The sequence below is a fragment of the Sorangium sp. KYC3313 genome (genome assembly GCF_052075895.1).
GTDB classification, from domain to species: Bacteria; Myxococcota_A; Polyangia; order Polyangiales; family Polyangiaceae; genus Sorangium; species Sorangium cellulosum_B.
Map to the genome: position 1 here is coordinate 7,184,901 of NZ_CP197255.1, position 57,671 is coordinate 7,242,571.

The 57,671-nt window shown below is 70.8% G+C and carries 35 protein-coding genes and 1 pseudogene (2 of these 36 cut by a window edge); 18 read left to right on the forward strand and 18 right to left on the reverse strand.

The window, feature by feature from the left end:
• From ACSRUE_RS27770 to ACSRUE_RS27780, 3 genes are all read left to right on the forward strand, one after another.
• A protein-coding gene (locus ACSRUE_RS27770; RefSeq protein ID WP_441286233.1) for a sugar ABC transporter ATP-binding protein crosses the window boundary here: on the forward strand, window positions 1-1,439 show its 3' portion. Its footprint begins 88 nt before the window's first position; only the last 1,439 of its 1,527 coding nucleotides appear in the window; its start codon lies off the left edge, out of view; its stop codon occupies window positions 1,437-1,439.
• A gap of 54 nt (window positions 1,440-1,493) precedes the next feature.
• The gene (locus tag ACSRUE_RS27775; RefSeq protein WP_437767269.1) at window positions 1,494-2,630 is read left to right on the forward strand and encodes an ABC transporter permease; all 1,137 of its coding nucleotides are present in this window, start codon (window positions 1,494-1,496) and stop codon (window positions 2,628-2,630) included.
• Between the two features lie 469 nt (window positions 2,631-3,099).
• Window positions 3,100-5,727: a glycoside hydrolase family 15 protein gene (locus tag ACSRUE_RS27780; RefSeq protein WP_441286234.1), complete on the forward strand. Its 2,628-nt coding sequence runs from the start codon at window positions 3,100-3,102 to the stop codon at window positions 5,725-5,727.
• Window positions 5,728-5,761: 34 nt separating this feature from the next.
• Here ACSRUE_RS27780 and ACSRUE_RS27785 read toward each other — a convergent pair whose 3' ends face one another.
• The 3 genes from ACSRUE_RS27785 to ACSRUE_RS27795 all read right to left on the reverse strand — a co-directional run bounded on the left by ACSRUE_RS27785 (window position 5,762) and on the right by ACSRUE_RS27795 (window position 9,922).
• Window positions 5,762-6,952: an ATP-binding protein gene (locus ACSRUE_RS27785; protein ID WP_441286235.1), complete on the reverse strand. Its 1,191-nt coding sequence runs from the start codon at window positions 6,950-6,952 to the stop codon at window positions 5,762-5,764.
• On the reverse strand, window positions 6,949-8,295 hold the full coding sequence (locus ACSRUE_RS27790) for a sensor histidine kinase (protein WP_441286236.1): 1,347 nt from the start codon (window positions 8,293-8,295) through the stop codon (window positions 6,949-6,951). Before ACSRUE_RS27790 ends, ACSRUE_RS27785 begins: the two co-directional genes overlap by 4 nt.
• A 118-nt stretch (window positions 8,296-8,413) precedes the next feature.
• Window positions 8,414-9,922 carry a cobalamin-dependent protein gene (locus ACSRUE_RS27795; protein ID WP_441286237.1) on the reverse strand — a complete coding sequence of 503 codons (1,509 nt, stop codon included), beginning with the start codon at window positions 9,920-9,922 and terminating at the stop codon, window positions 8,414-8,416.
• A 218-nt stretch (window positions 9,923-10,140) separates the two neighbouring features.
• On the opposite strand from ACSRUE_RS27795, the gene pucL reads away from it, so the two are divergent.
• Window positions 10,141-10,986 carry a factor-independent urate hydroxylase gene (gene pucL, locus ACSRUE_RS27800; protein WP_441286238.1) on the forward strand — a complete coding sequence of 282 codons (846 nt, stop codon included), beginning with the start codon at window positions 10,141-10,143 and terminating at the stop codon, window positions 10,984-10,986.
• 59 nt (window positions 10,987-11,045) lie between these two features.
• Complete coding sequence (locus ACSRUE_RS27805) at window positions 11,046-12,257, forward strand: PAS domain S-box protein (protein WP_441286239.1); 1,212 nt, start codon at window positions 11,046-11,048, stop codon at window positions 12,255-12,257.
• A gap of 41 nt (window positions 12,258-12,298) precedes the next feature.
• Here the strand turns inward: ACSRUE_RS27805 and ACSRUE_RS27810 are convergent, their stop codons facing one another.
• The gene (locus ACSRUE_RS27810; RefSeq protein WP_441286240.1) at window positions 12,299-13,423 is read right to left on the reverse strand and encodes a hypothetical protein; all 1,125 of its coding nucleotides are present in this window, start codon (window positions 13,421-13,423) and stop codon (window positions 12,299-12,301) included.
• Window positions 13,424-14,343: 920 nt separating this feature from the next.
• Here ACSRUE_RS27810 and ACSRUE_RS27815 point away from each other — a divergent pair.
• The 3 genes from ACSRUE_RS27815 to ACSRUE_RS27825 all read left to right on the forward strand — a co-directional run bounded on the left by ACSRUE_RS27815 (window position 14,344) and on the right by ACSRUE_RS27825 (window position 19,541).
• Window positions 14,344-16,065, forward strand: coding sequence for a DUF1592 domain-containing protein (locus ACSRUE_RS27815; RefSeq protein WP_441286241.1), 1,722 nt, complete (start codon window positions 14,344-14,346; stop codon window positions 16,063-16,065).
• Window position 16,066: 1 nt separating this feature from the next.
• On the forward strand, window positions 16,067-17,449 hold the full coding sequence (locus tag ACSRUE_RS27820) for a DUF1552 domain-containing protein (RefSeq protein WP_441286242.1): 1,383 nt from the start codon (window positions 16,067-16,069) through the stop codon (window positions 17,447-17,449).
• A 391-nt stretch (window positions 17,450-17,840) separates the two neighbouring features.
• On the forward strand, window positions 17,841-19,541 hold the full coding sequence (locus tag ACSRUE_RS27825) for an RICIN domain-containing protein (RefSeq protein WP_441286243.1): 1,701 nt from the start codon (window positions 17,841-17,843) through the stop codon (window positions 19,539-19,541).
• Window positions 19,542-19,659: 118 nt separating this feature from the next.
• Here ACSRUE_RS27825 and ACSRUE_RS27830 read toward each other — a convergent pair whose 3' ends face one another.
• Window positions 19,660-21,612: an MYXO-CTERM sorting domain-containing protein gene (locus ACSRUE_RS27830; RefSeq protein ID WP_441286244.1), complete on the reverse strand. Its 1,953-nt coding sequence runs from the start codon at window positions 21,610-21,612 to the stop codon at window positions 19,660-19,662.
• 266 nt (window positions 21,613-21,878) lie between these two features.
• Complete coding sequence (locus ACSRUE_RS27835) at window positions 21,879-24,341, reverse strand: heavy metal translocating P-type ATPase (protein WP_441286245.1); 2,463 nt, start codon at window positions 24,339-24,341, stop codon at window positions 21,879-21,881.
• 201 nt (window positions 24,342-24,542) lie between these two features.
• On the opposite strand from ACSRUE_RS27835, the gene ACSRUE_RS27840 reads away from it, so the two are divergent.
• Window positions 24,543-25,190 carry a cadmium resistance transporter gene (locus ACSRUE_RS27840; RefSeq protein WP_441286246.1) on the forward strand — a complete coding sequence of 216 codons (648 nt, stop codon included), beginning with the start codon at window positions 24,543-24,545 and terminating at the stop codon, window positions 25,188-25,190.
• A 331-nt stretch (window positions 25,191-25,521) separates the two neighbouring features.
• On the opposite strand, the gene ACSRUE_RS27845 is transcribed toward ACSRUE_RS27840, so the two are convergent.
• Window positions 25,522-26,514, reverse strand: a complete 993-nt coding sequence (locus ACSRUE_RS27845) for a hypothetical protein (RefSeq protein ID WP_441286247.1) — start codon at window positions 26,512-26,514, stop codon at window positions 25,522-25,524.
• Between the two features lie 68 nt (window positions 26,515-26,582).
• On the reverse strand, window positions 26,583-27,998 hold the full coding sequence (locus ACSRUE_RS27850) for a protein kinase domain-containing protein (RefSeq protein WP_441286248.1): 1,416 nt from the start codon (window positions 27,996-27,998) through the stop codon (window positions 26,583-26,585).
• Window positions 27,999-28,233: 235 nt separating this feature from the next.
• Here ACSRUE_RS27850 and ACSRUE_RS27855 point away from each other — a divergent pair, with 235 nt between their 5' ends.
• Window positions 28,234-29,034, forward strand: coding sequence for a hypothetical protein (locus ACSRUE_RS27855; protein ID WP_441286249.1), 801 nt, complete (start codon window positions 28,234-28,236; stop codon window positions 29,032-29,034).
• A gap of 83 nt (window positions 29,035-29,117) precedes the next feature.
• Here the strand turns inward: ACSRUE_RS27855 and ACSRUE_RS27860 are convergent, their stop codons facing one another.
• Both ACSRUE_RS27860 and ACSRUE_RS27865 read right to left on the reverse strand, forming a co-directional pair.
• Window positions 29,118-30,503: a glycosyl hydrolase family 18 protein gene (locus ACSRUE_RS27860; protein WP_441286250.1), complete on the reverse strand. Its 1,386-nt coding sequence runs from the start codon at window positions 30,501-30,503 to the stop codon at window positions 29,118-29,120.
• A gap of 497 nt (window positions 30,504-31,000) precedes the next feature.
• A complete protein-coding gene (locus ACSRUE_RS27865) occupies window positions 31,001-32,410 on the reverse strand; it encodes a sigma 54-interacting transcriptional regulator (protein WP_441286251.1) in 1,410 nt (469 codons plus the stop codon).
• 323 nt (window positions 32,411-32,733) lie between these two features.
• Between ACSRUE_RS27865 and ACSRUE_RS27870 the strand changes: the two genes are divergently transcribed.
• Window positions 32,734-34,410, forward strand: a complete 1,677-nt coding sequence (locus ACSRUE_RS27870) for a cellulose binding domain-containing protein (protein ID WP_441286252.1) — start codon at window positions 32,734-32,736, stop codon at window positions 34,408-34,410.
• Window positions 34,411-34,598: 188 nt separating this feature from the next.
• Window positions 34,599-35,615 carry a glycoside hydrolase family 11 protein gene (locus ACSRUE_RS27875; RefSeq protein ID WP_441286253.1) on the forward strand — a complete coding sequence of 339 codons (1,017 nt, stop codon included), beginning with the start codon at window positions 34,599-34,601 and terminating at the stop codon, window positions 35,613-35,615.
• A gap of 87 nt (window positions 35,616-35,702) precedes the next feature.
• Here ACSRUE_RS27875 and ACSRUE_RS27880 read toward each other — a convergent pair whose 3' ends face one another.
• Window positions 35,703-36,503: a DeoR/GlpR family DNA-binding transcription regulator gene (locus ACSRUE_RS27880; RefSeq protein ID WP_437944393.1), complete on the reverse strand. Its 801-nt coding sequence runs from the start codon at window positions 36,501-36,503 to the stop codon at window positions 35,703-35,705.
• A gap of 190 nt (window positions 36,504-36,693) precedes the next feature.
• On the opposite strand from ACSRUE_RS27880, the gene ACSRUE_RS27885 reads away from it, so the two are divergent.
• Window positions 36,694-37,911, forward strand: coding sequence for an MFS transporter (locus ACSRUE_RS27885; RefSeq protein ID WP_441286254.1), 1,218 nt, complete (start codon window positions 36,694-36,696; stop codon window positions 37,909-37,911).
• A 74-nt stretch (window positions 37,912-37,985) separates the two neighbouring features.
• Here ACSRUE_RS27885 and ACSRUE_RS27890 read toward each other — a convergent pair whose 3' ends face one another.
• Window positions 37,986-38,615: a class I SAM-dependent DNA methyltransferase gene (locus tag ACSRUE_RS27890; RefSeq protein ID WP_441286255.1), complete on the reverse strand. Its 630-nt coding sequence runs from the start codon at window positions 38,613-38,615 to the stop codon at window positions 37,986-37,988.
• A 133-nt stretch (window positions 38,616-38,748) separates the two neighbouring features.
• Here ACSRUE_RS27890 and ACSRUE_RS27895 point away from each other — a divergent pair, with 133 nt between their 5' ends.
• Window positions 38,749-40,014 (forward strand): sulfotransferase family protein, encoded by a 1,266-nt coding sequence (locus tag ACSRUE_RS27895; RefSeq protein ID WP_441286256.1) that lies wholly within the window; start codon window positions 38,749-38,751, stop codon window positions 40,012-40,014.
• A gap of 30 nt (window positions 40,015-40,044) precedes the next feature.
• On the opposite strand, the gene ACSRUE_RS27900 is transcribed toward ACSRUE_RS27895, so the two are convergent.
• Both ACSRUE_RS27900 and ACSRUE_RS27905 read right to left on the reverse strand, forming a co-directional pair.
• Window positions 40,045-40,878, reverse strand: coding sequence for an alpha/beta fold hydrolase (locus ACSRUE_RS27900; protein WP_441286257.1), 834 nt, complete (start codon window positions 40,876-40,878; stop codon window positions 40,045-40,047).
• 414 nt (window positions 40,879-41,292) lie between these two features.
• Window positions 41,293-43,614 (reverse strand): response regulator, encoded by a 2,322-nt coding sequence (locus ACSRUE_RS27905; RefSeq protein WP_441286258.1) that lies wholly within the window; start codon window positions 43,612-43,614, stop codon window positions 41,293-41,295.
• A 1,003-nt stretch (window positions 43,615-44,617) separates the two neighbouring features.
• Between ACSRUE_RS27905 and ACSRUE_RS27910 the strand changes: the two genes are divergently transcribed.
• Complete coding sequence (locus ACSRUE_RS27910; protein WP_441286259.1) at window positions 44,618-46,075, forward strand: protein kinase domain-containing protein; 1,458 nt, start codon at window positions 44,618-44,620, stop codon at window positions 46,073-46,075.
• 56 nt (window positions 46,076-46,131) lie between these two features.
• Here ACSRUE_RS27910 and ACSRUE_RS27915 read toward each other — a convergent pair whose 3' ends face one another.
• The 3 genes and pseudogenes from ACSRUE_RS27915 to ACSRUE_RS27925 all read right to left on the reverse strand — a co-directional run.
• Entirely contained in the window at window positions 46,132-46,839 is a 708-nt protein-coding gene (locus tag ACSRUE_RS27915) for a DUF4336 domain-containing protein (protein WP_441286260.1), read from the reverse strand.
• A 65-nt stretch (window positions 46,840-46,904) separates the two neighbouring features.
• Window positions 46,905-47,510 (reverse strand): glutathione transferase GstA, encoded by a 606-nt coding sequence (gstA, locus tag ACSRUE_RS27920; protein WP_441293138.1) that lies wholly within the window; start codon window positions 47,508-47,510, stop codon window positions 46,905-46,907.
• Window positions 47,511-47,577: 67 nt separating this feature from the next.
• Window positions 47,578-47,757, reverse strand: a pseudogene (locus ACSRUE_RS27925) (Uma2 family endonuclease); the annotation flags it as partial.
• A 623-nt stretch (window positions 47,758-48,380) separates the two neighbouring features.
• Here ACSRUE_RS27925 and ACSRUE_RS27930 point away from each other — a divergent pair.
• The 3 genes from ACSRUE_RS27930 (at window position 48,381) to ACSRUE_RS27940 (ending at window position 51,644) form a co-directional block, all read left to right on the forward strand.
• Window positions 48,381-49,829, forward strand: coding sequence for a radical SAM protein (locus ACSRUE_RS27930; protein ID WP_441286261.1), 1,449 nt, complete (start codon window positions 48,381-48,383; stop codon window positions 49,827-49,829).
• Window positions 49,819-50,418 carry a LysE family translocator gene (locus tag ACSRUE_RS27935; RefSeq protein WP_441286262.1) on the forward strand — a complete coding sequence of 200 codons (600 nt, stop codon included), beginning with the start codon at window positions 49,819-49,821 and terminating at the stop codon, window positions 50,416-50,418. The genes ACSRUE_RS27930 and ACSRUE_RS27935 overlap by 11 nt, the downstream gene beginning before the upstream one ends.
• A 101-nt stretch (window positions 50,419-50,519) precedes the next feature.
• Window positions 50,520-51,644: an acyl-CoA dehydrogenase family protein gene (locus ACSRUE_RS27940; protein ID WP_441286263.1), complete on the forward strand. Its 1,125-nt coding sequence runs from the start codon at window positions 50,520-50,522 to the stop codon at window positions 51,642-51,644.
• Window positions 51,645-51,704: 60 nt separating this feature from the next.
• On the opposite strand, the gene ACSRUE_RS27945 is transcribed toward ACSRUE_RS27940, so the two are convergent.
• A protein-coding gene (locus tag ACSRUE_RS27945) for an AAA family ATPase (RefSeq protein ID WP_441286264.1) crosses the window boundary here: on the reverse strand, window positions 51,705-57,671 show its 3' portion. 57 nt of this gene lie beyond the right edge of the window; 5,967 of the gene's 6,024 nt are visible here — the last part of the coding sequence; its start codon lies beyond the right edge, outside the window; the stop codon is at window positions 51,705-51,707.

Sequence of the window (57,671 nt, forward strand, 5' to 3'; positions counted from 1 at the left end):
GCGGCGTGAACCTCGCGCTCGGCCGAGGCGAGGTGCTCGGCATCGTCGGCGAGAACGGCGCTGGCAAGAGCACCCTCATGAAGATCCTCGCCGGCGTCGAGGCGCCCGACGCCGGCGAGATGCTCTTCGACGGGCGCCCTGTCGCGCTCGGCTCCGTCAGGGAGGCGCTCTCCCGCGGGATCGCGCTCATCCACCAGGAGCTCAACCTGGCGGACAACCTCGATGTCGCGGCCAACATCTATCTCGGCCGGGAGCCGCGGCGGGGCGGCTTCATCGACGAGGGCAGGATGGAGCGGGAGGCGCGGGCGATCATGGCGCGGGTCGGCCTCGCGTGCTCGCCGCGCGCGCTCGTCGGCGGCCTCTCGCTCGGGCAGCGGCACCTGGTCGAGATCGCGAAGGCGCTCTCGGCCAACGCGCGGGTGCTCATCATGGATGAGCCCACGTCGTGCCTGTGCCCGCACGAGGCGGAGGCGCTCTTCCAGGTGGTGAGGGAGCTCCGCGCGGGCGGGATCAGCGTCGTGTACATCTCTCACCGCCTCGGCGAGGTGAGGGCGCTCTGCGATCGCGTGCTCGTGCTGCGCGACGGCGAGAACGCGGGCGAGCTCTCGCGCGGCGAGGAAATGAGCCACGAGCGCATCGTGAGGCTGATGGTGGGCCGCGATGTATCGCAGTTCTATCCGCACGTCCCGAACCCGCCCGGCGAGCCGGTGCTCGAGGTCTCCGGCCTCCGGACGCCGAGGCATCCCGAGCGAGCGCTCTCCTTCACGGTGCGCGCCGGGGAGATCGTCGGGGTGGCCGGGCTCCTCGGCGCGGGGCGCACGTCGCTGCTCCGGACGCTGTTCGGCGTCACGCCGGCGGCCGGAGGCGCCGTCCGCGTGGCCGGGCGGGCGATCTCGCCGCGCGCCCCGCGAGACGCCATCGCCGCCGGGATAGGCCTGGTCCCGGAGGACCGCCAGCAACAGGGCATCATCCTGGAGATGGCGATCCGGGCGAACGTGAGCCTCCCGAGCCTCGGCACGGCGCAGCGCTACGGCGTCCTCGACCGCGCGGGCGAGCGCCGGATGTCGGCGCAGATGATCCGGGAGCTCGGCGTGCGGACGCCGAGCGACGTGCAGCCGGCGCAGCACCTGTCCGGCGGCAACCAGCAGAAGGTCGTCATCGCAAAGTGGCTCTCGATGTCGCCGCGCGTGCTGCTCCTGGACGAGCCGACCCGCGGCATTGACGTCGGCGCAAAGCACGAGATATACCAGCTGATGGAGCGACTGGCAGCGAGCGGCATGGCCACCCTCTTCGTCTCCAGCGACATGGAAGAGGTGATAGGCATGTCCGACCGTGCGCTGGTGATGCACGAGGGGCGCATCGCCGGCGAGCTCGGCCGCGCCGAGCTGCGCGAGGAGGCGATCATGCAGCTCGCGACCGGCAGCGACGCCGCGGCGTGACGCGGCGTGACGCGGCGTGACGCGGCGTGACTACTAACATCGAGGCCAGAGAGCATGTCTGTGACGACGACACATGACCTCGGGGCGCGCGGCGCCGCGCCGGCTGCGCTGCTCGTGCCCACCACGCGGCGGAAGGTGCTCGGCGTCTTCTGGCTCCTCCTCGCGGTGTCGCTCGGCACCGCGCTCATGAACGGGAGGTTCCTCCTCGCGGAGAACCTCGAGAACCTGATCCGGAGGACGGCGCTGTTCGGCATCCTCAGCATCGGGGCGGGCTTCGTGATCATCACGGGCGGCATCGATCTGTCGATCGGCTCGGTCGTGGCGCTCGCCGGCTGCATGCTGCCGTGGCTCCTCTCGGTGCAGCACTGGCCGGCCTCGCTGGCGGTGCCCGTGCTGCTCGGCATCTCCCTCTGCATCGGGCTCGCGCACGGGCTGCTCATCACGAAGCTCCGGCTCCAGCCGTTCGTGGTCACGCTCTGCGGGCTCCTGCTCTACCGGGGCACCGCGCGCGGGATCTCCGGCGATCAGACGCAGGGGTTCGGCGTCGGGTTCGAGTCGCTGCGCTACCTGTCGGTCGGCAGCCCGCTCTCGGTCCCCGTGCCGTTCCTCTCGTGGATCTCCGAGGGGCGCTTCAGCCCCTACGCGGTGCACCCGTTCACCGGCGTGAAGACGCGGCTCGCGCCGATCACGTGGATCGACATTCCGATGCCGTTCCTCTTGTTCCTCGCGATCGCGGTGGCGGCGTCGATCTTCCTGAACCGCACCGTCTACGGCCGCTATCTGATGGCGCTGGGCCGCAACGAGCAGGCGGCCCGCTACAGCGGGGTCGACACCGACAGGATGACGATCCTCGCGTATGTCCTCTGCTCGGTGCTCGCCTGCTTCGGGGGCATGCTGTTCGCGCTGGAGGTCAACTCGGCCCAGCCGGTCGATTTCGGCAATTTCTACGAGCTGTACGCGATCGCCGCGGCCGTGCTGGGCGGCTTCAGCCTGCGCGGCGGCGAGGGCGCGGTGCTGGGCGTCATCCTGGGCACCGCCCTCATGCAGGTGCTGCGCAACGCCATCAACATGCTGGGCGTCCCGACCCAGATCGAGTTCGCGGTCATCGGCGCCGTCATCCTGATCGGCGTCATCGCGGACGAGGTGGTCAGGCGCTACGCGGCGGCGAGGCGCAAGGTGGTTGGCGCGTGAGCTGATGAGCTCGCAACGGCGAGGCCGACGCCGCGCTCCGTCGAGCCCGCGACGGGAGCTGCGCTGTTCGCGTCGATCGCCCCACCGCGTGATGGTTTCGGTGCTCGTGGATCCGCGTCGACACGGCGCATAGAGCGCAGCGTCGCTGTCCTTGCCAGGAGCTCGGCATGGCGGCGCGCAGGTGCGCGCAAGCGCGCGAAGATCGCGTGCTACGCTACACCATTGCTGGCGTCCCACGCGGAGCCGGAGCGACGTGAGCGCAGGGGGCCCGGGCCGCGATCCGCACGCACCACGTAAAAACATCAACTAAGTCGCTAGCTTACGGTAGCCGTGGAGCGGTCTTCACGCGACGGCCACCCGATGGAAGGGGAATGGCGTGATGCTGAAGCACATTTCTTGTGACACTGCAATCGTTTGCCTGACACTCGGGCTCGCGGGCTGCGCGCTCGACACGGATGCAGAGGAGCCGATGGCCGGGGAGTCCGCGGTCCCGTTCCCGTTCGGCGCCGCCGACAGGGCACCGTCGAAGGCAGAGGCCCTGAAGGCGCTCGGCGCCGGCATTGCCGCCAAGGGGGTCGGGGTACCCTCTGTGTGGGGACCTGCGGAGAAGTCCTTCCTCGGCACCTCGACGACCGCGGCGTCGCGGGTCTACTTCACCGGTCATCGCGGCATCGTGTCCGAGGTGTTCTATCCGGTGCTCGACACAGCGAACACCGTCGATCTGCAGTTCCTGGTGGGGGACACGGCGAAGACCTTCGTCGACGAGGAGAAGCAGCAGAGCTTCACCGTGACCCAGCCGGACAAGCGGTCCATGCGCTGGCAGGCGACGACGACGAACAGCGCCCACAACTGGCGGATCACCAAGACCGTCTTCACCGATCCGGGGCGCCACGCGTTGATCCAGCGCGTCCGGTTCGACGCCCTGGGCGGCAGGAACGTCACCCAGTTCAACCTCTACCTGCTCCACAACCCGGCGATGGACAACTCCGGGGCCGGCGACACGTCGAGGACCGTGGAGGCAGGGGGGCGCACGCTGCTCGTCGCCTCGGAGAACAGCCGCGCCTCGGCGCTCGCGGCGTCGCGCCCATGGAAGGTGGTGAGCGGCGCGCCGATGGTGTCGAGCGGCTTCGTCGGCGAGTCGGACGGCTGGACCGACCTCCTCGGCGGGAACGTCGACAGGACCATGACCTGGCGAAACGACCTGGCGAGCGGCGGCAATGTGGCGCAGATGGGCTGGATCGACCTCGGCGCGAGCGCCGTCACCAGCATCTCGTTCGACGTCGTGCTCGGCTTCGGCGCGACCGAGGCCGAGGCGGCCTCCACCGCGAACGCGACGCTCGGCGGCAACCCGAGCACGCTGCAAACCACCTACGACAACGGGTGGAAGACCTACGCGGCCGGGCTCAGCAGCCAGAGCGCCACCGCCGACGACCAGTATTACCTCGCAGCGATGTCGCTCAAGGCGATCCAGGACAAGTCGAACGGCGCCATGATCGCGGGGATGGGCACGCCCTGGGGCGAGACCAACGGCGACGGCAATAGCGGCGGCTACCACCTGGTCTGGCCGCGCGATCTGTTCAAGTTCGCCAGCGCGCTGGTGACGGCCGGCGACACCGCGAGCGGGACCGCGGTGGTCAACTACCTGTTCAACACCCTGCAGCAGTCGAGCGACTGCGGCGCCGCCGAGTACGACGCGCCGGGCTGCCCGCAGGGCTACAGCCGCGTCGGCCGCTTCCCGCAGAACGCCTGGGTCAGCGGCTGGCAGTACTGGCAAGGCACGCAGATGGATGAGCAGGCGATGCCGATCCTCCTCGCGTGGCGGCTCGGACCTTCCGTCTACAACCCGCTGTGGAAGAAGGTCAAGAGGACCGCCGACTACATCGTCAACACCGGCCCATGGACCCAGCAGGAGCGCTGGGAGGAGAACGCCGGGTACTCGCCGTCGACCATCGCGGCGGAGATCGCGGGCCTCGTCTGCGCCGCGACGATCGCCCGCGCGAACGGCGACACCACCAGCGCGGCGCGCTACATGGCCGCCGCCGACTATTGGCAGCAGAGCGTCGACCGCTGGACGTTCACGACCACAGGGTACCACGGCGACGGCCGGTATTACATCCGCATCAACCCCTCTGCGCGGGGCAACACGGGCAGCGGGCCGCAGGTGTACAACCCGGTGTCCGGGCCGGACGCGGCGGTCACCTTCACGATCGGCAACGGCGGCGGCACGCACGACCAGCGGTACATCGTCGACGGCGGGTTCCTCGAGCTCGTGCGGATGGGGGTGAAGCGGGCCGACGATCCCTCGATCGTCGCGACGCTGCCCGAGTACGACGCCATCCTGAAGCGGACCATCGCCGGCAAGGGCGACGCGTGGTTCCGCTACAACTACGATGGATACGGCGAGAAGAACGACGGCGGCAACTTCGACGGAAACGGCGGCCGGGGCCGGCTGTGGCCCATCTTCACGGCCGAGCGCGGCATGTTCAAGATCGCCAGCACGGGTGTCGGCGCCGACGGCAACCCCTACCTGACCGCGGTGAAGGCGTTCTCGACGCCGCAGGGCTTCATCCCGGAGCAGGTGTGGAGCGAGACGACGGACGTCACCGGCTGGTCCGTCCAGAAGCCGGCGAACGTCGCGGCGGGCACCCCGACGCGGTCGATGAGCCCCCTGAACTGGGCGATGGGAGAGCACATCAGCCTGGTGGCGTCGATCCGGGCGGGCAGGGTCGTCGATATCCCCTCGGTGGTCTGCGGCCGCTACAACGCGTGTGTGGTGCCGCCCGCGTCCGGCGAGGTCGGCGTCGCTGTCAACGTCACCGCGACCACCGTTGTCGGCCAGCACATGTACGTCACTGGCAACACCGCGGCGCTCGGCAGCTGGAACACCGATCTCGGCGTCCCGGTCGATCCGCGCGGTTACCCCGTGTGGACGAACCGCGTCAACCTGCCGGCCAGCAGCGCGCTCCAGTACAAGTACTATCGCAAGAACGCCGACGGCACCGTGACCTGGGAGACCCTCCCGGGCGGCGGCAACCGCACGATGAGCACGCCCGCGTCCGGCGGGGCGCTCACGCTCAACGACACCGTGAGCTGGTAAGTGGTCATCATCGAAGCGCGGCGCGCGAGCGAGCCTACGCTGTGGGGCGCTCGGGCGCGCAGGCGCGCCCAGCCTTCATCGGGAGCGTGAAGAACACCCGCGTTCCCCGGCCGAGCTCGCTCTCCACGCGGATTGTGCCGCCGTGGCGCTCGACGAGGTTCTTGCAGATCGACAGGCCGAGCCCCGTGCTCTTCTCGCCGCCGGTCGACCGGGTGCTCGTCCTCCGGAACTTGCGGAACAGGCCGCTGATCTCGTCCGGGCGAATGCCCAGGCCCTGATCCTCGATCATCACCTCGACCGCCTGACCGAGCCTCCGCGCGCGCACCGTCACCGTCGTGCCCGGATGAGAGAACTTGAACGCGTTGCTGAGCAGGTTGCTCAGGACCTGCTCGATCCGCGCGGCGTCGCAGCAGACGAGCGGGAGATCCGCGGGCACGTCGACGTGCACCGCGATCCCCTTCCGGCCGGCGCCGTGCTCGTTCAGGGAGACCGCCGCCATGAGGATGCCTCGCAGGTCGGCCTCCTGCAGGCGAAGCCCGCCGTTTTCGTGCTCCAGCGTCGTGATGTCGAGCAGGTCCTCGAGCAGCTGCAGCGCGAACTCGGCGTTGTCCTGGATCTTCACGGCGTAGCGCCGCGTGTCCTCGGGCCCCACGCCGGCGCCGGCCAGCTGCATCTTCGAGAACCACTGGATCGCCGCGATCGGATTGCGCAGATCGTGCGCGGCGACGCCCATGAGCTCATGGGTCCTCTGGGTCACCTCGGCGAGGTGCTGGTTCTCGAGGTGGAGCGCGTCGGCGCTCGCCTTGAGGCTCGAGAGGAGCCGCTGGCAGCGGCTGATGCGCTCGTGCTGCGCGAACGCGTCGCTCACGACGCCGGCGAGCTCCGGCGGATCCCATGGCTTGGAGATGAACCGGTACACGCCGCCCTCGTTGATGGCCTGGATGGCGGCGCTCGTGTCCGCGTAGGCGGTCATGAGGAGGCGGACGGTCTCCGGGAATTCGGCCCTGAGCCTCGCGTAGAACTCCGTGCCCGTCGTGCCAGGCATCCGCTGGTCGCTGAGGACGACAGAAATGGGCCGCTCGCGCAAGATCGCGTGGCCCTGCTCGGCGCTCTCCGCGATGAGGACATCGTAGTCGCGCCGGAGCTCGCGGCGGAGCGCCTTCAAGGTCTCGGGCTCGTCGTCGACGATGAGCAGCGCGCGCCGCTCGCCGGAGGCGCGCGTCATCGGCCGGGCTCCTTCGGCAGCGTGATCGTGAAGGTGCTGCCCTCCCCGGGGGTCGATCGGACGGTGAGCGTGCCGCCGTGCCGATCGACGACGATCTTGTGCGAGATGGTCAGGCCGAGCCCCGTGCCCTGCCCGACAGGCTTGGTCGTGAAGAACGGATCGAAGATCCGGCCGAGGACGTCAGGGGTTATACCGGCGCCGTTGTCCTCGAACTCCAGGACGACCCGGCGCGCTTCGTCGCGCTCGCGGATCACGATGCGACCGTTCCCCCGGCCCCGGCACTCGACCGCCTGGGCCGCGTTGATGAGCAGGTTCAGGAACACCTGGCTGAGCTCCGCCGGCTTGCAGCGCAGCTTCGGCAGCTCGGCCCACTCGACCGTCACCTGGACGCCGCCGTCCTTCAGCGCCGGGCCCGCGATCGCGAGGGTGCTCTCCAGGCACTCCTTCAGGTCACAGCGCTCCTCCTCCGCCCGGTCGATCCGCGTGAAGGTCCTGAGGTCCTCGACGATCTTCTGCACGCGCGCGAGGCCGCCCAGCGTGCCTTTCACGAGATCCCCCGTATCCTCGCGCAGAAAGTCGGGCTCGACCTCGGCGCGGAGCGCCTCGGCGAGGCCCTTCACGTCGTCCGAGCCTGCGCTGACGGCGGCCCGCTCGAGCGCCTCGTAAGCGGCGAACAGCCGATCGAGCGACTCTGCCAGGGTGTGCACGTTGCTGCGGACGAAGGCGAGCGGGTTGTTGATCTCGTGGGCCACGCCGGCGGCGAGCTTGCCGAGCGCGTTCATCTTCTCGGAGTGGACGAGCATCGATTGCGTGGCGCGCAGCTGCTCGAGCGACCGCTCGAGCTCCTTCTGCTCGGACACGAGCCGCCGCTGGAGGCTCGTGATCCGCGAGTTGAGCGCGGACACCTCGGCGACGACGCGCTCGAGCTCGATGACGTCGAACTCGGCGAGGAGCAGCAGGTCGTGGCCGAGCCGCCAGACCTCTCCCCGGAGGCTGTGCGCGACGGACCGGAGATCCCCGAAGTGCAGCAGGCCGCGGTAGATCGGCTCCTCGGCGCCGCGCCCGGCCGCGGCGAGCTGCGCGAAGCTCGGGCTGACGAGGCGAGCCTCGGCGCGACCCGGCCCGCCCGCGTCCCCGATCAGCCGGCGCATGCCGTGGTTGGTGAGCCTCGGCGCGCCGTCCGGCGCGAACACGCCGATCGCGAGCGCGGTCGAGGCCATGAGGAAAGCGGCGGCGAGCTCTGCGACCGGATCGCGGAGCTCGTGTCCAGGCGGGGGGGCCACGAGCGGCGCGCCCTCGTTTTCTCCTGCGCTTTGCGTGCTGCGCGGTTCCATCGGCGTCATCGGAATCCGAGCCTCTCCCTCGCTCGCGGCGGAGGCGGTCTGTCTTTGGCGGGCCGGCGCGGAGCTCGCTGTGCGAAACGCACCCCGCGGGGCCGGCGGTCGAAGGCGCGGAGCGGCGTCATGCGCGCCGCGCCGCGAGGAGCTGCTCCGCCGTGCGGACGGCCCGCTCTGCGCTCGGCGCCGAGCCGTCGGCCCCGAGCTGCCTCCAGAGGTCCTCGACGACGCGGAACGGCTGGCCGCCGACCAGGACGACGACGCCCCTGCACCGATCGTCGCCGCGTGCCGCGGTGATCACCTGGCGGACGCTCGACAGCTGATCGCTGAGCGCGGCCGAGACCGCGAGGACGTCGGCCTTCCGCTGGACGACCTCCTGGATCACGTGCTCGGCGGGCGTGCTGGCCCCGAGATAGAAGGTGTCCCACCCCGCCATTTCGAAGAAATCGGCGACGAAGCGCGCGCCGATCTCGTGGAGGTTCCCGTCCACGGCGGTGGCCACGAGGCGACGGCCGGCGCGATCGGCGCTGACGACGAGCGGATAGAGCTGGCCGAGGATCATCTGCGTGACCGCCGTGCAGTAGTGCTCGCCGGCGATGCTGAGCTGACGGAGCTGCCAGCGCCGGCCCACCTCGTACTGGCACGGCTCCAGCACGTGAGCATAGATGTCCCTGACCGGCGCGCCAGCGTCGAGCGCCTCCCGGATGACCCGCACCGCTCGCCTCCGGTCCCGCTCGAGCAGCGCGTCGAGGTAGCTGCACGCGACGGCGCCGAGCGGCGCCTCCGGGCGGACGAAGCTGGGATTTTCGGCGCGCATCGAGGTGAGCCGCTCGAGCGCCGCCGCCAGGTACCGCCGCGGCGCCTCGGCGAGGCGCTCCGGCAGCGTGAGCTCGAGGACGTCGCCGAGCGCGCGGAGGTAGCCCACGAGCTCGGCGGGGTCGAGGCCGTGCTGCACCAGCCGCGTCTGTGCCCACTCTGCATAGGCGCTGAAGAGCTCCGGCGACCCGTGGTCGAGCGCCGCGGCGAGCTGCGCGACGTGGCGCCTGGCGTCGTCGAGGCAGAGGGCGCGCTTCGCGCCGGCGGCGAGCGCGTCCGCCGGGCGCCGCATGAAGCTGAGCGCGACGCTCATCGGCGCGACGCGCGCCGCCGAGCGCTCGATGGCCTCCGCCGCCGAGCCGGCTTCGCCGGCGGCGCACGGGGGCTCGGGGATGGCCGCCAGCGCGGCCGGCGTCACGAGGGGCGAGGCCCAGAGGCGCTCCCGGCCCGCGGCCAGCGCGTCCTGCGCCAGCGAGGAGAGCGCCGGATCGAGCTGCTCGCCGATGCTCTCGCTCAGCGCGTCGAGCGCGGCGCCGAGCGCGCGCCGGGGCACCCCGAGCGCCTCGAGGAACACCGCCGTGAACGCGCAGTACTCGCAGAGCTGCCGGGCGCCCTCCGCGCGGAGCGCCGCCGCGAGGGCGTCGATGTGCGCCGCGAGGTCCACGTGGCAGCGCGAGAGCGCCTCGCGCTCGCCGCGCGCTCCGAAGGCGCGCGGCGCGACGGACGCGGCCTCGAGGCGGGCGAGCGCGGCGTCCCTCAACGATTCACGGCGAGCGACGAGCTCATCGGCCGCCCTGTCACGCTCTGTGGTCACCATGCCCGCAGTTGTGGTGACGCGCCATCGTCGCCGCACGCGCGATATCGCACGGGCCCGCCCGACGCCCCTCCGGCGGGCGGACGCCGCCGGAGGGGCGTCGGGCGCCGCGGGTCGAGGGCGAGCGGACCCGTCAGGCTTGAGCCGGCGCCGTGCTTCAAGCTACCGTCTCTCCCGCGTCTCAAGAGAGCGTCGTCGCCCGGCGCGGGAGCTGAAGAACGATGTCAATCTCGTTGGTGCGGAACGCCTACGGCAAATCGAGGGTGCGGCTCGTGAAGGTCCGCCGCGCGGGCGCGCGGCACGAGCTCACCGACGTCCAGGTCGATGTCCAGCTGGAGGGCGAGTTCGACGACGCTTACATGACGGGTGACAACAGCAAGGTGCTGCCCACGGACACGATGAAGAACACCGTGTACGCGCTCGCCAAGGGCCACCCGGTCGAGCCGATCGAGGACTTCGGCGTCCTGCTCGCCGAACACTTCCTCGGCAAGCCGCACGCCCGGCGGGCGAGGGTCGCTATCGCGGAGAACGTCTGGTCTCGCGTCGACGCGGGCGGCTCGCCGCACCCTCACGCCTTCCTCCGCGCGGCAGGGGAGCGGCGGACCGCGGAGATCTCCGCGGCTCCCGGCGCGGTCGAGATCACGTCCGGCATCGCGGATCTCCTCGTCCTCAAGACCGCCGGCTCGGCGTTCTCGGGCTTCCCGCGCGACGAGTACACGACGCTCAAGGAGACCGGGGACCGCATCCTCTCGACGCTCATGGTGGCTCGCTGGCGCGCGGCCGGTCGCGACCCGGCGCCGACGGCGACGTGGGAGCGCGCCCGCCGCGCCCTGATCGAGACGTTCGCAGAGCGACACAGCCTCTCGGTGCAGCACACCATTCATGACCTGGGGGAGGCGGTGCTCGCCGCCTGTCCTGCCATCGACGAGGTGAGCCTCTCGCTCCCCAACAAGCACTGCCTGCTCGTCGATCTCGCACCCTTCGGGCTCACCAACGACAACGAGATCTTCGTCCCGGTCGACGAGCCGCACGGGCTCATCGAGGCCACGATGAAACGAGGGAGCTGATCGCCGGGCGTGGCCGTTTTTCTCGACATTCCGACGAGGTGCCCGGTACAGTGCGGCGCATGGACCAGGTGGCCGGCCCGGACGAGCTCGAGACCGCGACGAGCTACATGAACGCGGTCCTCAACGGACCGTTCATCGCCGTGGAGTGCACGGGCGACGTCGGGGCTCTCGAGATCGCCGCGTGGAGCGCCGGGGCGGAGCGGCTGCTGGGTTATACCGGGGAAGAGGTGATTGGCCGCCGCCTCGCGGACACGGCGCTGGGCAGCGCCGACGCCGACCTCTGGCGACGCCTCTGCGACGGGCAGGGCGGCGCGCCGCTCTCCGCCGAGCACCGGCGGAAGGACGGGCGGGTCGTCGCGTGTGCGTGGGTGCACGAGCCGATGCGCGGCGCCGACGGCCAGGTGGTGCGCAGGCTCTTCATCGGGCAGGACGTGACCGACCGCGGCCGCCTGGCGGACGCGTCGCGGGACGACTCGATCATCCTGCGCGCCATCCTCGATCACGTCCCGATAGCCGCGTGCAAGTACGATCGCGATGGGGTGTTCACCCATCATGACGGCAAGGGGCTCGAGAACTCGGGCGTGGAGCCCGGGGCGCTCATCGGCAAGAACGTCTTCGACCTCTACGAGTCCAACCCGGAGGCCGTGGACGGGATGCGGCGCGTGTTTGCGGGAGAGGTCGTGGACAACCAGGTCGAGGCCCACGGCATCACCTGGCGGTCCTGGCTGCTCCCCATCTTCGACGAGCGCGGCGCGCAGAACGGCGCGGTGTCCGTGACGTTCGACATCACGGACGTGAAGCGCAAGGAGGTCGAGCTCCAGGCGAGGCTCGACATGATCCAGGCCCAGCAGCAGGTGATTCGCGCGCTGTCGACGCCCATCATCGAGGTCTGGGATCGCGTGCTGACGCTCCCGATGGTCGGCGTCGTCGACAGCGTGAGGACCTCCGAGGTGATGGACAGCCTCCTCGACGCGATCTCGACCAAGGGGGCGCGTTTCGCGATCCTCGATCTGACCGGGGTCGACGCCGTCGACACGAAGACGGCGAGCTACCTCATCGAGATGGTCCGCGCGATACGGCTCCTCGGCGCGGAGGGCGTGATCACGGGTATCCGCTCGAACGTGGCGCAGACGATGATCGCGCTCGGGGTCGATCTCTCGGGGATCATCACGATGGGCAACCTCCGCGCCGGCCTCAAGCTCTGCATCCAGCGGATGAACCGCGCCGACGCCGCCGCGGCCGACGGCGCGCGGCGGGCCGAGCCACGTTGATCGGAGCGTCGAGGGCTTGATCGAGCTCGGCGCCGGACCGATCAATTGACAGGAGGCGGCGCGCCGCCTGATCGAGCTCCGAGCACCTCGACCGCGCCCTCCGACGACAGCAAGATCTGCGGGTTGGCCTGCGCCGGCGAGATCACGTTGAGCACGCCCCTCGCGCGCACGCGCAGGCCTGGTTTGATGAGCTTGTTGCGCGCGTCCACCGGGGTGCCGGGGTGCGCCGCCCAGCCCCGCGCGAGTTTGTCGCGGATCGCCTTGAAGAGCTCCGGATCGGTGAAATTGACGAGCGTATACTCGCGCTCCACGCGATCCCTGTCGACGACGCGCAGCGCCCAGATGTCGAATTTGATTTGCGGGCTCTTCGGGAAGAGCACGAGATCGCCCTCCAGCTCGATCGGATGGCCATGACCGGCCTGCACGCGCTCCAGCACCTCGATCGGCGTCGAGACGGCCGGATCGAGCCGCAGGTGGATCGGGCGATCGGGGTGCTCGGCGATCACGTAATGCAACCGGATCTTGTCATTGCGCCACAGGTCTCGGACGTGCTCCGGGCGGGTGACGAAGACCGGCACCACCTTGTCTGCGAGCTCGACCACGAGGACCTTGCCGTCGGCGTCGACGCCGTGCACACGACCCACGAGCTCGCGCCCCCCGAGGAGCGCCGCGTGCGTGGTCGTGTCGTGCGCATACGATGGCGCGTCCACGCCGGAGGAAAACCGCGTGATCACCTCGATGCGGCGCACGCGGACATGGCGCTGGGGGCCCTTCTTCTCGAGGCTGCCGAACACGCGCAGCCGGTCATGCCGCTGGAGCCCGCCGAGCTCCCGCGCGACCTCCGGCGACCCCGGGATCATCGGAAAGTCAGCGTAACGGAAGAAGTCGTGCGGGAGCCGGTAGGTGAATACGAAGAGACCGGACGCAGGCGCCGCGCCGTGCATCCATCCATCGAGCCCGTGGCCGGCGAGCGCCGCGGCGATACCGGCATCATCGTCCGGGTCAACCACGGCCGACGGATCGCGCGGGGTCGGCGCCGCGTGCTGGATCGGAGTCGCGCGCGCGGGCAGCGCGGCCGGTGCCCGTGTCGGCGGGGGATGGCAGCCGGACGGAACGACCAGGAGGGCGAGCAGCCAGCCGAGCACCGCGACCACGCGTTGACCCATGCGTCAGCATAGCAGGTGCGGAGTCGAACCGGCACGGAGGCCGTCGAGCGCCTGAGCGGCGCTTTCGCGCGCTCCGGTCGAATCGCGCCCGCAACGCGATCCACACGAACGTTGGAGGCGCCTGTGGACGCCCTGGAGCGGCCTCTCGCGCTGGCGCTGGCCAGGGTGCCGTCGTCGGACGTCGCCACGCGCAGCGGAGACGGTTCGTCCTCGCGCATCTGGCGGATCATGGGATCGAAGACCGCGCGCAGCGCCGGCAGGGCGCTCCACGTCGGGCTGGAGCGCGAGCGCCATGGGCGTCGCAGCTCGCGCGCTTCGGCTCGCGCCCGCGTCCGATCCACCTGACCCACGTTCATGGCGATCACGCCGCCGGCCTCGGCGAGCTCCCCCGCGGGGTGGAGATCGTGACCGGCGAGGGCGAGCTCATCCGCGCCCACCCGAGCCTGCGCGTCGTCCACGGGCACGAGGCGCCCCAGGTGATCTGCGATGTCTCCCCCGCGCCGTGACGCCGCGAGGCGCGCGGCGCGCGTGACGTCGCTGATCAAAATTGGAGAGCTTTCGGCGGTTCGTGATCAATACGCGCCGGAGCGGGAATTCTTCCAATGACTACTCGTGTGCGCGGCGTGGGTGGCCTGGAGAGGTGCGACGGAGTCGCGCTCTCGTCTCGCTATTTAGGCCGCAGTGCGCCCGGTTCTGCTGGTCTAACGCGGCGCGTACCGCGTCAAGTGACGGCCAGTCGGTCCATAATATGACGGGAGTGGAGTCTTCGGGCAGTATCAGACTTCGCCAGCGGATGGTCCGTTGTTGACCGCTGTCCGGCAATTGAACGTGGGCGTCTGGCGCCGTGAATTGATGGGAGCAGCGCTTGACGTCTGGCGAGGCTTCAACGTAGGTTGTGACCGACGGTAGGAGGTCACGGTATGGCTGACTTAGGATATCGTCGCTGGCGAGCCGGTCACGCGCTCATAGCGACGCTCGCGCTGACGGCCGTAGCCGGGTGCGGTAACGGGCAGATCGGAGCGGCGGGCTCCGGCTCCGGCTCCGGCTCCGGGGAGGACGGCTCGACGTCCGGACAGGGGGATCCCCCGGTCTGCGGCGCCGAGCGGATCCTCGCGCCGCAGCGGCGTTTGACGCGATTCGAATACAACAACACGGTCCGAGATCTCCTCGGAACGTCCCTCACCCCTGCCGATCAATTCCCCCCGGATGAGATCGCCGGCGGCTTCAACAACAACGCGACGGTGCTGACCGTGTCTGCGCTGCACGCGGAGAAATACCTCCTGGCTGCCGAGGCGCTCGCGACCGAGGCCGTCGCGGGCGATCTGTCGAAGCTCGTGCCGTGTGATCCGGCCGCGGTCGAGGGGCAAGTCACCCAGGAGGAGGCGTGCGCGCGGCAATTCGTCCAGGACTTCGGCCGTCGCGCGTACCGTCGACCGCTCGAGACGTCGGACGTCGACCGGCTGATGCGCGCCTACGCCGCGGGGCGCACCGACGGGTCGTTCCGTGAGGGCATCGAGGTCGTCATCCGGGCCGCGCTGCAGTCGCCGAAATTCCTGTTCCGCCTGGAGCTGCGTCACGATCTCGATGCCTCCTCGTCGCGGGTGCGACTCGACCCGTACGAGATGGCGTCGCGCCTGTCGTACCTCGTCTGGGCGTCCGGCCCCGACGACGAGCTGCTCGATGCCGCCGAGGCGGGCCTGCTCGATACCCGCGAGCAGCTCGCCGAGCGAACCCGCCAGATGCTGGAGCACCCGCGGGCACGCCGGGCCATCACGGAGTTCTACAAGCAATGGCTCAACCTCGGGAAGCTCGGGACCATCGTCAAGGAGGAGAGCAAGTTCCCCGGGTACGACGACGAGCTCGTCGCGGGGATCAGCGCGGAGACTCCCGCGTTCGTCGAGCACGTGCTGTGGTCCGGGGACCACAAGCTCTCGAGCCTGCTCACGCTGCCCGTCGGCTTTGCCACCGAGTCCGTCGCCGAGCTCTATGGCGTGACGGTCCCGCCCGGCTCGACCACACCCCAGCTCGTGGAGCTCCCGCCGGACCAGCGCGCGGGGGTGCTCACGCAGCCCGCGTTCCTGGCCGTCCACGCGCACCCCGATCAGACCTCTCCGGTGCTGCGCGGCAAGGCCATCCGCGCGAAGTTCATGTGCCAGGACCCGCCGCCTCCTCCTAACGACGTCGACCTCACGCCGCCCACCGGCGACGAGGGCGTCACCGCTCGTCAGCGGTTCAACCAGCATGCCTCCAATGCCAGGTGCGCCGGCTGCCATCAGCTGATGGATCCGATCGGCTTCGCGTTCGAGAACTTCGATGCCGTGGGCGCGTACCGCACCGAGGAGGGGGGGCAGGTGATCGATGTCTCCGGCGAGATGGTCCTGTCCGATGACATGGACGGCTCGTTCGTCGGCGTTCGCCAGCTGGCGGAGAAGCTCGCCGGGAGCGCGCAGGTCCGCGAGTGCCTCGCGACGCAATGGTTCCGCTACACGGCGGGCCGCTTCGAGAACGTCGACGACGAGTGCTCGCTCGACGGGCTGCGCGCAGGGTTCCACGGCTCGGAGGGCGATCTCGTGGAGCTCATCGTGGCGACGACGCAGACCGACGCGTTCCTGTACCGCAGCGCGATCGCAGAGGAGGAGTGACATGAGACCGCGAATGATCTCTCGACGGCGGATGCTCCAGGGCGCGCTGGCCGCGACGGCGACGATTCCGCTGCTGAACTCCGAGCTGGCCCGCGGGCAAGAGGCCGCCGCGCCCAAGCGCTTCGTGGTGTTCTATACGCCGAACGGCACCATGGAGTCGAAATGGATGCCCACGGGGACCGAGACCAACTTCACGCTGAGCCCGCTGCTCCAGCCGCTCTCGCCGTTCAAGTCGAAGATTATCCCGCTGCGCGGGGTCAACATGAACGTCGTGGTCAACTCCAACATCGGCTCCGAGCACGCTCGGGGCATCGGGGGGCTGCTGACGGGGCGGGCGCTGCTCAAGGGCAACTTCAAGAGCTTCATGTCCACCAACGCCGGCTGGTCGTCGGGGATCTCGCTCGATCAGCACATCGCGAACAAGCTGAAGCCCCAGACGCTGTTCCGGACCCTGGAGCTCGGCGTCCAGGTCCGTGACGCGGAGGTGCGCGGTCGGCTCAGCTACGCCGGGCCGGACCAGCCCATCCCCCCCCGCGAGGACCCTTACGATACGTTCCAGCAGCTCTTCGGGGCCTCGGTGCCTGGCCAGGGCCAGGACCAGGGCGGGTCCACCGCGCTGGATCGGCTCCGCGCGCAGCGGCGGACCGTGTTCGATCTCCTCCGCGAGGACATCGCCGACGTGCGGCCTCGCATCGGCAAGGAAGATCGCCTCAAGCTCGACTCTCACCTGCAGTCGATCCGGGACATCGAGGCGCGCCTGGCCGGCGGCGGCTCCTCGACCGGCGGGGGCGGCACCCCGACCACGAGCTGCCAGGCCCCGGCGCTGGGCGACCGCATCGACCTCTCGAAGGACGACAACATGCCCGCCATCGGCAAGCTCCAGATGGACATGATGGCCGCGGCGCTCGCGTGCGACCTCACCCGGATCGCCACGATCCAGTGGTCGTACGCCGAGAGCGAGCACCTCTACCCGTTCCTCGGTCTCACGCAGAATCACCATGCCATCTCCCACGAGTGGAACGCGGCGGGTGACGAGAAGTACATGAAGATCCACACGTGGCTCGCGGAGCAGCTCGCCTACCTGCTCGGGAAGCTCGACTCGTACGCGGAGGGGGATCGCACGCTCCTCGACAACACCGTCGTCCTGTGGGTCACCGAGATCGGCGAGTCGAGGCAGCACGCCCTCACGAACATCCCGTTCTTGCTCGCCGGCAGCGCGGGCGGGGTCTTCCGCACCGGCCGCTTCGTGGACTATCTGGCGAACGGCGGCTCTGCCCGCCAGCACAACGATCTTCTCGTCACGATCGCGAACGCGATGGGGACCGACGACAAGACCTTCGGCGACCCCCAGTACAGCACCGGCGCGCTTCCCTCGCTCACCTGAGTCCCGCCTGCCAGAGCTCGCCGCGGCCCCCGGCGCGGCCCACGCGCCGGCGGGGCCGCCGCCGATCACCAGCACGTCGGCGAAGTCGTCGAATGGCCCGCGCAGGTCGTGCGTTCTCGGCGCCCTTGGCGGCTTGGCGGTTCGCTTCCTCGGCCGACTTCCCGCAGTAGAGCTACCACCGCTGGGCTACCCACCGCCGCCCCGCGCGGAGCGGCGGCGATCCCCGCGGCGAGGGCCTGATCGGGCCACGAGCGCGCGGCCGAGATCTCTCCCGTGACGCAGGCGGACAGATCGCACGAGAGCGGATCAAATCACCCAGGCCGCTGCGCGCGGGAAGGACTTGACTCGTCCGGTTGAAGGCACCGAGATCTCGCTCTTTCTGGAGGGCGTCATGCGTTTCGGTTCCTTGTCTCCGGTGATGGGCCTGCTGGTCGTGGGGCTCGGCGTCGCGTCTTGCGCTTCCGGCTCGGAAGAGCTCCCTGGGCGCTCATCGGAGGGCAGCGGCGCGTCGGTCGGCGCGTCGTCCGGCGGCGGCGGGGCGCCCGGCGCCTCCGGCGCGTCGGTCGGCGCGTCGTCCGGCGGCGGCGGGGCGCCCGGCACTTCCAGCGCTTCGGCGGGCGGGGCGCCCGGCGCCTCCGGCGCGTCGGTCGGCGCGTCGTCCGGCGGCGGCGGGGCGCCTGGCGAGGGTGGGGGACCGGAGCTGCCGCCGGCGGTCGGCCCCCTGGTCAACGGGATCCAATGGGCCGACACCTCGGGCAAGCCCATCCAGGCGCACGGGGGCGGGGTGATCCGGGTGGGCGACCATTACTACTGGTTCGGGGAGAACCGGAACCCGGACGGGACGTTCTATGCCGTCTCCTGCTATCGCTCGACCGATCTGCGGCGCTGGGAGTTCAGGAACCATGTCCTGACGATGGACTCGGACAAGGACCTCGATCCGGCCAACATCGAGCGCCCGAAGGTGGTCTACAACGCGTCCACGGACAGATTCGTGATGTGGATGCACTGGGAAAACGGGGTGAACTACGGCGAGGCCCGCGCCGCGGTCGCGAGCTCGAGCACCGTGGACGGCGACTACACGTATCACGGCAGCTTCCGGCCGCTCGCCGGCAGCGGGGTGACCGATCACGGCAAGCCCGGGTACATGTCCCGCGACTGCGGGCTCTTCGTCGATGATGACGCCAAGGCCTATTTCATCTCCGCCACGAACGAAAACTACGATCTCAACCTCTACGAGCTGGCCCCCGACTACCTGTCCATCGCCCGCCTCTCCGCCACGCTCTTCCCCGGCGGGCACCGGGAGGCGCCGGCGTTGTTCAAGCGGAACGGCACCTATTTCCTGCTGACCTCCGGCGCCACGGGCTGGTCGCCCAACCAGGCCAAGTACGCGACGTCCCGCTCTCTCGACAGGGGCTGGTCGGCGATGACCAACGTCGGTGACGGCACGACCTACCACTCCCAGTCGACTTACGTGCTCCCGGTCCAGGGCAGCTCCGGGACGGCCTACCTGTACATGGGAGACCGGTGGGCAGGGGCCTGGAGCGGACCGGTCAACAACTCGACGTACGTCTGGCAGCCGATCTCCTTCCCGTCGGACACCACCATGAGCATGCGCTGGAACAACACGCTGACCATCGACACGTCGGCGGGCGCCGTCGCCGGCGCGACGAACAATTTCAAGCTCGTCAACAAGAAGAGCGGCAAGGTGATGGATGTCGTCGGCGCGTCGGGCGAGGACGGGGCGGACGTCGTCCAGAACGCGGACAGGGGAGGAGACAGCCAGAAATGGAGCTTCAACTACAATGGATCGGGCTACTTCCGGCTGACCAACGTCAAGAGCGGCAAGGTGCTGGATGTCCCTGACGAGTCGACGAGCGACGGGGTCGCGCTGGTGCAATGGGAGAACCATGACGGCGACAACCAGGCGTGGCTGTTCATCGATCTGGGCGGCGGTGATTTCCAGATCAGGAACAAGAAGAGCGGCAAGCTGATCGGGGTCTACCAGGGCTCCGCCGAGGACGCCGCCGCGATCGAGCAGCGGGGGGGCGGCGGCGGCGAGGAGCAGCGATGGCAGATCGTCGTCGCCGAGTGATGGGTGGATGACGGGCGGGGCGGCCGCGAGGGCGGGGCCGCGACGCGGCCGGCGACGATGAGCGCGGCGGGCCGGCCCGATCGAGGTCGACCGGGCCGGGAGGGAGGCTCGCGGCGCGCTACGACCGCGCGCGCCGCCGCCGCCCGAGCACGAGGCCCGCGACCGCCGCCGCGAGCGCGGCGGCGCTGCCCGCGGAGCCCGCCGGGCCAGAGGCGCTGCACCCGGCCGCGGCCGGCGCGACGTTGCCGTCCGTGTCCGCGTCGGCCGACGCCGGCAGCGCGTCCGGCTCGTGCAGATCGCGAGCCCACACGGGCTCATCGAGCACCTCGTCCACGGCGAACGCGGTGGACAGCACCTCGCGCCCGCCGCCCAGGCCCTCTTCCGGCGCGAACTCCGCGCTCCCCGGCGCGGCGAGCTGCGCGACGGCGCCCTGCTCGCTCGAGACCTGGAAGATCGTGTTGCCGATGGTCACATACCAGCTCCCATCGAGCCAGCGACCGTGTCCGAGGGACGAGCCGATGGCCTCGGGCGCGCCCCCCGCCCGGCCCAGATAGCGCTTGCCGCCGTTCAGGAAGAGGACCTCGCCGGTGTCGCTGATGCCGTCGTGGCCGACCCGGAGCTTCACCTGATCGAACTGGCTCGACGTCGTGAAATCGCTGATCTGATGCTGCTCGCCGTCGGGGGTCCGCAGCCAGACCTGGTTGACGGCGCCGTCGCTCTTCAGGAAGGCGGCGTGGCCCGCATGAACCAGCAGCCCGGCCGAGGTGCCGGTGATCGAGTCGCCCAGGAACACCTCTTCGCCCTCCGCCGTGTACAGGTAGCTCGAGCTCGTCATGCCGTCCCACCACCGGCCGGCGACGTTCGTCCCGTCGGTGATCGGCCGCTGCAGGTTCCCCTCGTGATCGCCGAGGCGCACCCCGCTCGGCCCGACGATGGCGGAATCCTCGTAGGTGCCGAAATAGACGCCGCCGGAAGGGGTGATGTCGGCCTGGAACGGCGACCTGCTCCCGTCGATGCGCCAGAGGGTCCTGCTCGTCCCCGCCGACAGCGAGGTCGCGACGGCCCAGTCGTCGCTGTACGTCGTCCACACGATGTTGTCGCCGTTCACCGCGTCGAGGCGCGCCCCGCTCGTGATGGTGCGCCGGGCGCCGTCGACCCAGGCGAGGATGTGGCCCGTCGTCGACTGGTGCACGGACCCGGACGGCGTGAGCGCCCCGTAGACCTCGCTGATCGGCAGATCTCCTTGCGGGATGGTCGCGATCCAGGTCACCTGCTGCGTGGCGCGGTCGAAGATCCCGAGGCGCTGGTACAGGTCCCGGAAGAGGATCCGCGCGGCGTCGAAATCGAGGATGGTGCCGGGCGCGCGCTGGACGGCGGTGAGCCTCGGGCTCCGCTCGACGTAGATGGGGCCGATGGTCTTCGTGATGGTGGGCCCGATGTAGTCGTCCACCTCGATCGTGAGCGTGTACGTTCTACCCGACGGGATCATGCGGCCGTCGTACATCCCCTCCAGTACGTAGAGGCGCCCCGGCACAGGCTGCGGGACGGGAAACTCCGGCTCGGCGAGGAGCTCGTAGCTTCCGTTGTCGGTCTGGAACCTCGCCCGAAGGCTCTTGCACGCGTACGGCGGCGTCGGGATGCACTTCGCGGCGAAGCGCCAGCCGTCGGTGAGGGTGTCGTGGACGACAGCGTTCCATCCAAGCGTCGGCGGCGCGTACCGGTGTACGGTGCCCTGCGCGCTCGCCACCTCGCCAAGCGTGCTGTACGCGTGGACCGTCACGACGTGGGGCCCATAGGCGAGCTCGCCCGCGAGCTCGCCGAGGTCGAACGCTCCCTGGAAATGACCCCCTTCCGTCGGCGTGAGCTCGATGGTGAGCCCTTCGAACTCCGCCTCGACATAGTAGATGTCCTCGGGGGACGACGCCGTCGCGTGCACCGGGATCGTGCTGCTCTCGATGATCTCGTTGGTCGGCGCGATGAGCCCGACGGTGACGGCGGCATCGGCGGCGTGGGCCGAGAGGGACAGGGCAAAAGCAATGGCTGTGCCAATATGCTGGCGATAAGCTCTCATGGATCCTCCGTATTTTGAACGCTTCGGTGCATCCGCCGCTCCGATCATTCACTCACCGGGTAGCCGCCCTGCGAGCGGGCGTGAAGCGGAGCGACGCGCTGGCGCCCGGGCCGAGCGCTTCGCTGGCGCGACGAGCCGGCTGCTCGGGATAACAGCGCGACGAGCGCGCTGCTCGTCGGCTTCTTGCTTTACCGCGTTGGGCTGCAAAGGTGACAGGAACGCGCCGCTTTTGCTGTGTCCGCCGGTACATGCCCGCGCGTGCCGGTCTACGTTCGACCGAACCCGCGGAGCCGGAGGGAGTTGGTGAGCACCGACACGCTCGACAGCGACATCGCCGCGCTCGCGAGGACGGGCGACAGGAGCCATCCGGTGAACGGGTAAAGCAGGCCCGCCGCGATCGGGATGCCGATCACGTTGTAGATGAACGCCCAGAACAGGTTCTGCCGGATCGTCCGCAGGGTGGCGCGGGCGAGCCCGAGCGCCACCGGCAGGCCCGCGATCCCGCCGCGGATCAGCGCCACGTCCGCGGAAGCGACGGCGATGTCGGTGCCGGTGCCCAGGGCGATCCCCACGTCCGCGCTGGCGAGCGCGGGCGCGTCGTTGATGCCGTCGCCGACCATGGCCACCCTGCGACCGGCGGCCCGCTGCTCGCGGACGATCCTCGCCTTGTCCTCGGGCCTCACCTCCGCGAACACGGCGCGGATGCCGAGCTCATCGGCGACGGTGTGCGCGGCGCCCGCCCGATCGCCGGTCACCATCGCCACCTCGACGCCGAGCTCGGCCATGGCCGCGACGGCGCGGCGCGCCTCCTCGGTGGGCCGATCGGCGACCGCGACGAGGCCCGCGAGCCGCCCATCGACGGCCACGAACGACGGCGTGCGGCCCAGCGCGGCCAGGCGATCGGCCTCGGCCTCCAGCGCGGCCGTGTCGACGCCCGCCCGCTTCAGCCACGCCGCGGTCCCGATGCGGACGAGGCGCCCCGAGACGCGCGCCTCGATGCCGTGGCCGATCTCCGCGCGGAACGCCGAGGCCGGCGCCATGCCGACCCCGCGGCCGCGGGCGCCCTCGACGATCGCCCGCGCGACCGGGTGCTCGCTCTCGCGCTCGGCGGCCGCCACGAGGCCGAGGAGCGCCGCCTCGCCGTGGCCCGTGAGGTCCACGACGTCCGTGAGCTCGGGCCGACCCGAGGTCAGGGTCCCGGTCTTGTCGAGCAGCACCGTGTCGACACGGCTCGCCGCCTCGAGCGCCGCGCCGCCCTTGACGAGGACGCCGAGCTCCGCGCCGCGCCCTGTCCCGACGGCCACGGCGGCCGGCGTGGCCAGCCCGAGCGCGCACGGGCAGGCGATCACGAGCACGGCGACGAACCGCTCGACCGCCGTGGCGAGCCCGGCGCCGGTCGGGTCGATCGCGAGCCACGCGGCGAAGGCGAGCGACGCGAAGCCGAGGACGACGGGCACGAAGACGCCGCTCACCACGTCGGCGAGGCGCGCGATCGGCGCGCGCGACCCCTGCGCCTGCTCGACGGCCTCGACGATGCGCGCGAGCGCGGTGTCCGCGCCGGTCTTCGTGACGCGGAAGACGAGGGCGCCGCTCTGGTTGAGCGTCCCGCCGAGCACGGCCGAGCCCGCCGTCTTGTCGATGGGCATGCTCTCGCCGGTGAGCATCGCCTCGTCGACAGCGGACGCGCCGTCGACCACCTCGCCGTCGGTCGCGATGCGCTCGCCGGGCCGCACCCGCACGAGGTCGCCCGGGGCGAGCGAGGACGCGGGCACTTCGTCTTCGGCGTCGCCGCGGACGCGCCGGGCCGTCTTCGGCTGGAGCGCCACGAGCCCGCGCACGGCGTCGGCGAGCCGCTTCCGCGCGCGCGTCTCGAGGAGCTTGCCGAGCAGCACGAAGGTGACGATCGCGGCCGCGGCCTCGAAGTAGACGGGCGGCGCGTGGCCGTGCTCGGCGTGCGGGAAGAGGCCGGGGGCCGCGACCGCGGCGGTCGAGTAGAGCCAGGCGGCGCCGGTCCCGAGGCTCACGAGGGTGTTCATGTCCGCGGCGCGGTGCCGGAGCGCGCTCCAGGCGAGGCGAAAGAACCGGCGCCCCGGCCCGAAGACCACGATCGTCGCGAGCGCGAGCGAGAGCCAGCGCGCGGAGGCGCCTTCGAACGCCGGGATCGCGCCGTGGGACATGGCCACGGCGAGCAGCGGCGCGGTGAGCAGCGCGGCGATCGCGACGTCGCGCCGGAGCGTCCGCTGCTCCTTCTGCTCGGCCGCGTCCATGGCGGCGGCGCGCTCGGCTGCGCTCGACTGCGGGCGCTGCGGTGGGGTGTCCGCCGTCGCCGCCGGGCGCTCGGGCGCCGTGGAGGCCGCGTGGACGCCGGCGATCGGCGGGCTCGCGGGGACGCCGTCGGCCTGCGGGGCTGCGGGAAGGCCGGTGATCGGGGCGGCTTCAGGGACGCTCGCCGCCGGGGGGACCTCGGGCACCTCGTATCCCGCCTCCACGATGGCGCTGGCGAGCGCGGCCGGCGTGGTCGCCTGCGCGTCGTAGGTGATCGTCGCGCGCCGGGTCACCAGGTTCACGGCCGCATCCTGGACGCCGGGCGCGGCGCGCAGCGCCTTCTCGACGCGGCGCACGCACGCCGCGCAGGTCATGCCCTGCACCGGAAGCTCCGTCCGGGCGCCCTGCGCGGCGGGCGCGGCCTTCGCGCTGGTGGGCTGCACGGGCTGGGGAATCGTCGCCATGGATTCTCCTTACACGAGCTCGTGGCTCGCCTCCTGTCGCCTGCGCAGACGCGCCGTCGCTCCGGTGATTACGGTCTACCCCGGCAGGCCCGGTTGCGCTCCGGCGTCGGCCGGCGCGGAGCGACGCCCGCGGCGCGCGCGGCGCCCGCGCCCCGCCGAGCGGACGCGAGCCGCGGGAGGTGGTACGTCCGCGGGCGCGCCATGGAGCAGATCCTTCCGATCCTCGGGGTGAGCGTGCTCGTGTTCGTGTCCACGAACATCGATGACATCCTCCTTCTCTCGGCGTTCTTCGCGCATCCCGGCTTCGCCCCTGCTCAGGTGGTGGCCGGCCAGTTCCTCGGCATCGCGGCGCTCGTGATCGCGAGCGCCGCGTGCGCGCTGCTCGCGGTCCGCGTGCCGGACGGATGGATCGGCCTGCTCGGCCTGGCTCCCCTCGCGCTCGGCCTGAGGGGCCTCTGGGCGCGTTGGCGGGGCTCCAGGGCCAGGGAAGCAGGCGTGGCGAGCGGAGCGGACGAAGCAGACGCAGCGGAGAGCGCGCGCGGGCGCCATGGCAGCAGCGCGTCGCGCTTCAAAGTGATCGCCGTGGCGAGCGTGACCCTCGCGAACGGCGGGGACAACCTCGGCGTGTATATCCCACTGTTCTCCAGCTCCCCTGCGCACATCCCGCTTCACGCGGCCGTGTTCGCGGTCATGACCGGCGCCTGGTGCGCGCTCGGGCACCGCCTTGTCAACCACCCGATCCTGGGCACGCGCATCCGGCGTTTCGGCCGTGCGGCGCTGCCGTTCGTCTTGATCGGCCTCGGGCTCTGGATCCTGTCCGGCGCCCTCGTGCTTGTCCGTGCTGGGTAGCCGCCCGGGGGTCGCCGTGAGCTCACCTTGGTGAGAGGCGCCAGTTCCACCCACGCGGAGTCCGGCCAGGGATCCGGAGAGAGAGTTCAACGCAAAGGCGCAAAGGCGCAAAGGCGCAAAGGCGCAAAGGCGCAAAGGCGCAAAGGCGCAAAGGCGCAAAGGCGCAAAGGCGCAAAAAAGAACAAACTTTATGCAGTTTGGGCCTTTGCGCTCTTGGCGTCTTTGCGTTGAATTCTCTCTTCGCTCGCGAGACAGATCCCTGGCAGGACGGGTCCGTGGGGCCGAACCGTTGCGCCGGCTCATGGGCCCGCGGCGGCGCGCGCGAGCCGCGTCACCAGCGGCCACGCACCACGACGCCGCCACCGGCCTGGCCCGCCGTCAGCTCCCAGCTCACCTCGGGCGACGGCTGGCGGCGCGGGGATGGCTCCAGGAGGAAGAGCAGCGCCGACGCGCCGGCGAGCGCCACACCGGCGCCGAAGCCGACCGTGCTCACCAGCCCGAGCTGCTTCGCGCGGTTGCCAGCGTCGAGCCCGTCGGGCTTGCATCGCGCCCGGTCGGGGCTCACGTCCCTGCAGTTCTCGGCCGCGACGCCGCTCGCGTCGAGCGCCATCCACCCGGTCACCGATCCGACGATCAGCCCGGCCACGCCGAGCCCGCCCGCCACGTAGGTGACCACCCGCAGGCCGCTGGGCCCCTGATCCGGCGCCGGCGGTCCGGCGGGCGGCGGCTTGACGCCCGCCGGAAGCTTCACCTCGAGCACGATCGCCCTCGACTCCGACCGGTCGATCGTGAATCGCGTCTCGGTCACGGCCCCTCCCGGCGCCTGCGTCGTCACGACGTGCTCTCCGGGATCGACGGGGAGCGCGACGCCGAGCGAGGGTTGCTCCAGCGCCATGCCGTCGCACTGCACGCGCGTCCCCGCCGGCGCGCCCGGCGACAGCGACAGCGTGAGCTGTGGCACGAGCGGCGCGAGCGCGCTGCGCTGCCCGAGCGCGATCTTGTGTCGCACCGACTGCTTGACTCGCTCGGCCTCACTCATGCGATCGACCATCGCGAGATAGTCGTTGTAGCGCGCGACCGCGGTCGCGATACGCCCCCATTTGGCCTCGCACTCGGCGAGCGTGAATAGCCGCCCCGGGCGAGGATCGAGACGCTGGCTTTCGGCGAGGGCAGGGCAGCCGGTCTCGTACCGGCCTGCCAGCATGTCGGCGAGCCCGCGGTCGAAGTGCGATTCCGCGACGGCGAGCGCCTGCGCGCTGGCCGGCGCCGCGACGGCGACGCCCAGCACGCCAAGGCAGATGGACCGGAACCAGGAGGAGCGCATGAGTGAGCCGCCAAATACCATCGTTCCCGCTCGCTCCTGGCAAAGAGGTGTCCGCCCTGCCATCGTGCTCAGTCCGGCTTGTACAGCAGCTCAGGGCTCGGCGCTGCGGCCGACGGGGCTGGCGCGAGCCTGCGCCGTGAGCCGAGCGCTGGCGGCGGCGGCCGCAGCGCCGCCCCCGTCGCGGGGGCGAGCGCGCGGCCGCCCTTGCCCAGCGGCACGGAGGCCGCAGGAGCGGGCGTCGCGACGCTCGGCGCTGTGGCTGTCGCCGAGGCGTCGGGGAGAGGCGGCGCCGGATGGACGTCAGGGGGCGCGGAGGCGGGCGAGCGCGCGTCCCCCGCGGTCTGCGCGGGCTCCGCGCTCGCGCCGGCGGGGAGCGCGCCGCGCCTCAGCGAGGCGAAGGCGCCAACGCCGCCGCCGAGGAGGACGAGCACCGCGACGGTGATCGCGGCTCGACTCCGTTGCTTCGTGGGGGGCAGCGCGGTCACCACGGCCGCGGTCGGGAGCTGGACGCCGCTCGGCGGCGACGATGAGCGGGAGCTCGGGGGCCCACGTCCGCTCGGCGTCTCCGCGGGGAGCAGGCGCGACGATCGCGCTGGCGCGGCGGGCAGGTCGAAGACCTCGGCGAGCGCCTCGACCGCGGCCGAAGCGGTGGCGAAGCGCGCCCCGGGGGCGCGGGCCGTCACCTTGGTGAACCACGCGTCGAAGGCGGGAGGCAGCTTCACCCCCTCGGCGTCCGCGCGCGCGGACGCGGGCTCCTGAGGGCCGTTCACGGCGAGCGCCGCGAAAGCGAGCGCATTGTCGTACTTCCGCCTGTCGTTCAGCCAGTACGCCTTGCCGACGAGGAGCGTGTACGCGATCATGCCGAGGGCGAAGATGTCGGCAGCCCGCGAGACCGACTCGCCGCTGAATTGCTCGGGCGCCATGTAGAGCGGCGTGCCGAGGATCGCGGTCGCCGCCGAGTCCGTCGCCGTTTCGACGACGAGCTTGGCAATGCCGAAGTCGAGCACCTTGATCCGCGGCGCCCCGTCGTCGGTCTCGGTCAGGAAGAGGTTCGCGGGCTTGAGGTCGCGGTGGACGACCCCGGCGGCGTGTGTCTTGTCGAGGGCAATGGCGGTCTGGCGCAGGAAGGTGACGGCCTCTTCCGGCGGCAGGCGCCCGGCGTGGCGGAGGCGCTCGTCGAGCAGCGTGCCGCGGAGCAGCTCCATCACCAGGAACGGCTTGCCGGTCTCGGCGTCGATCCCGGCGTCGAACACCTCCACGATGTGGTCGCTCTCGATGCGCGCGGCGACGCGCGCCTCCAGCTTGAACCGGGCCTGGAACTCGGGGTTGCCGGCGAGGTGCGAGTGCATCACCTTGAGTGCCCGCCGGCGCTCCGTCTCGATGTGCAGAACCTCGTAGACCGCGCCCATCGCGCCGCTGGCGATTCCGCGCACCACGCGGTACCTGCCAGCAAACAGCATCCCGTCGTCCAGACTCAGCGACATGGGTTCCACCAGCAGGCGAACTTATACACCAGCGTACGCGACGCCTGCACTCAGGAACCGACGGATCGAAGCGCGGTTTACAGTGTTTCGGTAAAAATCCAGGGCGATGCCCGCCCGCCCCTGATTACGATCGGTGACAGCCGTGTGACTTGATGGGAGCATCATTCCATCTCGGCGGTCAACCTCATCTCCTCCGCGACCAAAACCTCTCGAAATTCACATGAAAATGAAGACGATGCTGGCTTTCGTTCGGTGCGCCGGCGGATGTGCCATGGCGCTGCTCGGGCTCGGATGTGCGCAGATCTTCGGCTTCGACAAGATCTACGAGCCCGAGGACCCGAGCTCCGGAGGCGGTGGCGCAGCGGGCTCAGCGGCCGGGAGTGGCGGCGGTGCGGGGGATCCATGCGAGATCCTCGCGGTGCTGCCCGGGGAGACCCTCGCCCTGTCGATGATCGACGACATGGAAGACGGAGATACCCGGATCTCCGGAGGGAACGGGGCGAACCCTTGGGCAGGGTTCTGGTTCGAGGACAACGACGAGTCACCGGAAGGAAGGCAGGATCCTGCGAACCCGGCGGACCTCGTGAGCCCCCTTGACCCTCCGCGCGGCGCCAGCACCAAGGCCGTGCACACGAGCGCCGATGACGGCTTCCTCCTCTGGGGAGCCGGCGTCGGCTTCCATCTGGACGACGAGGCCTACTACGACGCGTCCGAGTACCGTGGCCTCACGTTCTGGGCCCGCGCCGAGGAGGGCTCCACCAGGAGAATGAAAGTGATGTTCATCGATCAGCAGACCTATCACCTGGGGGGCATCTGCAACGAAGCCGAGGGGGGATGCAACAATCACTTCCACAAGCCGGTCATGCTGGAGAGCGACTGGAAGCACTTCAAGATTCCGGTGGAGTGCCTCAAGCAGGAGCCCTACGGTAACCAGTTGCTGGCGCCCGCCCTGGAGCGGCTCTGGGCCATCGAGTTCTTCTTCGACAAGGAGCAGGCGTTCGATATCTGGATCGACGACGTCGCCTTCTACCGATAGGCGCAGGCCTCCTTCGATCAAGGGGAGCGCGCGCTGTCCGCGATCGGCGGGCGGAGTCGCTGCGCGCTCCGCCCGATCCCGCTTCAGTCCGTGACGAGAGGTCCCACGCCGTCGGCGAACTGCCACCCGAGGCTCTCGTCGATGTGGATCTGCCAGTCGAACACCCCGCGGAGCGTCGGGTGGTTGCTCTCGACTTGATTCCACGTGGGGATCGCCTCGTCGATCGACATGTAGTATGGCTGGTCCCAGATCCCGAACCCCACGACGACGTGCGTCGGACCGAGCAGCGAGACCCACTCGTTCACGCTGTTCACGATGTACGATTGCTGGTCCAAGTCGGGGCCATCGTAGTACTGCGGGGCCGCGTAGTCCATGGCGCCGGCGTCCACCATCTCTTTGCAAAACGTCTTGTCGCGGTTGTTCCAGGGGGCCGGAGGCGCGGTGATGATGAAGCCGGGGAAGCGCTGCTTCAGCTCCTTGCTGATCCAGATCATCTCGGCGGTGTCGGGGGCCTGATCGGCCTCGAAGGTGTTCCAGTCGATGCCGTCGAACCCACCCAGGCTGTCGTAGATCCCGACCACGCTCTCGACGAACGTCTGCGACTTCGCGCGCGTCGGGAAGCTCATGCCATTGTGGGCGCCGCCGACGGAGAGGATGATCTTGCGACCCTGGTTCGTCCGTGCGTACTGGATGTCGGCGTTCAGGTTCGTCGCCGCTCCCCTGCCGTCACCCGGCGGCGTCCAGTAGACGGCGCCCGTGGTGCCGGGCGCTCCTCCCACGGGCTGCGCGGCGAAGAGATAGATCACGTTGTAATTGCTGTTGATGTCCCGGATGCGGACGGGCGCTGGCGTCCAGTTGGGGTAGTAGCCAGCGACGACCTTTGCGGGGAGCCCACCGCCCGCGCTGGGGCTGCCGCCGTCGCCGGGGCTGCTGCCCTCGTCGGGGCTGCCGCCCTCGTCGGGGCTGCCGCTGCAGCCGGAGTACGGCTCCCAGAAGTACGTGCTGACCGTCGGGATGTAGCCGGGATTGCCGTACTCGGCGATGTAGGCCGACCCCTGGTAATTCACGATGGCCCCCGCGTCATACCACTGACCCTCCTGCCATTGCGGATAGCCGCACGAGCCCTCGGTGGGCTCGGTGGGCTCGGTGGGCTCGGTGGGCTCGGTGGGCTCGGTGCTGCCGCTGCAGTCGGAGTACGGCTCCCAGAAGTACGTGCTGACCGTCGGGATGTAGCCGGGATTGCCGTACTTGGCGATGTAGGCCGACCCCTGGTAATTCACGATGGCCCCCGCGTCATACCACTGACCCTCTTGCCACTCCGGAGAGTCTGCGCACACGGAAGATCCGTTCTGAGCCGCGTCGATCTCGCCCTCCGGCGATACGGAAGCAAGGCATCCGAGCCCGCTCATGGTGATGGCGACGAGGAGAAGCGACAGCTCAGGAGCAATGGCAGTACGATGGAGAGACATGGTAACCTTCCTTTGACTAGAGACGAACGATCGCCGACGGTTGCCTCGCCCGATGCAGCATTCGCCATGCTGCACTCCGGCGCCGCGGGGCCGTGACTCACCGCCGGGGCTCGACCGCGATCACCCTCCGTGGAGGAGGCCCATCGTGGCGCCGAGCGAGGCCAGGTCGTGGTAGCCCGCTGCTGCAGGCCTTAAGAGCAAACGACGTACCAGTCGTGGCGATGGCCCCGACGATCGGCGCACGGAGCCGCCGCAGCCCGTCCTGAGCTCTTCCTGGAGCCGATCTGGAGCCGACGCGCCGCGATGGCGCCCGGCGAGCCGGGCGCGCGCGGGGGGGTGATCGGAGCGATCGCCGCGCGATCGCCGCGATCGCGGGCAAGGGAATTCTCGGATCGCCCCCGGCGATCCGGAGCTCTCGGGCCGCCCGGCGCTCATCCGCGACCTATCGCGCGCCTGTCGCGCGCCTGTCGCCAGCTGAACGCCGGCGCCGCAGGACGTCAGGTGGATCGCCGGGCGCGCAGGATCTGGAAGTACCGCCGCGCGATGCCCGACGCGGCCGCCGCGCTCCGGACGTTGCCCCCGTGCTGGGCGAGGACGCGCTGCACGTAGCGCCGCTCGAAGTGCTCGACGATCCGCTCCCGCGCGCGCGGGAGGGGCAGGTTGAGCGCGAGGATCTCCTCGATGACGTCGCCGGACGTCCCGGGCTCTGTGCCTCCGCTCGCGCCTGCAGGTGTGGAGGCCGGGGCCGGCGCGCCCGGGGAGGCCAGTCCGGCCCGGGTGATCTCGATCGGCGCGTCCTCGCCGAGCGCCACGCGCCGTGCCACGGCGTTGTAGAGCTCGCGCACGTTGCCCGGCCAGTCGTAGTCTTCCAGCCGCTCGCCGAACCCCTGCGGAAAGAGCGCGCCGCGGCCCGCGAGCTGCCGAAAGAAGTGGTGCGCGAGCACCGTGACGTCGCCCCGCCGCTTGCGCAGCGGCGGCAGCTCGATCCGCGCCACCGCGAGCCGGAAAAACAGATCGTCTCGGAACCGACCCGCCTGGATCTCACGCTCGAGATCGCGCCGCGTCGCCGCGAGCACCCGGATGTCGACGCGGATCCAGCGGCTCGAGCCGACGCGCTGCACCTCCGATCGCTGGATCGCGCGCAGCAGCTTGGCCTGCAGGCTGAGGTCGAGATCGCCGATCTCGTCGAGCAGCAGCGTGCCGCCGTGCGCCTCCTCGAAGACGCCGCGGCGTGTCTCGTTCGCGCCGGTGAAGGCGCCGCGCTCGTGCCCGAAGAGCGCCGACTCCACGAGCGTCGGCGGCACCGCGGTGCAGTCGAAGACCACGAACGGCCCGGCCGCCCGCGGCCCCTGCTCGTGGAGCGCCTCCGCGAGCACCTCCTTGCCGGTCCCCGTCTCGCCCTCGATGACGACGGCGACGTTCGAGGCCGCGAGGCGCTCGCACAGCGGATAGAGCCGCCGCATCTCCTCGCTGGCGCCGAGGAGCCTGCCGAACTGCACGGCGGGCGACAGCTCGGCCGCCTGCGTGACGCCGAGCGCCTCGACGCGGAGCACGGTCTCGCCGATACGGACCAGCTCGCTGCCCTGGAGGTACGCGTCGCCGACGCGGATCCCCTGGACGAAGGTGCCGTTCGTCGATCCGAGGTCGGTGACGCGGAGCCGGGCGCCGGCGAGCTCGAAGGCGGCGTGGCGGCGCGAGACGAGCCGGTCGGTGAGGGGGATGTCGCAGGCGGGGCTCGTGCCGGCGAGCACGCGCGAGGGCAGCCCCGGCGCCACCGTGAACCGGCGGCCCTCGTCCGGGCCCGCCATGACGGAGAGGGCGAAGCTCTCGGCCGCGGCCGCAGCGGGGCGCACCGGCCCGGGCAGGAGTTCGGTGGAGGCGGCATCGTCGTCGCTCAACGGAGGCATGCTGCCATCTCAGCAGGCCTCCGCGCCGACGTCACGTGAGGCCGATCGCACCCAAAGGATCGCCGGGATCGCCCTCGTACGCACTCCCGGTAATGATCCGTTGAACTGTCGCTTCGAAGCCCAATTCGGGGCTGCTCAGCGCTGGCACGCGCCGTGCTTAAAGGCGGCCGTCGCAGCGGGCGCCGCTCGACACGAGGCTCGGAGTCGACCGCGGCCCGGCGATGTCGCGCGATGCGGGCGTGAAAGGAGCACGATTGACAATCATGAATTCGAACTATCAACATGCTGTCGAGCGGATGAGACGGACGAGCCGGCGCGCACGTGTGACGTTCCTCGAAAGGATGGCCGAGCTCTCGCGGGCTCGTGCCCTCCGCCTCGCGTGCTTGAGCGTCTTCGTCGCGCTCTCGACCTGCGGTCACTCGAGCGGCAGTTTCGCCGGAACGACCGACTTTACCGTTCAGTACAGCAACTATGACGCCGCCGCGCCGAACGACACCATCGTCGAGGCCGGGATAAAGATTCGCAACAACACCGCTGCCTCGATACCGCTGAGCAGCATCGTCATACGCTACTGGTTCACGAAGAACGGCGCGACGACGGTGACCCCGGCGTGCTGGTGGTGGAGCCCGGGCTGCAGCCGGATCACGCTGACAACCGGGACGGTGTCCTCTACGGGCGCCGATCGTTACGTGCAGATCGGCTTCACCAGCGCCGCCGGAAGCTTGGCTGCGGGGGCGACGACCCAGCCGATCGACCTCGGGATCGAGTTCAACACGAACGTCGTCGAGACCGACGATTACTCGTATGGAAACCAGACGGCGTTCTCCGACTTCAGCCGCATCACCGTGCACGACGCCGGCTCTGCGCCCACGGGCGGCCTGCGCAGCGGTACGCCGCCGAGCGGCAGTGTGTCGCCGCCTCCGGCGCCGATCTCCCTGACCGCCACGGCGTCGAGCGCAAGCGCGATCTCCCTGAGCTGGGCGGCGAGCAGCGGTGCGACGAGCTATGACGTCTACCGATCGACCACGTCGGGCTTCACGCCTGGCGCGGGGAACCGCATCGCCAGCGGCGTGACCTCGACCGGCTATGACAGCACCGGCCTGGCTGCGTCGACCACCTACCATTACAAAGTCACGGCCCTGAATGCGGGCGGCGCGTCTGCCGCCTCCAGCCAGGCGAGCGCGACGACCCGGGCCGGCGGCGCGGTCACGGCCGCGTTCTTCGACGATTTCAGCTACAACGGGACCAGCGACGCCAACTTCAGGAGCTGGTGGTCGCTGCGGAGCTGGTCGGGGGCGCCAGGGGTGAGCGGCGCGGCGTGGCTGGAGTCCAACGTTTCGCTGGTCGCTGACCCGCAGAGCTCCACGAACAAGCTGATGCGTCTCAAGGCGAGCACGAGCGGCACCGGGGCGACCACCTCGCAGGCCGAGGTGATCACCAACGCCCAGAAGTTCCGCTTCGGCACCTACGCTGCCAGGGTCAAGTTCAACGACACCCCGCTGTCCGGCACGCGCCTTTACGCCGACAAGCCCGTCGAGACCTTCTTCACCTTGACCGAGTGGGCCGCCGGCGACCCGGACTACTCGGAGCAGGATTTCGAGTACATGCCCAACGGCGGTTGGGGCCAGGGCAACACGAGCACGATGTGGCTGACTTCGTGGGAGACGTCGGACGTGAACGTCTCGAGCATGGTCTCCGCGAACTTCAGCGGTTTTCACACGCTCGTGCTCCAGGTTACCAGCACGTCCATCAGCTATTACATCGATGGGGTGCATCGCGCGACGCACGGTTCCATGTACGTTCCAGAAGTGGATCAGTTCATCTTCTTCAACCTCTGGTACGATGAGCTCGACGCGGCGAAGGGCAGCTCGCGGACATACCACGAGGATGTCGACTGGGTCTACTTCGCCGAGGACGCGATCCTGTCGTCCGCCGAGGTCGACGCGAAGGTGGCTAACTTCCGCTCTTCGTCGATTCTCCGTCGAGACACGGTGCCTTAGACCGGAGAGCACGTCGTTCGGATGCAGGCCCACGTCACCGCGCCGGTGAGCCTGTCGAGCAGCCCATGGAACGGGATGTTTGCGCGGGTCTGGAAACTTCTGCCCGATGCGGCGAGCCGACGACGAGCTCTCCTTCCAGCGGTTCGCCTCCCTTGATCCCCGTGTGCAACCCCTGGCATGCTGCAACCATGAAGGTTCTCGCTCCGTCCCGTTGGTCGTTGGGTACCCTCGCCGCTTGCCTCGCTGCCGCGGCTTTCACGGGCTGTTCCGGCTCCGGGGAAGGGAAGGACGACGGCGGGAGCGGCGGATCGATCGCGGGATCCACCGGCGCGAGCGGAGGCGGTGGTCAACCGGGCGCCGGGGGCGCGGGCGCTACCTCCGGAGGCGTCACGGGGAGCGGCGGCGCGAGCAGCAGCAGCAGCAGCGGGCTCCCTGGTGCGGGCGGAGCGACGGGCGGAGGTGGCTCCCCCGGCGACGGCGGCGGGTCCACCGGCGAAGGCGGGTCCACGGGCAGCGGCGCGAACACCTGCCCGCCGGCGACACCCCTGACCGGAGGCAGGGAGTATTGCTCGAACAGCAAAGGCAATGCGGGCAATGGGTACGGTTATGAGCTCTGGGCGGAGGGAAGCGGGACGGGCTGCATGACCGTGCACGGCGCCGACGCCGCGTTCAGCGCGAGATGGAACAACGTCGAGGATTTCCTGGCGCGCGTCGGGCTCGACTACAACCAGACCCAGAAGCACACCCAGATCGGCACCGTCTCGGCGGAGTTCGCGCATACCAAGACGGAGGAGGACGGCGGCTTGACGTACATCGGCATCTACGGCTGGACCGTCAACCCGCTGCGCGAGTTCTACATCCTCGACGACTGGGGCAGCGAAAAGCCGGCAGGTTTCTCCTCCGACGGGACGCCGCGGGACGAGGTAGGAACGCTCACGGCCGATGGTGAGACCTACGACGTGTGGAAGAAGACCCGCGTGAACAAGCCGGCCATCACGGGCGCGAGCGCGACGTTCGATCAATATTTCAGCATCCGGCGGACGGCTCGCACGTGCGGCACCATCTCCGTCTCCGAACACTTCACCAAGTGGGAAGCGCTCGGCCTTTCGCTGGGGAATCTGCACGAGATCAAGCTGCTGGTCGAGGCCCAGAACAACAGCGGGTCAGTCAAGTTCACGACGGCGAAGTTCGTCGTGAAAAAATGAGCGGAGGCGCCCAGGGACCTCGAGCTCGGCATGGCCAGAGCGAGCCTGCGCATCCATCAATCGTGGCAGGATCTCTGACCCGCTGGACTAGGCCGGCTCCGCCTCGAGGTCCTGCGTGACGGTGACGCCCGCGGCCCGGTAGGGGGCGAGCGCCTCCTTCGACACGCCGCGCTCTGTGAAGAGCCATGTGAGCTCGCTCAGCGGCGCGACCACGTACGGCGACACGGTGCCTAGCTTGTCCGCGGTCACCAGCGCGACGACCTCGGCCGAGGCCTCCACCATCGCCCGCTTCACGTACGACTCGTCCAGATCCAGCGTGGTGACGCCGAACGTGGGATCGAGCGTGCACACCCCCAGGTAGCAGAGGTCCGCCCGGATCTGGCGCACCCCCGCGATGGTCACCCCATCGGCGGCGGCCAGCGGATCCTTGCGCATGCGCCCGCCCAGCAGGACCACCTCCACCCGCGGGTGCTCCGAGAGCGCGATGGCGACGGGAGGGCTGTTGGTCACGACCGTCGCCTCGAGATCGCGCGGGAGGTGGCGCGCCACAGCCACGTTGGTCGTCCCGCTGTCGATGAACACGACCTGACCCCGCTTGATCAACGTCGCCGCGGCCCGCGCGAGCTCTTCCTTGGCCTTCGGCCGCTGCCGCTCGCGCGCAGGGAAGCTCGGGTTCACCCGCGAGACCGGCAGGCCCCCGCCGTGAACCCGCTGCAGGAGCCCCTCGTTCGCCATCTCGCGCAGATCGCGCCGGATCGTGTCCTCCGAGACCCCGAAGGCACGGCTCAGCTCTGCCGCCACCACCTTCCCATCACGTTCCAGTGTTGCGAGAATATGCTGGCGTCGCTCGGCCACCATCAGGCCGGAGATGTCTGCGTTGTTTTGCACGATTGTTCCTGTTTGTGCACGAAGATGCTTGCTCCGGTCCCTTCCGGCCCCATGATCTTTCCCTGATGTTCACGAAAATGCACGAATCTTCCGGGGAGCCTCCAGCTTTCATCGCCGTCCTCCGGGCGGCCTTCCCCGGGCCGCGGCTGTTCGCCGGCGGCTCGCCCGGTCCTGCGCGGAGGGGGCCGTGATGGGCGCCCTCCACTTGCCCGTCGACGACGTCGCGCGCGCCCGGCGCGCCGTCTCTGTCATGTTCGTGGCGAACGGCATCGCCTTCGCGTCCTGGGCCGCGCGCGTCCCTGCGGTCCGCGAGCGGCTCGCGCTGCGCGACGGCTTGCTCGGCCTCGCCCTCCTCGGCCTCGCCTGCGGCGCGATGCTCGCCTTCCGCGCCGCAGGGCCGCTCGTCGCCCGCTTCGGGAGCCGGCGCATCACCCGCGTCTCGGCCCTGCTCCTGTGCGCGGCGTTGCCCCTGCCAGCGCTCGCGCCGTCCTTCGCCATGCTCGTCGCGGCCCTCCTGCTGCTCGGCGTGTGCAACGGCCTCATGGACGTCGCGATGAACGCGCAGGCCGTCGAGGTCGAGAGGCGCTCCGGTCGGCCCATCCTCGCCTCGGTCCACGGCATGTTCAGCCTCGGCGGGCTGATCGGGGCGGCCCTTGGCGCGCTCGCGGCCGACCGGGCGCTGTCGCCCGCGGCGCACCTCCTCGCCATCGCCGCCGTCCTCGCCTTGGCCGTCGCGCGCGAGGGCAGGGCGCTCTCGGCCGACGCGCGCCTCGAGCCTGCCACCGCGGCCGCCCCCGGGACCGCGCGCTCGACAGGGCTCCTGCTGCTCGGCCTCATCGCGTTCTGCTCGTCCGTGGGTGAGGGCGCGATGGCCAACTGGTCGGCCGTCTACCTCCGCGACGAGCTCCACACCACCGCGGCCTTCGCGGCGACCGGCTACGCCGCGTTCTCGCTGGCGATGCTCCTCGGGCGGTTCTCGGGGGACGGGCTGACGCAGCGGTTCGGCGCCGATCGGGTCGTGCGCGCGGCCGGGGCCGTGGTCGCGGGCGGGCTCGGCGCGGCGCTGCTCGCCAACGCCCCCATGGCCATGCTGCTCGGGTTCGGGTGCGTGGGCGCCGGCCTGTCCGTCGTGGTGCCGCTTGTCTTCCGGGCCGGGGCGAGCGCCCCCGGCGTCGCGCCCGGCAAGGCGCTGGCGACGCTCGCTACCCTGTCGTACGGCGGCTTTCTCGTCGGCCCTCCGGCCATCGGCCTGATCTCCGATCGCCTCACCCTGCGCGGCGGCCTCGCCCTCGTCGTGGCGCTGGCCCTCGTGATCGTCGCGCTGGGCCCGGCGATCATCCGCGGGCCCGCGTCCCGCGCCTCCGCCGCCCGCACGCCCGCGCGCCCGCAGGTGATCAGGGCGCACTGACCGCGGGCACGCGGGCGCCGGCGCGTCTCCGCCCGATTCGGGGCGATGGATCGCGAGCCGCTCGCGCCGAGGGATCAGCGCTTGCGCCACACCGTCGCCAGCCACGGCTGCTGCTCGCGCGGCCGGCCCGCCGGTCGATAGTAGTGCTCGATCTCCTCGAACCCCGCGGCGGTCACGTGCTCCCGCCACCGCTCGAGCGACCAGTAGCAACCGTACCTGTCGCCCGACCACCCCTCCCGATCGTCGCCGCGCGGGTTCGAGCTGAAGAGGACGCCGCGCGGGCGGAGCGCGGCGTGGAGCTCGCGGAGCACGCGCGGCAGCTCCTTGCTCGGCACGTGGAACAGCGACGCGTTGGCGAATATCCCGTCGAAGCGCCCGGCCTCGAGGGCGAGGTGCAGGAAGTCCTGGTGGAGCACCTCGCAGCCCGCGTGTCGCCGCGCCATCTCGACGAACCGCGCGGACCCGTCGAGCCCGACCGGGTTGTGCCCATCCGCGCGGAACGCCGCGAGATCGCGCCCTGGGCCACAGCCGAGATCGAGGATCGTGAACGGACCCGACCCCTCCAGGGCCGCGAGCAGCGCGGCGCGGTTCTGCGAGACGTCGTGATCGCGCGTGCCCTCCCAGAACGACAGGGCGTGATCGTCGTAGTGAGCCAGGGTCCTCTCGGTGAGCGCGGAGAGCCGCGGGGCGCCGTCGTCGTGCATGGCGGCAGTGTGGGCCGGGAGCGCCCCGCCGAAAAGGACCGCGAGGCGCCCGTGGCGCGGCCGCCGCCCGGCCCGCCTGCGCCCGCTCGGCGCTATCCCTCCGCGCGGCGCGCGCTTACCCTGAGGCCGGCGCATGCACGGACCCACCCGATCGACCCCTCCTCCGTACCGCGTGTCGATGCCGTTCCGCGCGCTCAACGCGGTCGGGGCGCGGATGGGGCGCTCGGCGCTGCGTGCGCTCGCCCCCCTGGACGTCGATGTCCTGTCCGAGCGCGCCCGGCGGCGCACGGGCCTGACCGATCCCGGCGAGGGCTGGTTCTGGGAGGGGCTGCGGGTCCTCTCCGCCTCGCTCGAGGACGAGGCCGATCTGGCCCTGCTCGGGAGGCTCGGCTTCGGCGACGAGATCGAGCGGCAGATCGCGAATCGCCTGCTGCTGCGGGAGGACGTGCGGCGCGAGCCGCGGATCGCCGAGCAGCGCACGCCGCGCCCGGTCTTCATCGTCGGCTATCCGCGGACCGGCACGACGCTGCTGCACAACCTGATGATCCTGCACCCGGACGCGCACGCGCCGCGCCTCTGGCGGCTCCAGGCGCCGTCGCCGCCGGTCCGTCCCGAGGACGAGGCCCGCGACCCCCGGCGCGCGGCGGCGCGGCGCCGCGTCCGCTTCGCGCACGCCGTCTGTCCGATCTTTGCCACCATCCACGAGCTTTCCGCGGACGGCCCGGAAGAGTGCGTGTTCCTGATGCAGAACACCCTTCTCCCCTGTGTCCGCGCCGAGACGCCGTCGTACCTGAGGTGGGCGCTCGCGCAGGACCTCGTCCCGGACTACCAGCATCACCGCCGCCAGCTGCAGGTCTTGCAATGGGGGCGCCCCGAGGGGCGCTGGGTGCTCAAGTCCCCCTTCCACCTGCCGGGGATCGCCGCGCTCCTGCAGGTGTATCCGGACGCGTGCATCGTGATGACGCACCGCGATCCGCTCCGGGTCGTCCCGTCGTTCTGCAGCCTCGTCGCGGCCGCGCGCGCGATGCACCAGCGGCGGGTCGATCCGCGCGCGGTCGGCCCGGGGGCGCTCGATCTGCTCGGCGCCATGATGGACCGCTTCCTCGAGGCCCGCGCGCGGCTCGACCCGGCGCGGTTCCTCGACGCGAGCTACGAGGAGCTGACCGCGGATCCCGCCGGGCTGGTGCGGCGCATCCACGAGCGCTTCGGCCTCGGGTTCGACGGCGCCGTCGCCGCGCGGATCGAGGGGTGGATGCGCGAGCACCCGCAGCACCGCTGCGGGGTCCATCGCTATGCCCTCGACGAGTTCGGGCTCACCGAGCGGGAGGTGCTGGACCGGTTCGGCGGCTACCTGGAGCGGTTCGGCGAGCTCGCCGCGGGGAAGCGAGGGCGGAGCTGAGCCGGAGAGCGGGAGCGCCGTATTCCGGGCTCAGGCGGCGTCCAGCCAGGCCTCGAGCTCGGCGGCGAACGCCGCCGGCGCGTCGAGCATCAGCCAGTGGCTGGTCTCCGGCAACACGACCGCCGTGAGCGCGGGCCTCAGCGCGTGCAGGCTTTGCGGCCATGCGTTCGAGGGGGCGACGATGGCGTGGGCGCGGGCGCCCGGCGCGGCGAGGTAGCGGTCGAGCGCGTTCACCGCCTCGAACTGCAGCAAATTTCGGGACATGCCGAGCATCCGGTCGTGCGGCGTGGCGGCGACGCGCGCCAGCACCGTCTCCCGGGTCGCGGGCGTGCTGCCCGCGAGCGCCTCGTTGAAGGTGGCAAAGGCGGCGTCACGCCAGCCGTCCGCCGCGAGGGCGGCGAGGTAGGGCGGGAAGTGCTGCGCCTGGACCTCCGCCGGGATCTGCGTGAAATCCCGGGGCGGGTCTGCGAGCAGGAGGCGCGCGACCCGCTCGGGATGGGCGGCCGCGGCGGCGAGCGCCACGAGCGCGCCGTAGCTGTGGCCGACGAGCGCCACGCGCGGGAGCGCCAGGGCGTCGAGGACCGCGAGCACGTCGGCCGCGCACGCGGAGGGAGCGTAGTCCGCGTCGGGCGGGGCCTCCGACGCGCCGTGCCCCCGGAGGTCGAGGGCCACCGCGCGCCGCCGGCCGGCGACGTGCGCGAGCGGGGCCTCCCAGAAGCCGGCGTGGCCGACCATGCCGTGCACGAGCACGACCGGCGGCGCCTCGCTCGAGGGACCCGCGCCCGCGGCGGTAGGAGCACCCGTGGCCGGATGATCGACGATGTGGAGCGCGCCCGCAGGGCCCGCGATGGTCAGGGAAGGCATGGGCGTCTGCTACCTCGGTGTGTGGGGCCGCGTGATGGGGCCGTGCTGCGCTGCGAGGGTGGAGCCTAGGCGAGGCGCTCGTTCGAAGCAAAGGTGCTCTCCCAGGAGCGCGTCGCCGTGGGGTACACGCAGGTCGATGTCCTCGGAGCCGAGGAGAGCCGGTCGCCGAGCCGATACGGCCCCTTCAGGAGCACGGGATCGAGGTGAACGACATGCCTGTTGACGGGCAGGCTCCCGCAGCGCGCCCACTCGCTCTTTTTCGCGAGACCCCGAGTTGGCCCGTCGTCCGCTCCCCGGCACCAGGGGAGGGCTCGAGTTCGTCCCAGGTCGCACGCGACGGACACCCTGCCTGGGGCCGGGCGGCTCGGCGGCGTCCCAACCACCCAGACGCGAGCCTGCCTGTCCCGCGAGCCGCTACGCCTCGGCGCGGTGCAGCTTCTGAACGAACGCCGCGAGCCCCGGCGGCGACGACGTGAAGTGGATGCGCACGACGTCGTCGGCGCGCGCGTCGAGCTCGATCACCTTCGCGTGCAGCTCGCCGCCGAGCTGCTCGGCGAGCGCGCCGGACGGGTGGATCTGGAGGTTCGTGAAGGGCGCGGGGCGGGGATGGAGCCGCAGCACGGCGCCGAAGGGCGAGAGCCCGAGGATGAAGGCGGACTGCGGCTCGCCCTCCACCCGCTTGCCCGCGAGGCGCGCGCACACGACAGGCAGCGGCGACGAGAGCGAGAGGATCTCGACCCGCCGCTCGGGCAGGTAGAGCCGCTCGGGGTTGTCGAGGCCCAGGACCTCGTGGACCAGCACGCGGTTCGAGAACCCCTTGACGGCCAGCGCGTGGCTCTGGCCGAGCAGGAGGCCCGCGCCGGCGGCGCGGCGCGTGGTGTCCGCGATGAGGATCTGGCGGCCCACCGTGCACGACTCGATGCGGGACGTCAGGTTCACCTGCGCGCCGACGACGCCGTATTTCGTGCGCGCCTCGGAGCCGATGTTGCCGACGACGACCGGGCCCGTGTTGAGCGCGATGCCCATCTGCAGCGTCGGCAGCCCCTCGGCGCTGTTCTTCTCGTTCACCGCGTCCATCGCCATCTGCATCTCGAGCGCGCAGGCGACCGCGCGGCGGGTGTCGTCGCCCGCCGGGAACGGGGCGCCGAAGAGCGCGAGGATCGCGTCGCCGATGAACTCGATGATCGTGCCGCCGCGCGCGACGATGATGCGCGCCATCTCGCCGAGGTAGCCGTTCAGGAGCCGCATGACGACGTCGGGCGGCATGTTCTCGGTCATCGTCGTGAAGCTGCGGAGGTCCGTCATCATGATGGTCACCTCGCGCTCCTCGCCGCCGAGCAGCTGGGCCTCGGGCGAGGAGAGCAGGCGGTTCACCACGTCGTCGCTCAGGTAGCGGCCGAACGTCTTGCGGATGAACTCGCTCTTGACCGACAGCTCCGCCGCGAGCTGCGAGAGCTGCTCGCGCGAGCGCTTCAGCGTGAGCTGCGTGTCGAGCCGCCCGAGCAGGATGTCGAAGTCGATCGGCTTCGTCACATGGTCGTTGGCGCCGAGCTTGAGCGACTCGACGACGTCCTCGCTCGCGCCGCGCGTCGTCACCATGATCACGGGGAGCTCGGCCTGCGACCGGCTCTGGCGCAGCGCGGAGAGCACGCCGAGGCCGCTGATGCCGGGCATGTTCACGTCGAGCAGCACGGCGTCGAAGCGCTCGCGCGCGGCGAGCCCCAGCGCGCGAGGTCCGTCCTCGGCGGAAGCGGTGCGGTAGCCGTTGTTCTGCAGCACCCGGCAGAGGACGTCGCGGTTGCCTCGGCTGTCGTCGACCACGAGGATGGTGCCGCGCCCGCTGCCCTCGATCTCGGCGTGGACCGCGGGCTCCTCGTGCGGGGAGGGGATGCTGACCTTCACGCTCGAGGGCGCGTCCTCGTCGCCGTTCTCCATCGCCTGCACGATGGTGAGCAGCTTGCGCGACGCGAGCTCGATGTTGCGGATGTCCTCGATGTGCTGCGGCGCGACCTTGCCTTGCAGCGACGCCACGAGCAGGCGCGTGTAGCCGAGGATCTGGTTGATGGGCGTGTACGGGTCGTGGCCCCCGCCGTGCGGCTCGTGGAGCCGCTGCGGCTCGCGCCCCGCGGTCGACCGGGCCGACGGCGCGGGCTGATGCGCGGCGGGCAGCCCGCCGGTCGCCGTGCGCCTGGCCGGCGACGACGCCGGCCCGTGGCCACGGCCGGCGTCGTCGTGGCGCGACCCCTCCGGGACGCGCGAGCTCGGCGGCTCGGGCGGCTGGGTCGTGGGCGCCACGGCGGCGCCCTCGGGCGGGTCCCACCGGTCGAACGGATCCTGCAAGGTGTAGCCGCTGCGCGCCGCGGCCGCGGCCGCGGCGGTCGGCCGCTCTCGCCAGCCGCGCGCCTCCTGCGACGCATAGGCGCCGTGCGGCGAGAGCGGGACGCTCGGCCGATCTCGCCGCACGCGCGCGTCGGCCGGGAAGTGGCTGCCGCGCGCCGGGGGCGGCGCGTGCTGCTGCGGAGGCGGGAGGGTGCTGCCCCCGCGGTTCGACGCGGGCGCCGGGGGCAGGGCGCTGCCGCTGCCGGCGCTGTTGCGTGTCGGAGGCGGCGCTGACGGCAGGGCGCTGCTGCTGGCGCTGGCGCGCGCCGGGATCGTCTCCGGTGGAGTCCCTCGCGACGGCACGGGGCTGACCGTTGCCTTTTTGTGCGCGTCCTTGTCGGAGGGGGATCGGCTCATGGTTCCGGCGATTCTACGCCTGCGCGCGTAGACGCAACCATGGATGACACCCGCGCTTCATTTTTTATCGCACCCCCTACGCCTCAGCTTCCGCCTCGGCGCGGGTGGATTTCCTCTGCCGGCGTACGCGCGCTCCGCAAGTGTCCAGGCCGTCCTCGGCTGGGTGAACGCTTTCAGTGAGCCGGCATCCAGGAGACGAGAGGCTTCAATCCTCCTCCAGAAGACAACCCGCCTGTCGCGGCGCGTGATCCGGGGAAGCGCGAGCGCGCCGCGCGGGTGGAGCGCTGGACAGGCCCGCCCTCCGATGTCGGACGATGCCGACACCCCAATGGGTCTCGCCCCGTCCTCGTGATTCCCGCGCTGGATGAAGGCACGAGCGCCCACCCTCCATGCTGCCCGGACGGTGGTTGTGGAGGCAAAATGAAAGACTTTTTTCGAAGTCAAGAGGCGATGAGCCCTCGCGCGCCACGGGGGCTCATCTGGCGCCGCGAGGTGAGCCCATCGATGAAGCCGCAGCGGATCGCGAGCCATGGCCGCACGACAGGCACGCTTGTTCCCGGGCTCCCCACCTGATCATCCGGTGGCCTACCTTCAACTCCGTTGTTCTGCGTCATCGCTCGCGACGACGGGCGCGTTCGACCGGCCGGACGAACCTGGCGCTCGGCATGCGCTCATGCGCCGACACCGGCGCACGGCGGATGTCCGTCCACGTGGCCGTATCGCCCAGGAGTGCTCCGTGGCCCCCGCGCTCCTGGGGGATGTGAGAGACGGGTTGGCTTCAATGTGCGCGGGTGCGCGACACACGCGCAGACATGACACACGTGATTGACGCGACCGACGCGACCGACGCGACCGACGCGACCGACGTGGCGGAGAGCACTTTGTTTCTCTTGCAGAGGTAATGAAGGCGTCGTAGTGATCTATTTACGCCATTCGGGCGAGTTGTCGGCTGGAGCTGACGGAACCACCGGCTCGGGCCTGTGCGAGAAGGAGTAGCAGAGGTATGCCCCTGCACACCGGACAGATGGTGACGCCTTCGCTGAGGCTCGTGCGCATCCTCCGGCGCGGCGGGATGGGGAGCATCTGGGTTGCCGATCGGCTTCCGCTGAAGGCCCAGGTCGCCGTGAAGTTCATGTCGCCCGAGTACGCGGATGACCCGGGCTACGTCGAGCGGTTCCGGCGAGAGGCGGTCGCTGCGGCGCAGATCACGAGCCCGCACGTCGCGCAGGTCCTCGATCATGGCTTGACGGCGGAGGGCATGCCGTACATCGCGATGGAGCTCCTCCGCGGCGACGACCTGAGGACCCGTATCAGCCGCCAGGGCCGGCTGCCGCTCGGCGAGGTGGCGCGTATCGTGGCGCAGGCGGCCAAGGCGCTCGGGCAGGCGCACCGCCTCGGCATCGTCCACCGCGACATCAAGCCGGACAACCTGTTCCTGACCCAGGTGGATGGGGAGACCTTCGTCAAGGTGCTTGACTTCGGTATCGCCAAGCGGGTCCGGGACCTGCGGGTCACCTCGACGGGGAACGTGGTTGGGACGCCGCTGTACATGAGCCCGGAGCAGCTCGTCAGCCCGAGGGATCTCGATTTCCGTGCGGATCTCTGGTCGCTCGGCGTCGTCGCCTACCATGCGATGACGGGGCGGACCCCGTTCTCCGGAGAGACGCTCGCGGCGCTCACGCTCGCCGTGCACAGGGGGCGGTTCACGCCCCCCAGCGCGCATCGGATCGACGTGCCGGCCGCCGTCGACGAATGGATGGCAAAGGCCCTGCAGCAGGATCCGAGCGCGCGCTTCGGGTCGGCGAAGGAGATGGCAGACGCGCTGGAGCGTGCGCTGTCGTCACGCAAGTGGGGCACCGAGACGCCGGCTCCGGCGGAGGCGGAGGGCGTGGTCGAGGCGCCGCCCGTGAGCTCGCAGGACGGCGTGGTCACCCGGCGCAACCCTGTCATGACGTCCCCGTCGATACCGGTCGTTGAGGCGGATCTCTGCGAGGACGACGGCGGCGATGGCACGACGGCGGTCCTGGGCGCGGCGTCGAGCCCCAAGAAGCGCAAGAGGCCATCCGCGCGGCTCGCGGCGACCGCCGCGATCGGCGCCGTGCTGGCCGGCGCCAGCCTGTTCTTCGGCGTCCGGCTCGCCGCGCCCGCTGACGACAGCGCCGCGCTCGCCGCCGTCGCCCCCCGCGCCGGGCTGGCGAGCTCGACCGAGTCGACGCTCCTCGCCAGCGTCGTGGAGGCACCCCGGCCGCTGCTCGCGCCGGAGCTCCAGGAGCCCGTTCAGGCCGCTGCGGCGCAGCCCGAGAGCGCGCCCGCCAGCGAGGCCTCGCGGTCGACAACGAAGAAGAAGCCCTCCGTGCGCCCCGCGCGATCTCCCGGGCGGACCAAGACCATCCCGTCCACGGGGCGGCACACCCGACGCATCAAGCCTTTTCCCCGCAACGACATCGCGATGCACCGGTAGCGCTCCCGGCGCTGCTCATCGGGCTGCGCCGCGCGCCGGCGGCCGCCTGAGAGCCGTCATCTCGCCGGCAGGAGCGGGCCAGCCCCGGCGCCGATCCACGCGAGCGCGCGGCGCGTCCGGTCCTTCGCCTCGCCTTCGATGACATCGCCGTGGGCGACGACGACGCGCTCGAACTCCCACGCGAGGACGTCGGCGACGCTGCGCGCCGCCGCGGCGCGGTCCCTCATGAGCACGCGCCACACGTGGTCCTGGGCGGTCTTCCTCCACACGCCGCCCACCCAGAGGAAGACCTTCATGGCGAAGCTGCGGGCCTCATGCACGTTGAACAGGAGATCCGTCACGAGGAGCGTCCGCGACCGCGCGTGCAGGAACACGTGCTCCGCGATGTACGGCACGCCCTCGACGAGGCGTACGCCGAGATCGTCGCCGATCTCCGGCGCCACGCCGGATCGGGGCAGCGGGGTGAAGCGGAGGCCGGAGAGCTTCTTCTCGAGCCCGGGCGCCCCGAGCACGCTCGCGCGCGGCCAGCGCTCGGTCGCGGCCCTCAAGAAGACGTGGTGGAGGCAGCTCGGGGCGACGAGGGCGCGCACCTCGCCGAGCGCGTCGATCTCCCGGGCGGTGTCGTCATCGAACGCCAGCGGCGAGTGGATGACGATCCCGCCGTCGGCCCGCCTCACGACCGTCGCGCGCGCCGGCAGATCGCCGAACGGCAGCCGGAAGTCCCTCTCGTACGCCCACACCTCCTCGGCGATTGCCCGCAGCATGCCGTCATGCAAACCGCGCGTGATCGTGGTGTCAAGGCGTGTCCCCCCAGGGACTCGACGGAGGCCTACCGCCTCCGCTCGGCCTCGATGGCGGCCTGCACCGCAGGGCGGGCGCCCACGCGCTCCCTGTAACGGCCGAGGGCGGGCCATCCGCCGAGATCGACGCCCGCGAACCTCGTCCACGTCGTCACGGTATAGAGGTACGCGTCCGCCACCGTGAACCGCTCGCCGAGGAGGTATGTCGTGCCCTCGAGGCGGTGCGCCACGTAGGCGAAGCGCCGGCCGAGGAGCGCCCTCGCCGCGTCCTTCTGCTCGTCCGGCGCCCGCGGCTTGAAGAGCGGCGAGAACTGCTTGTGCAGCTCGGTGCTGATGAAGCTCAGCCACTCCTGCAGCCGGTAGCGGTCCAGGGTGCCGGCCGGGGGCGCGAGCCCGGACTCGGGCCTCCGATCGGCGATGTACTGGACGATCGCCGGCCCCTCGGTGAGCACCTCGCCGCCCTCGATCTCGAGCGCGGGCACGTAGCCCTTGGGGTTGATCAAGGTGAAGTCGGCGCCCGACCGGGTCTTCTTCGTGCCGAGGTGGACCTGCTCGAGCTTGAACTGGAGGCCGGCCTCGCGCAGCGCGATGTGCGGAGAGAGCGAGCAGGCGCCAGGGCTGAAATAGAGCTTCATCATGCGCTTCACAGGAGGAGCGAGAGGAGCGCGGGCGCCGATCGCTACTTCAGCGTGTCGGGATCGACGCGGCGAAGAAGTCGGCCCGGTCCTTCCAGAAGAGCTCCAGGTTCTCGAGCAGCAGGATCATCTGGACGAGGTGCTGGTAGGTCTCCATCGGAGGCTCGTTGCTGTACAGATCGCCCGGCGGAGCGACGACGCTCGGGTCGACGATCTCCGCCGGCATCGCGAAGGCGAGGGACGTCATGTCGGAAGCCTGCCGGAGGATCCACCTCGCAGCAAGGTCCGCGGCGCACCTCGCCGTGTCCGCGCAGCCGCTCGACAGCTGCGGATCCCGGGGGGATCATTTCGAAATCCGCCATCCAGCGGAGTCCCCGCCAGCTCGCCGGATCGTAGGAGGCCGCCGAGCGATTCGACGACAGGAGATACGGCATCAACCCCGTGTAATAGCTCAAAGTCGAACCGGAGGTGCCGAGACCCGCCGGAGGAACCGTCGGCTCGCGCGCTGACGTCGGCGCCGGGCAGACGCCGAACGTCCGGCAAAGCGCAGTCGATCGAGCAGGTGGTTGAGCCCGGGCTGCGGCTGATCGGCGGCTTGCTCCTGCCGCATGACAGGCTGTTGCTCGACCGCGCAATGTGTTGCCTATCTCCCGCGGCGCGCCTCGAGGCGCGCCCTGAACCCCTGGTTGGCCGAGGAGTGCTTCTGGCCCTCGTGACGGGCCTTCTCGCCGGAACCGGACGAGGATCGCCGCTGGTCCGACGCTTGCTCGACAGCCTCGGCACAGCGCGCGTCGCGTCGCTGCGGCCCCGGACGGCTGGGCGCTGGAAACGCGGAGTTATCGTCTACCCACCAGCACAGAAGGAGTCTCGATGCTGCTGCATAGCAGGTTCGACCACGTCGCCAGGAACACCATCGATTACTGGATGAAGCCCGACAGCGCCAACCTGTCGGCGGCCGAGCTCCTCGACGCATGGACCCTGGCGCCGTGGCTCGACCGCGCCACCGTGCAGCTCTATCTGCACGTCCCGTACTGCGCCCAGAAATGCAGCTTCTGCGCGTTCTCCGGCGGAAATTCCCTGAGCTTCAAGATGGCCGACCGCTACGCGGATCTGCTGATCTGGCAGATGCGCGACCTGCTCGGCCGCAGCCACGCCAAGGGCAAGCCGATCGCCTCGGTGAACATCGGCGGTGGCAGCCCGGATCTCTTGCGCGCTCACATCGGCAAGGTGCTCCGAGCCGTCCGCGACCTGCCGGGATGCACGAACAGCACGGAGATCTCGGTCGAGTTCACCCTCTCCACGGTGACCGACGAGTTCATCGACGCGTTGATAGAGCACCAGGTCACGAAGGCCAGCTTCGGCGTGCAGGTCCTCGATCCCGCCATCCGGCGCCACCTGCACATGCCGTCGGCGCTCCGGAACATGGATGAGACATGCGAGAAGCTCGCGCGCGGCGTGCCGATCATCAACGCCGACCTGATGACGGGCTTCCCGGGGCAGACCGTCGAGTCGGTGCTGTCCGATCTGGAGCGCATCGTCGGCCACCCCCACATCAACGCCGTCAGCAGCTATCTCCTCACGCCCGGCGCGGCGCCGAAGCTCGTCGGGGACATTCAGGCCGGCAAGGTCCCGGCGCAGCCCCGCCACGAGCACCAGGCGCTGTTCAGGCTGCATACCTACGCGACATTGCTGCGTCGGGGATGGCTACGGAAGGGGACCAACACGTACATGAACCCGGACAAGATCCCGGAGCGCGCCCTCTCCATCGTGGCAGGCAACGAGTGCATCGGCGCCCGGCGATACGAGGATTTCTTGATCGGCGCAGGGGCCCAGGCGATCTCGTCGATCCCCGGCGCGCGCGTCGAGAACATCGTCGACATCGACGCGTGGAGCGCATTCGCGGAGCGGGGCGAGCACGGGTTCTCGCTCGACAAGTCGTCCCTGTCGCACCAGCGCGACATGGCGCTGTGGGTCTTTCCGCTCATGGGAGACGGGCTCGCCGTCAGCGAGTACGAGGCGCTGCGAGCGTCCGGCGCGCTCGACGAGGCGCAGACGGGCAACTTTCGTTCGTTCATCGAGGAGGGGCTGATCTTCCGGTCGGGGGACCGCTACCAGCTCACCATCACGGGCGAGGTGTTCATGGGGCACCTCGTGCGCAACCTCAAGAAGGAGGCGGATCGAGGCGTCCTCGACGACTACATCGATGAGGGATACACCCTCGGTCAGCTCGTGGCGAAGGACAAGATCGTGCCGAAGAACGCCACCAACAACCGACAGCTGTTCCGCGAGATCGTCCGAGGGGCCGACGGTGAGCGCTGACGTGCTGCTGGCCTACTGCATGGCCATCTTCGTCGCGTCCATCATCCCGGGCCCATCGATGCTGCTCGCGCTCGCCAAGGGCGCCAACCACGGCTGGGGGGCAGGGGCGCTCTCCGGGGCCGGAAACATCGCGGCGACGATCGTGCAGGCGGTCGCCTCCTACCTCGTCATCCTGGAGGTCGGCAGCCTGTCGAGCACACTCTTGCTCGGCATGAAGCTCGTGGGGGCGCTGTACATCTTCTACATCGGCTGGACGCTGATGGGCGTCGCCAATTTCGGGAGCGACCGTGAGGTCGCGGCGCGGGCCGGGTCGTCGTGGCAGCACGTCCGCGACGGCTTCATGTTCGCCATCGTCAACCCCAAGGCGATCGTGTTCTTCGCCGCCCTCTTTCCCCAGTTCGTGGGGCGGAGCGTGGCGGGCGGCGTGATCGCGATAGGCGTCCCGATCGTCACCATCGGCTTCGCCTGTTTCATGATCTATGTCGTGGCGGGCCGCGCGATGGTGGAGATCCTCGGGCACGGGCGGCACGTCGGGAAGAGCTTCGGCATCTGCATCATGCTGTGCGCGCTCGCGCTCCTCTTCGCCTGATTCGCCTGATTGATTCGCTTGATTCGCTTGATTCGCTTGATGTCGTGTCGGCGCCGCGCTGGGCTGGGTCGCGTCGCCGCCGCGGCCTACACTCCCTTCGCATGTCCCCCAGATCGCCCACGCCGCCGGCCACGGCCGGCTCCGCCGCGCTGATCGAGCGCGCCCGCCGGCTCGCGGCGCTCGTGCTCGCCCCCTCGGCGAACGCCACGGATCAGGCCGCGGCGGTTCCCCGAGAGCACCTCCGCGCCCTCGCGGACGCAGGTCTCCTCGGGATCGCGACGCCGGCGTGCCACGGCGGCCAGGGCGCCCCGCCGCGGGTCGCGCGCGAGGTCCTGGAGATCCTCGCCGGCGCCTGCGGTGTGACGGCGTTCGTCCACATGCAGCACGCCGCCGCGTGCCTGCTCATCGCGCGCAGCGACAACGAGGCGCTCAAGGAGCGCGTGCTGCCTCGTTTCGCCTCTGGAGAGCGCTTTTGCACCGTGGGCTTCTCGCACGTCCGCCGCCCGGGCCCGCCGATGGTCAGGGTGGAGCCCGACGGTGACCGGGTTCGCTTCGACGGCACCGTGCCCTGGTTGACCGGCCATGGCATCGCCGACGATGCGGTCATCGCCGGCGCGCTCCCCGATGGACGCTTGATGTACGTCCTGACGTCGCTGGAGGCGGGGGATTCCATCGAGGCATCGCCGCCGCTCCGCCTGAGCGCGATGAACGCCTCGGCCACGGTGTCGCTGACGCTGCGCGATCTGCGCGTCGGCCCCGAGCAGGTGATCACCACCCTGACGCCGGAGCAGCAGGCCGCCCGCGACGTGGCGGGCCTGCTCACGCCGTCGGCGCTCTCCCTGGGCGCGGCCGGCGCCGCCGCGGCCCTGCTCGCGGACCTGGCGGAGCGCCGCGGCAGCGCGCGCCTGGCGGGCGCCGCGCGGGCGTTCGAGGACGAGAGGGAGGCCGCCCGCGCCGAGGTCGATGCGTGGGCGGACCGGCCGGAGGCGGAGGGCCATGCTGAGCACGCGGTCCGCGTTCGCGCCTGGTGCATCGATCTGGGCGTCAGGGCCGCGCACGCCGCGGTCGCCGCGACCGGAGGCAGCGCCAACCTCCTCGACCACGCCGCGCAGCGCCTCTTCCGCGAGGTGATGCTCTATTCGCTCACGGCCCAGACGCGCGACCTGCAGACAGCGACGGTGGAGCGGCTGCTCGAACGGGTGACCCGCCCAGGATCGGGGTCATGACCGCGACCCGGCGGCTCTCTCCCGCCACCCTTGCGATCGTCCCCCGACCTGGGCCACGCGCTACATCGATTCCTGCGGATCCGCGCGGCCGTCGGCGCCGCCCGGGCCGTACGCACCGACAAAGTCCCGCAGCTTCCGGGTCTGGTAGCTGCGTGCCAGCGTCGTGAGCTGCTCGATCCAGGGTCTGAGCCGCGGATCGTGCTGCGCCATCCGCTCCGCCTCCTCCAGGATCTTGTGGACGAGCCCCTTCTTCGCGAGCGCCGACAGGATCGCCAGCTCTTCGGCCGGAGGCGGCGCGAGGTGGCCGCCGCCGTCGGGCTGCTTCGCCGGCGCATCGCGGGCGGGGGCTTCATCGCGGCGAAGCCACTCGATGCCCAGCAACCGCGATATCTTGTCCAGGAGCGCGCTCGCCACGATCGGCTTGGGCAAGAAGTCATCGCAGCCGGCGCTGGCGCACTGCTGCCGCTCGGCCTCGGATACGCTCGCCGACGAGGCCAGGATGACGACTCGCCGGAGCTCGGGCACGAGCCTGAGGCGACGCGCGGTCTCGTAGCCGTCCATGTCCTTCATGTACACGTCCAGCAGGATGAGCGCCGGCGCGCGCAGCGCCGCCATGCGCAGCGCCGCCTCACCGCCGTCCGCCTCGCACAGATCGAAGCCGAGCGGGACGAGGAGCCCGCGTACCACCGCGCGATTGTCGGAATTGTCGTCCACGATGAGTATCGTGCGGCGCTCCCCCGGATAGCCGACGATCGTGTCCCACCCCCTGGCTTCGCCTGGGCTCGTCGCGAGCTGCGCCTCGGCGAGCGGAAGCGTCACGGCAAAGACACTGCCCTCGCCGACCTCGCTCTGCACCTCGATCGCGCCACCCATCTGTTGCACGAGCTTCTTCGTGATGGCGAGGCCAAGCCCTGTGCCCTCGCTCTTCGCGCTCTGCTCCCCCACCTGCTCGAAGGGCTCGAAGATGCGTGACTGCTGCTCCGGGGCGATCCCAGGACCCGTATCCTCGACCCGGAACCGCACCATCCGCCCGGCAGGGACGGTCTCCTCCAGCACCTCGACATGGAGGGACACGCCTCCCCGCTCGGTGAACTTGATGGCATTGCCGAGGAGGTTCAGGAGCACCTGCATCAGCCGCTTCTCGTCGGCGCAGACGGCCAGAAGCGCAGGGCCGTGCAGCTCATGGGAGAACGCGATCCCCTTCGCTTCGGCGCGCACCCGGCACAGGTCGACCACCGTCCGCACGAGCGCGCTCAACCGGAACTCCGTCAGGACGGAGTCCACCTTGCCCGCCTCGATCTTGGCCAGCTGCAGCAGGTCATTGATGAGCGAGAGCAGGTGCTCGCTCGACTTCTGGATGACCCGCAGGCCCTCCCGCCACGCCGGCGGGACGTCGGGCGTTCGCTCCAGGATCTGGGCATAACCCATGATCCCGTTGAGCGGCGTTCGCAGCTCGTGGCTCATGCTGGAGAGAAAGTCGCTCTTGGCCTGGCTGGCGCGCTCCGCGGCCTCCTTGGCGACGCGGAGCTCGACGGTGCGCTCCTTGATCTTGGCCTCCAGGTCCCGGTACAGGAGGGCGTTCTCCACGGCGATGGCGGCCTGCGCGGCGAGCACCGACAGGAGCTCCACCCGCCGCTCGGGGAACGCCGCAGGCACCTCGCGATGCTCGAGGTAGAGCACGCCCACGAGGCGCCCTCGATGCGACAAGGGAAGCGAGAGGAGCGAGAGCACGGAGCGCGAGGCCAGGTACGGATCGGCCGCGAAGCGCGCGTCCGACCGGGCGTCGTCCACCACGACCGGCTCGTTCGTGCGCGCCACGTAGTGCGCCACCGTCCTCGCCACCTCGCCGCTCTGCGAGAGCGGCTCGGACAGGCCCGTCTCGATGCGGCCTCCCTCCACCGAGAGCCGCGCCACGACCGAGAGCTCTTCGCCTTCGCCCAGCAGCAGGACGCCGCGCTGCGCCCCGGCGCTCTCCAGCACGAGCTCCATCAGACGCCCGACGACCCGCTCCGGGTCGAGCTCGCTCGACAGCGCCCGCGCCGCGCGCACCGCGGTGTTCACGTCGAGCTGCGCGCCGCCGGTGACTCCCGTGGTGGTCAGCGTGGCGACGCCCGTCGTGCGGCGGCGCTCCGCCGTCGCGGGCTGCGCGGGCGCACGGAGCAGGGCCGGCCATCTCGCCTCCAGGTGGGCCACCACGGCGCGCGCTTCCCAGCGAACATAAGCGTCCCTGGCCTCGCGCAGGTACAGCGCGGCGACACGGCGCCTGCCCGCCTCGAGGTGAAACTCGGCGCAGAGCTGAGCCGCCAGGGCTTCGATGTGAAAGAATCGCTGCGCGCGCGCGAGCTCGATGGCCTCGTCGTACCTGGCCATGGCTTCGTCGGTCTTGCCCTGCACGCGGGCGTGCTCGGCCTCGAGGAGGCGCAGCTTGTGGAGGAAATTGTCCGCGCTCCCCTCGGCGAAGTACCTCAGCCGCGCGAGGCCTTGCTCGATGTCGTCGCGGAGCCCGGCCCGCTCCGCCGCGTCCGCGGCCTCCGGCCAGCACCTCGCGGCCGCGAGCGCGAGCCAGAGCGGTATGTCCGTGACCGGGGGAAAGCCGAAGATGGACACGCGGAACTGCTCGGCCTCCCGTGCCCGCGAGAGGGCCATCGGGTACGCGCCGGCGACGAGGAACAGGTGCGCCTCGAGGATGCGAGCCAGCTCGGCCGCCATCCCGTCCCCGTCAGCCAGGAGGGAGCGCGATCCTCGTGAGAGCGGCTCGCCCGACAGGAGCCTCCCCGCGCCGTCGGCGGTCGTCAAGAGGTCGCACCACGACGCGATCGTCTCGAAAAAGTGCGTCCCGAGCGCGGTCCCCGCGCGCTGCATCAACCCCCAGCGCGCCGCCCGGTGCGCCTCGAGCTGCCCGAGCGGCTGGCCGCGCCACACTCGGTAGTAGAACAGGTCGCCTTCCAGCCCCCAGCTCGTCCCCTGGAACGAGCCGACCTTCAGGCCGGTCGCGCAGGTTCGCTCGAAGATGGGCGCCATTTCATCCGCGGGGCGGGAGTAGGCCGTGTACTGCCCCTGGAAGGACAGACACTCTGCCAGGAAGGGCGACGCGACGCGCTCGGCTGCGCGCACGCCAGGGCCGACCCAGCACGCAGCGCGACGATACATGCCTGTGGTGAGCGACCAGACGTTCGCGAAGCAAACGATGATGAAGGGAGAGACCGGCGTGAGCGCGCGCCGCTCTCGCACCCTCAGCACGGCGCGGACGATCACGAGCCCGGACAGCACCGGCTGACCGCCGATCGCCGCACACACCATGAGGTGCATCGTCAGCGCATCGATGATCACCTGCTCCGGGGAAGGATCGAGGGGCATCCGTTCGAACGCGTCCGGTTCGCGCTCGAACCATCGATCCAGCTCGGCGGACTCCTCGAGGAGCGCGGCGCGGCGCGCCTCGTCCGCGCCCGGAAATGCGATGTCCTGCTCCGTGAGCGCGGCGAGCCCGAGCTCGACCCCTCGCGCGAACTGACCCGCCGCCTGGGCGCTGCGGACGCGCATCTCGTGCGCCGAGAGCCTGGTGAGCGCCGGCAGCGGCCTGGCGAGCAGCCGCGCGCACCGCGCCTCGACGTCGTCGAACTCCCGCAGCAGAAAGGCCGCCTCGATCTGCTCGAGCGCGAGCTCCGCGCACAGCGGCGCGTCCTTGCGCCAGGCGTCATCGCCCAGCAAGTCCTGCGCGGTCTCGGCGAGGCTCAGGAGGAGCCGGTACGAGCTCGCCGCCTTCGCGGCGCGCGCGGCCTCGAGGTTCAGCCGCGCCAGCGCCTCGCGCTCGTCTGCGGAGTCCATCCGCGCCGAGCCCAGGTTGAGGTGCCGCACCAGCTCCAGGAGCTCTTGCGGCGTGCCCCCCTGCGTCCGGTGCCGCGCCCACAGCCGCCGGCCGATCTCCAGGTGCGCCAGGACGCGCTGCGCCGGCGGGGCCCGCTCGTAGCTCGCCTGCTGCACGCGGTCGTGCAAGAAGCGGTATTCAGCGTCGAGCGCTCCTTTTCCGGCTCCGGCTCCGGCTCCGGTTCCGGCTCCGGCTCCGGCCTCTCCCAGCGCCTGGGCGGTCCGGTAGGCTCCATCGGCCGGCACCACCAGCTCCTCCCGCAGGGCGGGCCACAGCGCGCCGGTCACCCGGGCGCGCTCCCATCCGCTGAGCCGCTCCAGGTCGTGGAGGTGGAAGGTGTGCCCCGCGCACGCCGCGAGCCCCAGGAGCTGCTGTGTCGCTTCAGGCATCTCGAGCAGCTTGTCCGTCAGGAGGGCGACGACGTTGTCGGTCACCTGCGCCTGCTCGATCTCCTTCTGGCCCCAGCGCCACGCGCCGCTCTCCTGGTCCCGCGCCACCTTGCTCTGCCGGTGCAGCGACAGCAGCAGCTGCTCCATGAAGAACGGGTTTCCTCGCGTCTTTTGCCACAGGATGCGCGAGAGCGGCTCCACCCGCGCCGCCTCGCTGTTCAGCGCCCGCGCTGCCCATGCCTGCACGTGCTCCGCCGACAGGGGGCGCACCGACATCCTCGACACCCTCGCCCCGCTCTCCTCGACCGACGCCACGAGCCTCCACAGCGGGTGCTCGGGGGGCGCCTCGTTGTCGCGGTACGCCGCGAGCACGAGGAGCTCTCTTCGCTCTGCGTCGGTCAGCAGCGTCCTCAGGATCTCCAGCGTGGCGCTGTCGGCCCACTGCATGTCGTCGAGGAACATCACGAGCGGCGCGTTCGGCGTCGTGACCGCCCGCACGAAGTTCAGCCAGGTCAGCCTCTGGCGGGCGAGCACCTGCTCGCCGTGCACCGGCGGCACCGGCGCGAGCTTGCCCATGATCAGGTCGAGCGCCGGCACCACGTCGGCGATGAGCCGGGCGTTGTCCCCCACGTCGGCCCTGATTCGCTCCTGCCACGCCGTGAGCGTCGGCTTCGGGCTCGCCAGCCACTGCTGCATCAGCGCCCCGAACGCCTGCGCCATGGCCGCGAAGGGCGTCGACCGCGCGAGCTGGTCGTGCTTGCCCGAGATCAGGTGCCCGCGCCCCGCACGCGCGATGTCCTGGTAGACGGTGCGCACGAGCGCCGTCTTGCCGATGCCGGACGGGCCGCCGATGAGCACGAGCTCCGCCGCGCCCCCGGCGGCGCGGGCGAAGGCCGCGCCCAGGAGATCGCGCTCGTGCTCCCGCCCGACGAGGACGTCTGGCAGCCGCAGCCTCTGCGAGAAATCCTTGTCCCCGAGCGCGAAGCGCTCCACCGCGCCGCGCTCGCGCCACATGCGCAGCGCGCGCTCCAGGTCCTCCGCTGCCCCCTTGGCCGTCTGATACCGCCGGTCAGGGTTCTTCGCGAGGAGCCTGGACACGATCGCCGCGAGGCCCGGAGGCACGCCGGGGGCGACCTCGTCGAGGGACGGCGGCTCCTTGGCCAGGTGCGCGTGCACCAGCGAGAGCGGGTCGCGCTCGGTGAACGGCAGCCGCCCCGAGAGCGCCTCGAAGAGCGTCACTCCGAGCGAGTAGAGGTCGGTGCGGGGATCGAGCGCTCGCGCCGTGCGGCCCGTCTGCTCGGGCGACATGTACGCCAGTGTCCCCTCGAGCCCTTCGGGGATGCTCGCCGCCGTCGCCTCCAGCGGCAGCGACGAGGCGATGCCGAAGTCGAGCAGCTTGACCTGCGCGTACGCCGCGTCGACCAGCACGTTCTGGGGTTTGATATCCTTGTGCGTTATGCCGGCCGCGTGCACGGCCTCGAGGGTTCGAGCGAGGAGCGCTCCCAGCCTCAGCCCCGCTTCCACCGGCAGGCGCCCGCGCTCGGCGAGCTGGTGATCCAGCGACCGGAAGCCGGGGTCCTCGATCACCAGCGCGGCCGCGCCGCCCCGCGACAGGAGCTCCCGCGCCCGTGCTACCCCCGACACCTCTCTCAGCTGTGTGAGGATGTGATGCTCATGCAGGATGCGCCCCGTCACGCGCGAGCTCGACGCGGCCGCCACGGGGAGCTTGAGCACAACCCTGTCGCCGGAGGGGCGATGGACCGCGCGGCACAC

Bases quoted from the DNA above. Each gene is read 5' to 3' on its own strand.
- ACSRUE_RS27930 (WP_441286261.1), top strand. From the start codon at position 48,381: ATGCTGCTGCATAGCAGGTTCGACCACGTCGCCAGGAACACCATCGAT.
- ACSRUE_RS27850 (WP_441286248.1), bottom strand. From the start codon at position 27,998: ATGTCGCTGAGTCTGGACGACGGGATGCTGTTTGCTGGCAGGTACCGC.
- ACSRUE_RS27940 (WP_441286263.1), top strand. From the start codon at position 50,520: ATGTCCCCCAGATCGCCCACGCCGCCGGCCACGGCCGGCTCCGCCGCG.
- gstA (WP_441293138.1), bottom strand. From the start codon at position 47,510: ATGAAGCTCTATTTCAGCCCTGGCGCCTGCTCGCTCTCTCCGCACATC.
- ACSRUE_RS27915 (WP_441286260.1), bottom strand. From the start codon at position 46,839: ATGCTGCGGGCAATCGCCGAGGAGGTGTGGGCGTACGAGAGGGACTTC.
- ACSRUE_RS27785 (WP_441286235.1), bottom strand. From the start codon at position 6,952: ATGACGCGCGCCTCCGGCGAGCGGCGCGCGCTGCTCATCGTCGACGAC.
- ACSRUE_RS27885 (WP_441286254.1), top strand. From the start codon at position 36,694: ATGGGCGCCCTCCACTTGCCCGTCGACGACGTCGCGCGCGCCCGGCGC.
- ACSRUE_RS27780 (WP_441286234.1), top strand. From the start codon at position 3,100: ATGGCCGGGGAGTCCGCGGTCCCGTTCCCGTTCGGCGCCGCCGACAGG.
- ACSRUE_RS27860 (WP_441286250.1), bottom strand. From the start codon at position 30,503: ATGTCTCTCCATCGTACTGCCATTGCTCCTGAGCTGTCGCTTCTCCTC.
- ACSRUE_RS27815 (WP_441286241.1), top strand. From the start codon at position 14,344: ATGGCTGACTTAGGATATCGTCGCTGGCGAGCCGGTCACGCGCTCATA.
- ACSRUE_RS27830 (WP_441286244.1), bottom strand. From the start codon at position 21,612: ATGAGAGCTTATCGCCAGCATATTGGCACAGCCATTGCTTTTGCCCTG.
- ACSRUE_RS27900 (WP_441286257.1), bottom strand. From the start codon at position 40,878: ATGCCTTCCCTGACCATCGCGGGCCCTGCGGGCGCGCTCCACATCGTC.
- ACSRUE_RS27810 (WP_441286240.1), bottom strand. From the start codon at position 13,423: ATGGGTCAACGCGTGGTCGCGGTGCTCGGCTGGCTGCTCGCCCTCCTG.
- ACSRUE_RS27835 (WP_441286245.1), bottom strand. From the start codon at position 24,341: ATGGCGACGATTCCCCAGCCCGTGCAGCCCACCAGCGCGAAGGCCGCG.
- ACSRUE_RS27910 (WP_441286259.1), top strand. From the start codon at position 44,618: ATGCCCCTGCACACCGGACAGATGGTGACGCCTTCGCTGAGGCTCGTG.
- pucL (WP_441286238.1), top strand. From the start codon at position 10,141: ATGTCAATCTCGTTGGTGCGGAACGCCTACGGCAAATCGAGGGTGCGG.
- ACSRUE_RS27905 (WP_441286258.1), bottom strand. From the start codon at position 43,614: ATGAGCCGATCCCCCTCCGACAAGGACGCGCACAAAAAGGCAACGGTC.
- ACSRUE_RS27795 (WP_441286237.1), bottom strand. From the start codon at position 9,922: ATGGTGACCACAGAGCGTGACAGGGCGGCCGATGAGCTCGTCGCTCGC.
- ACSRUE_RS27825 (WP_441286243.1), top strand. From the start codon at position 17,841: ATGCGTTTCGGTTCCTTGTCTCCGGTGATGGGCCTGCTGGTCGTGGGG.
- ACSRUE_RS27895 (WP_441286256.1), top strand. From the start codon at position 38,749: ATGCACGGACCCACCCGATCGACCCCTCCTCCGTACCGCGTGTCGATG.
- ACSRUE_RS27865 (WP_441286251.1), bottom strand. From the start codon at position 32,410: ATGCCTCCGTTGAGCGACGACGATGCCGCCTCCACCGAACTCCTGCCC.
- ACSRUE_RS27840 (WP_441286246.1), top strand. From the start codon at position 24,543: ATGGAGCAGATCCTTCCGATCCTCGGGGTGAGCGTGCTCGTGTTCGTG.
- ACSRUE_RS27845 (WP_441286247.1), bottom strand. From the start codon at position 26,514: ATGCGCTCCTCCTGGTTCCGGTCCATCTGCCTTGGCGTGCTGGGCGTC.
- ACSRUE_RS27775 (WP_437767269.1), top strand. From the start codon at position 1,494: ATGTCTGTGACGACGACACATGACCTCGGGGCGCGCGGCGCCGCGCCG.
- ACSRUE_RS27790 (WP_441286236.1), bottom strand. From the start codon at position 8,295: ATGACGCCGATGGAACCGCGCAGCACGCAAAGCGCAGGAGAAAACGAG.
- ACSRUE_RS27890 (WP_441286255.1), bottom strand. From the start codon at position 38,615: ATGCACGACGACGGCGCCCCGCGGCTCTCCGCGCTCACCGAGAGGACC.
- ACSRUE_RS27820 (WP_441286242.1), top strand. From the start codon at position 16,067: ATGAGACCGCGAATGATCTCTCGACGGCGGATGCTCCAGGGCGCGCTG.
- ACSRUE_RS27805 (WP_441286239.1), top strand. From the start codon at position 11,046: ATGGACCAGGTGGCCGGCCCGGACGAGCTCGAGACCGCGACGAGCTAC.
- ACSRUE_RS27875 (WP_441286253.1), top strand. From the start codon at position 34,599: ATGAAGGTTCTCGCTCCGTCCCGTTGGTCGTTGGGTACCCTCGCCGCT.
- ACSRUE_RS27855 (WP_441286249.1), top strand. From the start codon at position 28,234: ATGCTGGCTTTCGTTCGGTGCGCCGGCGGATGTGCCATGGCGCTGCTC.